This window comes from Gimesia chilikensis, from assembly GCF_007744075.1.
Classification (GTDB): domain Bacteria; phylum Planctomycetota; class Planctomycetia; order Planctomycetales; family Planctomycetaceae; genus Gimesia; species Gimesia chilikensis_A.
Genome location: NZ_CP036266.1, coordinates 6,156,715 through 6,214,385 on the forward strand (window position 1 = coordinate 6,156,715; position 57,671 = coordinate 6,214,385).

Here is a 57,671-nt window from a genome sequence, read left to right on the forward strand (position 1 = left end):
ATTCGTTTCCGCTGCCGAAGCAATCGAATATTACTGGGGCGATTATCAGCTGTCTCGCGAAGTCAAACGCAAAGGCGAACTGATCCAGGAACGCCTGCAGGATATCGCTGACAGTATCATCGACGTTGATCTTGAAGTCCGCGGACGTGGTATGATCTGGGGACTGGCCTGCCAGGAATGTCCGGATCTGTCGGGTAAGATCACCGAAGCTGCCTTCAAGCGGGGTCTGATCATTGAGACCAGTGGTACTGACAGCCATGTACTGAAATTCCTGCCGCCATTGACCATCGAAGAAGATCTGCTGACGCAGGGACTCGATATCGTCGCCGAAAGTTACAAAGCGGTTCTGGAAGACGAAGTCATTATGAAAGAACTGGGTCTGATCACCAGCGAGTGATCAGTCGCCCGGCTTCCAGCGAAACCGATATTCAACCTGATAGACATCCTATTTCATCTGAAGAAACTGAAGAGAGACGCTCACAATGCTTGTACGTCAATTAAGTGAGATTATTGATACCGACCGTGACATTAAAGCCGAAACCTGGAACAGCCGCCGTCTTCTGCTGGCAGGAGACAAGATGGGATTCTCCCTGCACGATACGCTGATTCATCCGGGAACGGAAACGGAAATCTGGTACCAGAATCACCTTGAAGCCGTGTATTGTATTGAGGGAGAAGGCGAAATCGAACTGATTCCGGATGGGCCGACTTACCCCATCTCACCGGGCATGATGTATGCCCTGGATAAGAACGACCGTCATCTCCTGAGAGCGAAATCTCAGTTACGGATGGTCTGCGTGTTTAATCCTCCCGTCACGGGTCAGGAAGTCCACGACGAAAATGGTGTATATCCGGCTGCGACCACCGACTCCTGAGTCGACTCGCAGCTCAGCGTTTACGTCACTGTTGTTTTACATAAAGGACTTTTTTATCAGGCTGGAGATGCCTCGATCCGGCAATCGCCAGTGACCGTGAAGGCAATGAACACTGAAGTAGCGAATTCGAAAGATCTGTATCCGTCTCGTGTCAAACCTCAGCCCGAATTCCTGGAGCGGACTGATCCGGTTGTGTATGGATCTTCCGAAGATGGTCCATTAACGGCAGGTCAGCTGAACCAGTTTGAACGGGACGGTTTTCTGATCCTGCCGGCTTTTTTTTCCCAGGCAGAGATCGACGCCTGTAACGCCGAGCTGGCCCGCCTCAAGGAAAGCGCTGCGACCCGCAGACGCTCTGAAGCGATTGTGGAGCCGGACTGCGATGAACTGCGCTCGCTGTTTGCAATTCATCATGCGGAGATCAGCCCGTTTTTCTCTGAAGTCGCCCAGGATGAGCGGATCGCGGGTATGGTGATGCAGATTCTGGACAGCGAAGTTTATCTGCATCAGTCGCGCGTGAATCTGAAACCGGGCTTTGCTGGCAAAGAGTTTTACTGGCATTCTGACTTCGAAACCTGGCATGTAGAAGACGGGATGCCTCGCATGCGGGCGATCAGCTGTTCGCTGCTGCTCACCGACAACTACGAATTCAACGCGCCTTTAATGCTGATGCCGGGCTCTCACCGAAAGTATGTTTCGTGTGTGGGAGAGACTCCCGAGGATCATTACCTGACGTCCCTGCAGAAGCAGGAACTGGGTATTCCCGACAAGGATTCCCTGCGGGAACTGGTCGACGAACATGGCATCATTCAGGGAGAGGGTCCCGCGGGCACACTGGTGCTGTTTGACTGCAACACCATGCATGGCTCGAACGGAAACATCACCCCCTTCCCGCGTTCGAACCTGTTCTTTGTGTATAACAGCGTCTGGAACCAGCTCGACGAACCCTTTGGACAGAAGAAATACAGACCGGAATTCATCGCCTCACGCAAGTATTGTGAGCCCGTATCACAACAGGCGGTCAATTACAGTCTCCAGTAACAGACGACGGATGTCCCTGATGGTGGGGCAGCCAGAACCAGAAAAGAGGATCTGATGTCAGATTGTTGTGTTGAGTTAATCACAGCGTGGCGATCGTGTGCAGATCCTGCTCCGACCTGCTTGCTTCTCCTGCGCTCTCAATTTCATCCTTTAACAGAGGATCAGCGCAGATGAACAAATTATTTGCGATCATCCAGCGGATCGAAGCGTTTCTGCTGGCCTGGTCGATTATTAGCATTGCCGCTCTTTCGATCGGCAACGTGGTGTGCCGCGCCTTGTTCGGCTTCAGCCTGGCCTTTGTCGGCGAAGTCTCCCAATTCCTGATTATCGTGGTGACCTTCATCGGCCTGAGCTACGCTGCCAGCCAGGGTCGCCATATCCGCATGACGGCGTTGTACGATCAGCTCAATCCGCGCTGGCGTAAAATCATGATGGTCATCATCAACAGTCTGACAGCTCTGCTGATGCTGTTGCTGGCCGGGTATGCTTTCGAATACATCAACACCGTCCGCTTTCTGGACACGATTTCTCCCGTATTACAGGTGCCCTTGTACCTGATCTATCTATTCGTCCCGCTGGGGTTCATTCTGTCGGCTATTCAATATGGCCTGACGGTCTTCCGTAACCTGACTGCTCCCGACGTCTACATTTCGTATTCACAGAAAGACGAATACGAAACCACGGTCGTCGGCGAAGTCTAACCCAGGCCCTCAGGGAGAATCACGAATGGAAGCCTTACTCATCATCGGCATCATGATCATTTTACTGCTGCTGGGTTTTCCGATGAAGGTCCCGCTGATCGTCGCTGCCCTGGCGGTCCTGCTGGTCTTTCATCCGGATGTGACGCCGGCCGTACTGGTCCAGCAGATGATCGGCGGGATCAAGCCCGCAGCTCTGATCGCGGTCCCGATGTTTATTTTCGCGGCCGATATCATGACGCGGGGGAATTCCGCGAACCGGTTGCTCGACCTGGTGACGGCGTTTGTCGGTCACCTGCGCGGTGGTCTGCCGATTGCCAGTGCCATCAGCTGTACCCTGTTCGGTGCAATGTCCGGTTCGACTCAGGCGACGGTCGTCGCCATTGGTGGTCCACTCAGGCCCCAGTTACTCAAAGCAGGTTACCCCGACTCGTTCACCACGGCGCTGATCATCAATGCCAGCGACATCGCCCTTTTGATTCCGCCCAGTATCGGCATGATCGTTTACGGCGTTGTCTCGGGTACCTCGATCGGGGAATTGTTCATCGCGGGCATCGGGCCGGGACTGTTGGTACTGTTGTTGTTTTGTATTTACTGCTGGATTGCCTCGATTCGTATGCAGATTCCCCGCCAGGAAAAGACGGATGCTGCAACCCGTCGCACAGCAGCACGCCGGGCACTGCTCCCGCTGGGTTTCCCCCTGATTATTATCGGCGGAATTTACTCGGGGATTTTCAGTCCCACCGAAGCCGCGGCGATCTCGGTGCTTTATGCTGCGATTCTGGAGATTGTCTTCTTCCGGGATCTCACGGTGAAAGATATTCCGGACATCGCACTCTCGACCGGGTTGATTACCGCGGTCGTCTTCATCCTCGTTGGTGCGGGTGCTGCCTTCAGCTGGGTGATCTCGTTCGTACAACTGCCGGACGCGTTGATCAATAACTGGCTGGGGCTGACTCCTGATTCGGGCTATTGGACGATCATGCTGACGATTGCCATCGCGTACTTCATCGGCTGTATGTTCGTGGATCCGATCGTGGTGATTCTGATTCTGACCCCGATCTTCCATCCGGTGGCGATTGCCGCAGGCATCGATCCGGTACTGGTCGGGATTGTAGTGACCTTACAGGTGGCCATTGGATCGGCGACGCCACCATTCGGCTGTGACATATTTACCGCGATTGCGGTCTTCCGCCGGCCCTACCTGGAGGTGATTCGGGGCACGCCCCCCTTCATCGCCATTCTGCTGTTTGCGGGGATCCTGCTGATTGCGTTCCCCAGTATCTCTCTGTTTCTCCGCAACCTCGCATTTGGATAAGCATTATGAACCTGATTCAGAAATTATTCAGTTCTGCGTCTGCCTGGAGCCTGCTTCTGATTGTGGGCGGTTCCCTGCTTTGCACTTCGTGTGGTGCTGAGGCCACCGCGTCGACCTCGGACCAACCGATTCAGTGGCGGTTTGCGATTGAAGAGACCATCGGTAGCGTTCAGCACCAGTACGCGATGAAGTTCAAGGAACTCGTCGAGGAACGCTCCAACGGGGAAATCGAAGTCACGATCTACCCCTACGGAACCCTGGGAACCTCGGACCAGATTACCGAGCTGGTCGATATGGAGGTGGTACAGTTTGCGATGGCCTCCCCCGGACACCTGGGAAAACTGATTCCAGAAGTCCAGGTCTTCCTGTTGCACTTTCTGTTCTCCGACGATGATGAAATCAACAATCAGGTGCTGAATAAAGATCCGCGGTTACAGAAAACCTTTGCTGAACTCTACGCCCGTAAGCGGTTGAAGCTGCTGTCGATTTTCTCGGAGGGCTGGCAGGTCTGGACAACGAAAGATCCCATTCATCGGCCTGAAGATTTCGAGGGTGTCAAAATGCGGGTCATGACATCCCCACTGCTGATCGCTGCCTACAATGCGTATGGAGCCAGCCCGACACCGCTGCCCTACTCCGAAGTCTATTCGGCGTTGCAACTGAATATGATCGACGGACAGGAAAACCCGGTGTTCGCGATTCAGGAGATGAATTTCTACGAAGTGACCGACTGGATGATTTTCGCGCGACATGCACCGTTCATCACGACCGCTGTCACCAACCGTGAATTTTTCGATTCTCTGCCTGCCGAACGTCAGGAACTGGTGACGGGGGTCGTAGCCGATCTCAACGATTACATCCTGAAGGTACAGAGAGAATTCAATCAGGAACGGCTGAGCCTGATTCGCAAGAATAAGCCTGACCTGGAAATCATCACCGAACTGACCCCCGAAGAACGCGAAGCGTTTCGTCAGGCCAGCCAGCCAGTCCGAGATCGGTTTATCAGGATGACCGGCGAAGATGGACGCAAGCTGCTGGAAGAGCTGAAACAGACCATCAAAGAATACGAAGACCAGCAACAGAACTGAAATTACCGGTCACACGTTGTGTAACGGTTCTGCTGACAGGTGGCATTTGTCCCGGAGCACGCGATGGCGGCTGCGGGATTTTTAATAATCGGGCTGGTCTATCCTGTGTACATGAAGTAGAAACAATGTACGCTCATATCCATTTGCACAGAAACCAAGAGAGAGACGACCAGCGGAGACCGGGATGCCCATTCACGTTCAATGTGACGAGTGTTTTCAGAGTTATAAAGTCAAAGAGGAACGAGCCGGCCAGACGCTGAAATGCAAATCTTGTGGCAGCCGGATGCAGGTCCCTGAAGCTGACGAAGAAACCGAAGATCTCTTCGAGCATTATGGAGAGCCGATCGCACCTCAGCGAAAAACGAAGACCGCTGTCAAATCGAAAAAGAAAAAGTCCCGCAAGAAAGGCCCGAGCCTTTCGATGGGAAAGCTGGTCAAGAAAGCGTTCGGCGTAATGTCGATGGCGCTGGGCATCATAATGCTGGGGGCTTCCATCTATATGTTTTTCGAGGGAGATTCCCCGGAGGGCAAACGTAGCAGACCGGTAGGAGGGCTGATCATGGCTTCGATCTTCATGGGCGTCGGCAAGAAATGGCTGTTCGACGAATAGCTGCCTGGAATGGGTGAAGTGGGTTTGAAGTTTCAGTGTCAGCTTTAGTCACAATTATTAGCGTCATCTAGAGTATGATCTTCTTAAAATATTCAGCTGCATCCTGCTCTCGAATTTTACATCCAATTTCGGGAACCAGGGAGGAACGAAACCGGTCTGCGATGCTCACGGAGAGTGTCAGATCAAAAACACCAATCAGTTCGCTGTCAAGATCATCCCAACACGCATAAAACCGCAAGTACCAGGATGAATCAGGAGGAGCGATCCCTACATAAACCAGCTCATCCCCTGGCATCGATAGCAGAAGTGAACGAGGTGTCTGGACCAGGGCAAACAGTCCATGGATATCACAGGCGGCTTTCCGGAAATGAAGACCATCATGTTGCCACCAGTCGTCAAACCTTACCAGTTGAGTAACGTGAATATCGTTCTGCAAAAAAGCTGCGATCTTACAAAGTGCGTTGGACAGTTTATTCAGAGGTACAAACTCTTCCGTTGAAAAATTCACTCCCCCGGGTGGTTGGAATCCCTGGTCTTCCGGCTTAATGATGGCCATCACGTCCACCTTTACGATCTATCTAGCGTGTATTGAATTATTTGGAAACGAACTCTTGTATCTGTAAACCCCTTTGACCCGACTCTCAATCACTCGACAAATCCGAATCTTCCGGCAATCTGCTTTTGATAAATGCCGTAAGGTTTTCGGCATCGTCAGTTCCCACGCGGAGCGTTCCCTTTTTGAGTTTCAGGACTATGCAGTCACGGCCCCAGAGATTCATCACCCAGCCCCCGCGGAGGCTCATATGGATACCCCAGCCATCCAGAAAGCTGGTGCGACCGACTTCGACACCGACGATGTCTTCGTAGAGTACGGCCCGCTGAAAGAGGGGAATGGGGCCGAAGCGAATTCGCAGGCGGTCGATTTCGTCCGCTACGGTCAGGTGGTGAAAGGAGGCTGCAAACAGAAACACGAGCATCGCCGAGCCGCTCAGAATCCAGGTCAGGAATGGCTGAGGTGGTTCATGGCGACAGTACCAGGCAGCCCCGGCGAGCAGGGCTGCGGTGGCGTAGACCAGGAGACACAGAGGACCGTGCTGACGATGATAGTAGATGGCGAGGCTGCTCATTGTTGTGACTCCTGTTCACAGTGGATTACCTCTATTTTAACAGATTTCCGTTCCCCTGCACGAAACAGTTCCAGGATATTCTGCTGTTCCCGGACGGATGATCTGCCCGCCCACCACAGGCCCACGGAAATAAAAGCAAACAGGAGCGGAAATAAAAACAGTATCTGGGTCAGCGAGAGCGGATTTTTCCCCGGAAGCTGATCTGTAAAATAGAGCCATAAATACACGGGCAGGACGATCATCAGACCTCCCAGTGAAGCATAGAAGGTGAAGCGGGTAAATCGCCGGGTCTCTGACTTTGTTTTCTCGTAGTTTTCAACAGCCGCGGCTGCTGAGTTGATTTCTCCTTCAAACATCTGCTGTTGACAGATAGGGCAAAAACCTGTCGCAGCGGCTACCTTTCTTTCAGATTCTCTCCATGAGATCTGGCAGAAGGGACAACGCGGTGCAGTTGTCTGTCTAAGTTGTTTTACCTGGCGGTAGAGAAAGGGGACCGGAAAACATGCAGAAATAATGATCATAGGAAGAATTAAGATCGGATTGATGGCATTTGGACAATCCGCCGTTCCCGCTTTGATTCCGATTGCGTTATGGATCTCAGGCCGAAAATACTTTACCACAAAAGCCAGCAGAGCCAGCGTCAGAAAGAAACTCACAAAGGCAATTGCGCCGCGCAGGAGTACCTGAAAGTCATAGCGCGTGGCTGCAGCCTTGAACTGTTCTCGCAGCTCTGAGGGAGACAAGTCTGAATCAGTCATAGCATTTCTCATGTTGACTATTTGCGAATCCATATGTAGCCTCATTCTTAGAACACTCGTACTTTCAATCAACGAAAACATGCCAACTCTGGATCATCAGGTTTCCTGAGATTTGTCCCAAAACAGCGAACTCCACTTATCCTTTTAATGTCCTTAACCGGCTCGTTTCATTTGATCTGCTTTTCTCAGGTATATACCAACAAACTAAGTAGCGGGGTTAGCATATTGTCCAATCAAACCATCAACTTCTACAGCGTCAGCGAGGCTTACGGTGAGTTCTCCAACTTTGCCGGGTTTCCGATTGAGCTGGACGGGAAACGCTGGCCGACGTCGGAGCATTATTTTCAGGCGCAGAAATTCAAAGAGACTTCACACCAGGCAGAGATCCGCAAAGAATCGTCGCCGATGCGGGCTGCCCGGATGGGACGGGAGCGGAAGCGGCCGCTGCGGAAAGACTGGGAATCGGTCAAAGATGCGATCATGCGGCAAGCCGTGCTGGCGAAGTTTACGCAACATGCAGAACTGCGGGAACTGCTGCTCTCCACGGGAGAGAGTCGTCTCGTCGAGCATACGACGAACGATGCTTACTGGGGAGATGGCGGGGATGGCAGCGGTAAGAATCGGCTGGGACAGATTCTGATGGAGATTCGCCGGACGCTGCGGGAGGCGGGAGATACGGAAGGGGAAGTGTAGCGGGGCTCAGGGGAAGTCGATGTACTCGGGTGGAACTCGATCGGTTAACCAGACCTGATTCGGAGTCACAAAGAATTCAAACCCGGCCTGAGACATCTCTCCTGAGCGGATCTTCAACAACACCGGTTTTCCCCGCCGCTGCCCGACCGCCAGTGCGGTATTTTCATCTCCATGCAGATGCACGTGATGGCGTTTCATCTTCTTGAGTCCCTCGCGGGCGATCACTGCAACAAACTGTTGCGGCGTGCCGTGAATCAGGAACTCAGGGGGAGCCGCGGCCTCGTAGCCCAGTTCAATTTTGACTGAGTGCCCCTGGTTAGCCCGGATGCGGGTGCCGTCATCGCTGAAGGAGAACCGCTGTTTGTCATTCGAATCTACGACATGCTCCAGTGTTTCCCGCGACATCTTCTTACCATGTTCGTCGATCGCAGAGAGTAACGTCTCTACATCGACCCACCCCGATTCATCCAGCTGGATCCCGACGGTCTCCGGCTGATGCCTGAGAATCAGACTCAGAAATTTACTTTTCCTTTTGATATCCTTTTCGTTCATTTCATTTTCCTTTTCTTACTTTTTCTTTTCATAGTTGATTGATATTTGTTTGTTCTATTTCAGATCAGGGCGACACCAGCCGCCTGCATTTCCTGCAGGGCCCGCTGAATATCACCCTCGTTCAGATCGACGCCCCGACAGCCAGCCTGCACCAGATTGGTTTTCAATCCGTGTCTGACTGCATCCAGGGCCGTGAATTTCACGCAGTAATCGGTGGCAAGCCCCATGATGGTGACTTCACTCACATTGCGTTCGTTTAAATAGTCGCCCAGGCCGGTTGCCTGTCGATGCCCGTTATCAAAGAACCCGCTGTAACTGTCGATGCTGGTATCGGTGCCTTTCGGGATTACCGCATCAATCTGCTCCTGATCCAGATCAGCGTGCAGTTCGGCTCCCGGGGAACCCTGAATACAGTGTTCGGGCCAGAGAATCTGCTCCAGTCCATTGAGATCGATCTGCTCACCAATTTCCCGATGGGGATGCTGGCTGGCGAAACTCAGATGACCTGGCGGATGCCAGTCCTGTGTCGCGACGACCAGTTCGAATTTCGGTATCCACTGGTTAGCCACTTCCACGACGTCATCGCCGCCGGGAACTGCCAGGGCACCGCCCGGCATAAAATCGTATTGCAGATCGACTAAGATTAAGGCATGCATCATGCGACTCCTCGGTTCAATAGGGCGGAAGCAGGCGTCGGCCCCCCAGGCTGATCACCACGGCAGCAAACAGCAGATTCCGAGGAATCGTAGCCAGCCAGTGCATGGGAGGGGGTGCCTGCGGATCCGCAGTTTCATCCATTTGCGACAGACACTCCGCCAGCGATTCCATCCACGCGATGGTTCGCGGCCATTCTGCCAGTTGTTGTTTCCATTCGCCGGGAATCACTTCGACTCCCAGGTTCGCTCCACTGATGGCTCCTGCAATCGCAGCCACACTGTCGGCATCGCCCCCCAGCATGACGGCATTTTCAACTGACTGCCGAAAATCATCCGCAGTATAAGCCCAGCAGTAGAGCGCCGCGGGAACAGTCTGGTTAATGTAGCCGGAGATTCCATTGCTCCAGCCCTGGTCGTGTGCGTACTCTTCGGGAGTACTCTGACGTGCGAGATGTTCGACTGCATTCTCGATTGCCGACTTGAGTTCTGCATCCTGAATCTGTGAGACGCTGTTAGCAAGAAATTCCCGCGGGCTTTGTCCCGGTTCTGTCAGTGACAGTCGCGCCGCCCGGGCTACCAGAAGTGCACCCTGTTCGGCGCGGGGATCTTTGTGAGTGATTCTTGAGCTCCTCAGCACCAGTTCCTGCAGGTGTGACTCGGAAGATGCACAGAGCCCCAACAGTGCAGAACGCATGGCCGGCCCATTCCCTGCACTGAAGACACCGCTGTTTTGAGGAGCAACGCCAACTAACAGTTTCAGGCAGGAGCGAAGCGTGGCCCGTCCGATCCCGGCCGGTAGGGTTAACAGCCAGTGCTTAAGGTCCCGCCCCAGTCGTCGTTCGAAATCTTCGGGCACACCCCGGGAAAGTACCAGAGCTCGTCCGACCATCAGGGTGTGTTCGGTATCGTCGCTGCAATACCCCCTGTTCAAAAACAGATCGGGAGAAAGTGGAGGCCCCCCATACAGACGTCGGGAACGTTTGCGGGATAAGCCTTCCCGTTTCAGTCCGACGGCATCTCCGACCGCGGTTCCCAGTAAACACCCTAGAATACGAGAGTAATTGTCCATGGTTCAGATCTCGAAGTGAAACCCCTGTTTGGTCAGGCGTTTGTATTTGCGACGGTCGAACTGATACAGGCGCGCGGCCCGATGCGCGACATCCGTCTCGACTTCGTCCAGTTCAATGAGGATTCCCATACTGAGAATCTTTTTACGAAAATTACGTTTATCCAGCGGACGATCCAGAATGACTTCATACAGATGCTGAATCTGCCTTAAGGTAAATTTGGGAGGCAGCAGTTCAAAGCCGATGGGCTGATAACGGACTTTGCCCCGCAGGCGTTCGTGAGCCATTTCCAGAATCTGGTCGTGGTCAAAGGCCAGCGAGGGTATGTCGTCCACCGCGAACCAGGCGGCATTCCGGGCATCGGTGGCCGCCTGCACCCGGTGGTCCGACAGATTCACCAGGGCATAGTAAGCTACTGTCACGACACGCTCCCGAGGATCCCGGTTCACGGTTCCGAAGGAATACAGCTGTTCGAGATAGACATTTTTCAAACCGGTCTCTTCACTCAACTCCCGCAAGGCAGCCTCGTCCAGTGTTTCTTCCAGCCGAACAAACCCACCCGGGAGTGCCCAGTCCCCTTCAAACGGGGGCAGGTCCCGCTGAATGAGCAGAATCTGCAGATCATCTTCATCCAGGCCAAACACGACGCAGTCCACTGTTAAAGCGGCCCGCGGATATTCATAGCTGTATTTCATCTCAAACCCTTTATTGTCTCACAGATCTTTTTTATGTCTCTATCTAGTTCAGCCAGTCAGCATCCAAGGCTGGTTTATTAGTTCATGCCAACGATCATTGGGCTTCTGCCACACGACGGAGTTCCGCCAGTTCTTCTTCAAAGCCTCCCGAGAGAATGGGAAAACGGCACCAGGTTTTCGGATCCAGATTCTCATCGTCCAGGTGAAACGAGGGGGCGTACCGTTCGCGTTTCCACTGGTTCCGTGACCAGAGCCGAAAGAAGCGTTCGATCCATGCCACCAGTTGTGCGGGCTGTTCAGCGGGAAACTCCACGAGTGCCAGTCGGTAGAGCTCCACAGGACTACGCTTATCGCGAATTGCAGCTCGCTCGACCCAGTCCAATAATTCGTAAGGCATCAGATCCTGTTCATCCTTCTGCTCTGCTTCCTGCGGACGCAGTTCTGCAGTCGGCTCCTGCTGATTGATCAGGTTCAGTTCGGGAACCGTTCCTACCTGCAGTGGGCCGACCGTTTCCATCCATCGCAGCCAGCTTCTGAGAAACGCTTTATCAATCCCGGAGATTGGCGACAATCCGCCGCACGTATCGCCGTCCATCGTGGTATAACCCACAGCTGCTTCCGAACGGTTACTGGTTGACAGCAACAAGGCATTTCGTAGATTGGTAATCATCCAGACTCCCGGTGCCCTGCTCCGGGCCTGAATATTCTGGAGTGGAATATCATCGGTTTCCCAGTTCAGCTCCCGCCCGATTGCCTTTGATACGAGGTCCACATACGCCTGTGTGATGGCGTCGACATCCAGATTCAGAAAATCAGCGCCAATCCCCTCCGCCAGCCCGGCCGCGGCGCTCGCCGTCGTTTCGGAACTGTTGCGGGTAGACTGATAGACGCAGGTTAACAACCCATTGATCAGTTCGGCGAAACCGGATTTCGGTTTGGTTCCGGTCAGATAGGCAAGCTTTTGGGATAATCCATCGGCTCCCAGTTCGGAGAGTCCCAGTTTGAGCATGGCCCAGACCAGGACCGCAGCCGCTGCAGAATCTGCACCGCCACTCAGTGAAATCACGAAGCCTTGAGACCGGCTCTTACGCAGATAGTCGAATAACGCCAGTGCCACGGCCCGCGTGAATTCTTCCTCTTTGATCGAGTCTGAACGTTCCCAGTCAGCAGCCTGGCAGTGCAAGGTTCGAAACGGAATCTCGGGAAACTGGTAATCGGCTGTGATCGTAGTTTCGCGGAAGGCTCCCGGCCGGGGTTGAAAACTGGCCAGACGGGCCCGATTCATTCTGGTTAGATCGATGTCGACGATCGCGGATGTTACGGAGACGTCCTGAAATGAGAGCCGCTGTCCCTCTGCCAGCAGCGAGCCGTTACTGGCAATCAGTGTGGCACCGTCATAGATGATGCGGCCCGCTTCGTTCCCCAGTAGATTGGAATAAACGTAAGTCACGCCGTACGCCCGCGAGCTTTCCTGAACCAGTCGCCTGCGGATTTCCTGTTTGCCAAAGGCGAAGTGGCTGGCACTCGGATTGAGAATCAGATCAACGGCTGCCTGCGAGAGTTCACGTCCGGGGCGACGTGCGGCCCAGGCATCTTCACAGATTTCGAAGCCGAGCCGGACACCGTCTACTTCAAAGATCAAATTGCCGATCGGGTATGCCTGACCCTGAATCGTGATTTCACCCACGCACGTGGAATCCCAGGCTTTGAACCAGCGTGGTTCGTAATGAATGCCATCGCCGGCCAGATGATTTTTGGCGACGAATCCCAGAATCTGACCGTCGGCAATCAGGCAGGCACAGTTATAGAGGGCACCGCCATACATCAGCGGAAGTCCTACTGAGACGACGGTCCATTTCGTCAAGGGGAGCAGTTCCAGCAGAGCTGACAGCGCCCGCTGTTGAACGTCGATCGAAAAGAAAGTGTCTTCACAGTTATAGCCAGTGAGGCAGAGCTCGGGTAAACATATTAGCGAGGCCCCTTCATTGCGGGCCGCTTCGATCGCCTGTCTGACCCGGGCCGCATTCCCGGACCAGTCCAATGGAGTCTGATTCAGAGCAACAGCGGCTATCTGGATGAGTTTCATGGCTGGTTCATTTCATTTTTCAGCATGAGCTTGATTCATGGTTCCGTGTGTCACTGATGATTTAATTTTCGTGCCAGCAGAATCTGTTCGGTTTTGTAATCATACAGACCCTGTTCCAGACCAACGGGATATTCGTGTGGCTCCAGATGCCGCTGAATGCCCACGTGGAACAGATCCAACTGCTGCTGTGCCCGTTCGCGAATGACTGACAATGATTCGTGTTGATGAACGATCTCCCCCTGCTGGACCACGGGGATCAATAGATCCTGAGAGTCAAGTTTGTCGTCCAGCACGCGTCGCCGCGTTGAATCCAGAGGATCGATCAACACGCTTCGTTCCGAGGTTGGCGGAGCAAGTTCATTAAAGATCATGTCGGCCACGGCCCCGTTTTCATTCAGATAGCGTCTGGTCTGTAGAATTCCGGGGGTAGAGGTCTTGATGGCCTGTTCGGACAATTTCAAACGGGGTTCCCATTCCTGGTCTTCATTCCTGATCGCTCCCAGTTTGTAAACCCCTCCCAGGGCGGGTTGTTCGAAGGCGGTCACCAGGCGAGTACCCACACCCCAGACGGCGATTTTGGCTCCCTGCATTTTGAGACTGCTGATGGTGGTTTCATCCAGGTCATTGCTGGCCACAATCGCGGCTTCCGTCAGCCCCGCTTCATCCAGCAGGCGTCTGGCTTCGATACTGAGATACGCGAGATCTCCCGAATCGAGCCGGATCCCCACCATTTGATGACCGGACTCTTTTAACTGAATCCCGACGCGAACCGCATTGCGGACTCCATCGAGTGTATCGTAGGTATCGACGAGGAAGACGCAGTTATTAGGCATGGCCCGGGCGTAATCTTCGAAGGCGGAAAGCTCGTCATCGTAGGACATGACCCAGCTGTGAGCGTGTGTTCCTTTGACGGGAATTCCGAACAGCTTACCGGCCAGCACATTGGATGTGGCTGCACACCCACCAATATAGGCGGCTCGACTGGCTGCCAGGCCGCCATCGATTCCCTGGGCCCGCCTTAATCCGAACTCCAGAACCGGATCTCCCCCCGTGGCGGTACAGATGCGTGCCGACTTGGTGGCGATCAGCGTCTGAAAGTTGATCAGATTCAGTAGAGCGGTTTCCAGCAACTGACACTGCAGAATCGGTCCCGTGACCCGCACCAGGGGTTCGTGGGGAAAGACCACGGTCCCTTCCGGAACCGCTGCCAGATCACAGGTGATCCGCAGATCCGCCAGGTATTCCAGAAAGCCACTGGAGAATAAGGGGCGGCCATCGTTGCCTTCCAGCGTCTTCAGATAACTGAGATCATCTTCGCTGAACTGGAAGTGCCTGATATATTCCAGAGCGTATTCCAGACCGGCGGCGATGGTATAACCACCCTGAAACGGATTTTTGCGAAAGAAGAGGTGAAAGACGGCTTCCTGTTCAGCTCTCCCTGTTTTCCAGTATCCATGTGCCATCGTCAGCTGGTACAGGTCTGTTAAGAGCGTCAGTGAAGTATCGTAGATCTTATTCAGGGCCATTGTGGGTTCCTCCGATTCGTTAGTGTATTATAGACACTAACCAGCCCGGTTCAATACATCATTCTGATCATCTTGATAAATTCACGGAATTTCACTCCCCTGCTCCCTGTAAGGAGCCGGAAAGGGGTGATCACTGACAAGTTTGGTACTGAAAAACTCTTCACTTATCCAATTAACAGGCAATCATTTACGTCATTTCAGTTCCGAAAACCAGACCTTGGAATTAATGTTGCTCGATTTGAACCGATTCTACTATACTCCCCCACCAGCTATTTTATCTTCACTGCCTGATTAACCTGAGCCTAAGGCTTTGCGACTCACGTTTTTTGAATATTGTTCAACCTGTCTTTACCACTTCCTGCAATCCTGAGTCTGCTCCGAGACTGATGAAGCTTACGAAATCGGGCTCGGCTGATTACTGGTACTAACCTCAAGCCCGCCAACCTGATGGAGTCGACTCTCGTGGTCGCAGGATTGTCAGCACTTACCATTCAATAATATAGATGTTTAATGAATAATCGAGTCAAACTCGCTCTGGAAGATGTGGTCGACGTGATCAAATCCAGCCGGTTATGTATGTTTCTGGCATGGTTTGATATTCGCATCCGTTATCGCAGATCTAAAATTGGTCCATTCTGGATCACGATCAGTATGGCAATTTTTATCATTGCCCTGGGAGTTGTTTACTCCAAACTGTTCAACATGGCTCCCGATGAATATCTGCCCAACCTGGCGGCAGGTTATCTGTTCTGGACGCTCATAGCGGCGACCATCAGTGAAGCTCCCACGATCTTCATTGACAATGCCGCTTATCTCAAAGATATGAAAATCAATCTGCTGGTCTTTGTATTCCGGGCGCTGGCACGTAACACGATCATCTTCCTGCACAATGCCCTGTTTATCATGTTTGTCTGCTTTTATTTTAAAATCTGGCCTCAATTACAGACACTTCTCGTGATTCCAGGTCTGTTTCTGGTGTTGTTGAATCTGTTCTGGATCACCCTGTTTTTCGGGATCGTGGGTGCCCGCTATCGTGACCTGGCCCCCATTATTCAAAGTATGGTACAGGTGCTGTTTTTCGTCTCTCCGATAACCTGGTTACCCAAGCTCGTAGGAGAAGACAGCTGGGTTGTGATGTTCAATCCGATTGCTTACTTCCTTGACCTGACTCGCGCCCCCATATTGAACCAGACTCCTGCATTGAGCTCCTGGTTGATTACCGCAGGAATCAGTATTATCGGTTTTGCTGTCAGCCTCTTACTTTACGCCTACAAACGAGACCGGATTGTTTATTGGATTTGATATGGCCAGGATTAAAGTAGAAAATGTAACGCTGCATTACCCGATCATCGGGGCCGGCGACCGATCCGTGAAAAACAGGCTGCTGAACTTTGCGACCGGAGGAAAAATCACCCGGGACAGTGGCACAATGGTCGTTACAGGCCTCGATCGAATCGACCTGGAACTGCGGGACGGCGACCGTCTGGGTTTGATTGGACACAATGGTGCCGGTAAATCCACATTACTGAAAGTTCTGGCTGGAATCTATATTCCGACACAAGGCTCTGTGGATATTGAGGGACGCGTTGTTTCGACCCTGAATATTACACTGGGTTTTGAACAAGAAGCCACGGGATTTGAGAATATCTTTCTGCGTGGTCGTCTGCTGGGACTGACCACCGCCGAAATCGAAGACAAGCTCGAAGAAATCGCAGAGTTTACCGAGTTGGGCAAATATCTTGATCTGCCGGTACGAGTTTATTCTTCCGGGATGCTGATGCGGCTGGCATTTGCCATTATGACATCGCTGGAATCGGAGATTCTGCTGATGGACGAAGTCATTGGTACCGGGGACGCCCGCTTTATCCATAAGGCGGAAGCCCGATTGAATGAATTCATGAACAAAGCCAAAATCATGGTGATTGCTTCACATTCAGATGATGTCATCAGAGAGTTTTGTAACACGGCACTTCTTCTCAAAAACGGAACTCCCTTTGCCCAGGGTGAGATCGAAGAAGTGCTGGAAATTTATCAGTCAGCGGATTACCAGACATAAACCATACGGATTTTCGGAGCAATTCTCCATGAGCCAGGCAACCAGAATCATTTGCAGAAACCTGGAACGTTCCATCGCAGCCAAAAACGAGTTGTTGCAGAACGCACAGACTCAGGCCGAATTTGCCCGGTCAGTCGACATCGTATTGAACTGCTATCAGCAGGGGGGCCGCCTGTACGTTGCCGGGAACGGTGGCTCCGCGGCTGACGCCCAGCATCTGGCTGCGGAATTTGTCAGTCGCCTGGCCAGGGACCGTGCCCCGCTGCCTGCGGAAGCGCTCACTACAGACTCCTCGATCATTACCGCCATTGGCAATGATTATGGCTACGATCAGATCTTCTCCCGCCAGATTGCGGGCAAACTGAGCTCGAAAGATGTCTTTCTGGGAATTACGACATCCGGGAATTCGCCGAATATCGTGAAGGCCCTGCAGGTCTGCCGCGAGCGCAACATCCAAAGCATTGTCTTCACCGGCCACGATGGCGGAGCAGTGCGTGAATGGAGCGACGTCTGCGTGATTGCCCCTGGTGAGTTAACCAGCCAGATCCAGGAAGTGCACCTGGTACTGGAGCACACGCTTTGTGAGTGTGTCGAAGCGGCCCTGTTTGACTTCGAACTTTAAAACGCTGCTCCCAGACTGAATTCTGGCCCTGCGGGGAGATCATCTCAGCATAACATCGTGAGCCTGTCGACTCCGCGGTTCAAATGTGTCGCGCTAATATATCCAGGATGCTGGCAGCACGATTGGCATAACTGTGCTGCGCCAGCGTTTTCTGTTGAGCCGCCTGACCAATCTTAACCAGAGACTGCGGATCATCAAACAGCTGCTCCAGCTGCTTCCCAAAATCGCTGACAGAGTCGAACAGTACGATCTCGGTGCCGTCCTCGTAATAGTCGAGGATTTCCAGACTTTCCGTGAAGAAGAACTGCACAGCACCGGCCATCGCAGCTTCGAAAGTTCTCGGTCCGGGTGTGGAAGGGACCAGTTTGAACCTGTTATTGGCATAATCAAAATGGCGGCCGACATTGAGCGTAATTCGGGAATTACCGTAATACTCGATCAACTTCTCATTCGAAATGGTTTGATTCACAACGTAGTCAGCCAGGTTCACAGGCCATTCCGCTCCCCGGATGATGGTTTTGTATTTTGACAGGACGGGTGCCAGATCTTTGATCAGTTGGACCCGATTTGCGAAGGCAACCCCACAAAAGAAGATATCATTTTCATACTGATCTGTGACCTGTCGAAAATGCGTCTTTTTAGATGCTGCCAGGGGCATATGAAAAACATGTGGATGCGCATAATGCTGGCTGGCCCATTTGTCATTCGAAAAGATTACATCAGCCACATCCTCAACTTTGAATCGGTAATCAATTTCATAGGGATCGTCATGCAACCAGAATGAGAGCAGGATATCATGTGTCTGACAGTGCTTTTTGACTGCCTGATACGAGATGTCATCAGGCATGCAGGAGCCAAACATCAACAGGATATCAGGTTTGTATTTTTCCAGTCCCTCAATCACATAATCCAACGCGACCTGATGTACCTGGCCAGCCCCGAGGATTTCCTGAAATCCTTCTGTAACGTAAGATCTCAGGACAGAGTTATTATTCAGGGCATCATAGGATGCACCCGAGATCAAAATACTTTTCTGATGTGACATCAAATCTATTTGCCTGTTATTGAATCCAGGTATAACACATTAGGGACCGGAGAATAAACAGGCTCTCCGGCGAATCGATATCGTTGCCGATTCCGTATTGAGTCAGTACGTCTTTCGCAACGATCAGCGTTTCAATTCTGCGACGATACGACTACAGGTTTTCTTGATACCATTCGACCTGTAAAAGCGATAGGCTTTTCGCAACTTCTGCTGCAGTCGGGCTTCAGGATATGATTTATCGATCACCAGCACACTTGAATCAACCGATTCAGGATCTGAAGCGGTATGCTGGACCAGGGTATCACTGATCAGTCCCTGCGACAGGCTTTTCAATGACATATCTGAGTGACCTTCCGGATACTCTTCAATATGTTCGCACTCCAGCCCTTCGTAGATCTCCTCTAAAATCTCCACATGCTGATCAACGCCCGTCACATCGAGTTCTGCGATATTATCGACGACAGATTGAAACAACTCCCGGTCAGATTTCAGGCGTCTGAGCGTATGGATGGCGCCGCCACAATCATTCAGGGGAACCACAAAGCCATCCACACCATCGGTGACCCGTTCACCCTGAGCGCCAATATCACTGACGATGGGGACCAGATTATTGTACCAAGCCTCAGACAGAGTTAACAAAAATGTCTCTGGCCAGGTCGACAGGTGCAGAGAGACATTCATATCTTTCAACAGATGTTTCAGTTCAGAAACGTCGTATCCTTGATGAATGAATACATTTTTCAAATCCCACACTTTCAGAATATGAGAGTAGTGATCATTGATGCTGCCATAAATATGAAACTCGATATCATCATCTGCCATGGCTCGGAACATATCCAGGTAGACTTCCGCACCTTTGTTGGTGGTAAAGTTACCGAGAATCGCGACTTTGATTTTATCAAGCTGTTTTCCGACAGGGCGATCTCCATCCACAATCGGCGTGGGGAGGGGCATGACCTGCATGTTGTCCAGGCCTTTATAAATCCGTTCGTAGTATGATTTGGTCGTTTGAGAATAACCGATCACAACGTCTGTGCTTTTCAGCACCCGTTCGAAAAATGCTCTTCTCTTTTTCACCATCCCGGCTGCAAAACCCGCCCGTTTAAAGGCACAAACATCACAGGTTTCAATACAGCGGTTGCGTACATCACAGTAGGTATGTTTTTCGTTATACAGATTGAATGAATCGCAGAGATAATAGAAATCCTGAATACTGAATACACTCTTAATCCCGAGCGTTTTAGAAATCAGAGGCAATGAAGGAATGTGATCAATCAGGTGATGATAGTGAACGATGTCGATCTGATATTTCACCAGCAGGTCAAAGAAACGACTTTCGCGTTCCGGTTCAGATAACCAGTTTCCATTGATCGGCGAACTGAAATTCAACTCTTCCAGCACATTATAATCCGCATCCAGTACGAGGTAAGATTTCTGTCGATCTTTCTGCTTGTTCGGAATCAGAAAGAATATTTCATAGTTATCCTTCAGTTTTTTGACGATGCCATCAACGTAAACTTCAACACCACCAAAGGGTTGAACGTTGATTACATTATGGACAACTTTGAGAAGTCTTTTTTTCTTTGGATTGGATTGAGTGATCAACTGAGAAACCTCCGATGTTTTATGTGAATTTAATGTTTCTAAAAGGGTATCGATTCTTTGATCGTAGGTATGATTTTGAATCGCACGTTTTTGCGAGGCTTCCAGTATTTTTTTCCTCTCCTCGGGCTTCTGGGAGAAGTACTCAATTTGCTGAACACACTCTTTGATATCCTTGAAGGGAAGATACTCTTCCCCCGGAATGAATAACTCCGAGTTCATATCCAGAGAATCATCAACAAGCAGTAATCCACCAGCCATGGCAATTTCGAAGAGTCGAGGACCAGGCGATTCCGCCTTGGCATCATTGCCGGATGCGCTGAATTCACGGTGTAAAATTAATGAAAACTTACTGACATTCGCAATTTTGGCCAACTCCGAATTGGGAGTTCGCCAATTGATTTCACAGCGAGGTACCGGCAGATTCACCGGGGGCAGAAATTCATTTGCAGGCAGTGCCAGTTTATATTTCAGTTCCGGTTTGGCCTTCAATAGCGACCGGATAAATTCGGTTCGATTGGGCCAGGCAGTACCGATGAAGCTCACATCATAACGATAGTTCTCATCGGATTCGGGAATCTCGTGGTAATGAAATTCCTCACTTGATGCCAGAGGCAGAAAGCAGGCCGGGCAAGGATATTTGGAAACAGAACCGGGATCATTGGTAAAGACACAATCAAACAGATCACTTTGCCTGATGTTGTTGCTTAACTCATACGGATCTTCCGTAAACCAGACAGCGGAGGTGCCGCAGAGTTTTTTCAACGTATAGATGATGGGGCGATTGATACTTTCGCCACCGTAGACAATCAATAGATTGAAACTGCCGTTCCGGGCAACGGTAATCGCATCTGTATAATCAACCAGTTCGACCCGCTCCACATCTGCATGCCGTTGCAGGGCATTTCTGACTTGCAGACAGATATAGAAATTCGGATCACTCTTCTTCGAGTTGATTAGCAGAATGCGCCATTTTTCATCCATCACAATTCCCCCAGGTTTTCACACTACCTCCTGTGGCAGTATAAAATTGAACTCCGTTTATGACCTCAAATACAAATAAGAACAATCAGCCCGCAATTTTCTGTTGCACATACTCATCAGGAGATCGCCCCTCCTGAAACTGGACTTCACTTTCAACGGAAGCGGTTTTCTCCCGACTCAGCAATTTCCGACACGAATAATAACAACACAACAAACTGAAACGCAGCCAGACACTTGCCATCACAAGCCACATCAGGACGGCAGGATATTGACCTGTGAAATGTTTCCGATAGAACCTGACCATCCCGTGGTGCTTGTGCCACTCCACAAAGATCGGACGCGATTTACTGCAAGTCCCCTGGAAATGGGCCAGCCGGGCGTCCGGAACAAACATGATCTTCCAGCCTCGATTGCGAAAGCTCATGCACCAGTCAAGATCTTCGCAGTGCAGAAAATACTCTTCATCCATGCCCCCCACGTCTGCAAAAGATTCACGGGAGACCAGCATACAGGCCCCGGAAATAGCCTCGACCTCAACAGGACCATCGGGGACTTCCTGCTGATTCAGATTGAAATTTTCGAAATAACGGGGAAAAACCCGTGCCAGAAAAGAAAGATGACAAACCCTCAACAAAGCACGCCAGGGTGTCGGTATGAGTCGTCGGCAGCCAACCTGCTCGGATCCATCGCTGTTGAGTATGCGTCCTCCGGCCATCCCGGTTTGCGGCGTCTCTTCAAAGCAGCGAATCAGTTTTGTGATTGCCGATTGATCGATCTCGCAGTCAGGATTCAGGAACAGAAGATACTCTCCGCCGGCCGCTCGGGCACCAATATTACAGGCAGTTGCAAAGCCGAGGTTTTCCTGGTTTTGAATCAGCTGGATGTGACGGAAATGTCGGAACTCGTTTGATACATCGGATATGCTGGTATCACTGGAATTGTTATCAACGACAATAATTTCCAGCTGTAGATTACAATCCACAAGAGACTGCACGCATTTCAGCAGTTTCTCTCCCGCATTATAATTAACAATGATGACCGAGATCTGACAGCTATTCACTATATTTTCCCATTCTACCGATGATCGCATGCCAGATGCCCAGGCTGATCATTTTCCAGTTCTCAAACCTTCTCCCTACAAAAACCGAATAGACCACCGACACCAGAAACAGCCGTCTGGCATCCATTATTTTCCAGGAACGTGAGACCCATTTTTGTTTCAACAGCCACAATCCATTTCGCATGAGATAGTAGTATCTCAACGAAGAATGAGTCGGGATCGTACGCCCGAAGAGTCTGATAAACTGGTTGCCCAGATCATGCTCCATCTGAGCACAACCGACTCCAATAATTTCATAACCTCGGGAATTGGCCCGCAGGCACCATTCGGTATCCACGTAATCGATGAATAATTGTGCTTCCATCAGCCCAATCTCATCCAGAGCCTTGATCGAAATCAGTGATCCCGAGGTGATCAGCAGGTCGACTGAAACGAGTTCGTCGTCAGCACAGGGAATACGCTGTAAACGGAATCCGTTTAATTTGACGAAGGGAGACGAATGCTGACCTTTAACATCCTGATATCGGGGACCAACTGCAGCAATTCTCCTGCCTGCCTGCGTTTCTGTTTCCATCGCATGCAGCAGACAATCAATCAGATTGGGACTGGGTAAGCTGTCCTGATCAAACAGGACCACATGGCTGACTCCCAGTTCTTTTGCCGCCAGAACGCCCCGGTTTATCGCTTCTGCAATGCCCAGATTCCCCCCCAGCGTGATACAGTGACCGTTCTCAGGAATGAGATTCAGGATCTCTTCCTGCGTCGCTCTGGCGGGGCTGTTGTCGACTACAATCACGTGGGCCACCTGAGGACTGATGGCAGCCAGCAGACGACTCACCCCTGCGTAGTCGGGGTTATATGTTACAATAATACATGCAACAGTATTCATATGTTATTTCACCATCCTAGCTTAATAACACAACATTTCTGATGGGCCAGAAGTATTTTCTATTTGCTGTTTAAGGACATAGAAATGATCACTTCTGATCCGGGCAAATCTATTTTGAGTCTCGCTTCAGACAGGGAGGTCATCTCGAACGGCCGGGATGCTTCAACAGCAGTGCTGTCACGAATACATGCGGATCTGAAACTGAAACTCACTTAAATCCAAGTAAACAAGTTATTTCCGAGCTCTGCTGGAACTTCGAGACCGGGCTAAATACAGGGCTTTTTGCCTGAAATTAATAGCTGAAAAATGTTAAGCGCGTCAAACTGAGCAATTCGAGCGGGCATTTTATACATAAATCGCTATCTCAGTGGAAGACCAGCTACCCCAGCAACCTGGTCAAATACTTCCCGTAATTGGTTTTTCCAAGTGCTTCGATCTGGTTTGCCAGTTGATCCCGGTCAATCCAGCCCTTCTGAAAGGCGATTTCTTCCAGACAGGCAATTTTCAGGCCCTGACGATGTTCAATGGTCTGAAAGAAATGGCTGGCATCCTGCAGGCTCTCATGTGTCCCGGTGTCAAACCAGGCATGACCGCGTCCCAGCAGTTCGACGTGTAAGTCACCACGTTCCAGATAAGCATTGTTGACGGTGGTGATTTCGAGTTCGCCCCGTGCTGAAGGCTTCACGTTTTTCGCGATTTCAATCACATCGTTATCGTAAAAATACAGGCCCGTAACCGCAAAATTTGATTTGGGCTTTTCCGGCTTTTCTTCGATCGAAATTGCCTTGAAATCGCTATCAAATTCAACAACTCCGAACCGTTCCGGGTCATGCACCTGGTATCCAAATACTGTCGCCCCGGTTTCGCGGGCTGCAGCCGCTTTCAGGCTTTCGGTGAAGCCGTGTCCGTAGAAAATATTGTCTCCCAGGATCAGACAGGCTGGATCGGATCCGACAAAGTCCTCACCAATCAGAAAAGCCTGCGCCAGACCGTCCGGAGACGGCTGTTCGGCATATTCAAACCGCACGCCCCACTGCTCTCCCGTTCCGAGTAGATCCTGGAACATAGGGAGGTCATGTGGTGTCGAAATAATCAAAATTTCTCTGATCCCGGCCAACATCAAAGAGGAAAGAGGATAGTAGATCATCGGCTTATCATAGATTGGCAACAGTTGCTTGGAAACAACTTTGGTCACCGGATGAAGGCGGGTCCCGGATCCTCCTGCCAGTACGATTCCTTTTCTCGACATCTGCTTTTCCTGTCCTGTTTCAGACGGTTGAGGTTGAACGAATTAGAACCAACCTGTACCAGTGCGGGAACATCCCCCAGTCCCTCGATCCATCTCAAGCAGCTTCTGATTCACGGGAACTCACCGCAGGCGCCTAATTCAAGCTTTACTACTGGTGAGCGTTTGGTATTGAAATTCAGAAAATAAAGCAACACGATTTCCGGATCTTAATCAGGAATACATGGGAAATCTCGGAACTTTGCAGGCATTGCAGAGCTTCACTCACATTTTGCGAACTCAATCAAGAAACAGGAAGACGTGTTGAGGTCTTTCCGTCCCTCAAACGAAAAAGAAGTGCACACTGGAACACATTCACTAAAAGGTAATTCTGCTACTTCCAAGGTTGATAAAGCAGCAAAAGTCCGAGGATGGTCGTCAGCGACAGAAATAATGACCCTTTGACCAACCATGCTCCCGGCCGACGCGCATCATCATCCTGGACTTCCAGCTCCTCGGGCACCTCAAATGTATTTTCGTAACGCCCCCGAACCTTGTCGTAGACTGAAGTTCCCAGTATCAGCAGAATGCAGACGATCAGGGTAATCAAGGGGACGACAGGCCCCGCGACGGTGCCGATGGCGATCAGCAGTTTTGAAAAGCCTCCGGAAACATACCCTTTGCTCATCAGCATAATTCCGATACCAAATCCCACCAGGAATCCAGTGAGATGCATGGCCCATTGATGATCAAAGACGATCAGTGCTAATCCGGTAAAGACACCCGCCAGATTCAGCCAGTTGGGAATGCGCTGCGTGAGAAATTCAATCGAGATGGCCACAGACAACAACAGAGCCAATACACAAATCACTGGCCAGACCAGGATTGGAACAGCAAACATGGATCAACAAACTCCACTTACAAAATGATTCTCTTCGAGTGATCGATGTGTTTTCTTTTGAGATTCCCGAATCAATCCGATTTGGCTTGCGCTGGAAGATAGCGATAGATGGTATCGATGATGCGATTGTGATGCTTCGTACGCTGGACCGTGTTGCTCTGCATCAGCAGAACGCCTGCCAGATTGCGTTCAAAATCGATCCAGGCAACCGGCCCCGAGTAGCCAGGGTGGGACAGTATTCGCGAATGTCCGTTGACCTGACTGTCTTTAATCTGAAAGGCCAGTCCATATCGTCCGTTCGTTCCCGGCTGTGGCTGATACAACAGTTCGAGTGTTTCAGCGCGGATCAACTGTTTCCCGGCATGCTTTCCTCTATTGAGGTGCAGTTGCATCAGCGTCCCCAGATCGTCGAGTGTTGAATAGACGCCGCCTCCCGCCGTCGAAAGCCCTTTATTCTGACGGGCTGCTACTTCCAGTCCAAATTGATCCGGTTCGAAGACTCCCGGTTTCGTAGAAGAATACAGAGGGGCCAGCTGTTTCAGTTCCTCTGGTGTCGGCTGAATTGTGGTATGCTGTAAGCCCAGCGGCTGAAATACCCGCTCCTGCATCAATGTAATGAATGTGTTCCCCGTCACTTTTTCAGCTACACAGGCTGCCAGATCAATCGGGCGCCCGTACATCATCTTTGTTCCCGGTTCAACAACCAGTCCCAGTTTCAGACAGGCATTGACAAAGTCCCCTGCCGTCTGGGGAGCCACGTAGCCTGCGAGTTGGGGACTGTTCTTCTCCAGTTGGCGTTCCACCTTGAGCCAGTTATCATTCGGAATTCCGGAGGTATGACTCAGAGCATGTCGCAAACGGACCTGGTCCTTGGGCTTTGATCCATCGGAGAGCCGGATATCTGCAAAGGCAGGCCAGGTCTTCGCGATCGGGTCGTCGAAGGTCAGCAAGCCTTCGTCCGCCAGTGATGCCATCAGTGTCGCGGTAAAGAGTTTTCCGGTCGATGCGAGCCAGCAGAGCTGATCAACGGTGAACGGTTTTTTCGTCTCTATATCAACAACCCCGTGTGCCTCACGCATCACGACCTGGCCACGGTGAATCAGCAGAATCGAGATGCCCGGATAATAACCTTCGTCGATCACTGCCTGAATTTCTGATCGGATTGCAGCCCGCCCTGCCTCGGACAGAGATGTCTGCACAGGCGGAGCAGAACTGATTTTCAGGTTCCGAAACTCGAGTGCTCCAGCTTTCTCCCCCGCGGGTCCGCCGGAATCTCCGCCCAGGCCGAATGTCAGTTTGGGTTCAGCGATGTAGTCGGCCTTGACTGTAACTTTCTGCCCATCAACGGTTGCGGTCATGCTGGGCCCATCAAAGCGAACCTGCGCCGGATACCATTGGCCCGTCTCAATTTTGTGGGGCTGTTGCAGCAGGTTCTCGGACTCCCCTTTCTTCGCATGTCCCAACACGCGAATCTGGTCCTGGCTGATCACAAGGTGCACAATATGCCCCCGCTGCTGCGAACCGTTAAAGATGATCCCCGCGAACCGTGCTTTGCCTTCCAGACGAAATTCGAAATCGACGACGCCATCCCCCAGTTCGAATCGCCGCATCTTGACGGGGCCGTGCCGACGAGGACCGGATTCGTAGCCGCGGAGAATCCCCTGCTCAGCTTTCCAGGTTCCCAATCCCCAGAACCAGTCTTTCGAAAGCGGCTCCTGAAACGTTTCCTGCAGCAGGGGTTTGTCGGGGGTGACCTCAGCGGCAGAAAGTTGCCACTGAAAACTGATGAACAGAATCAGACAGAGCAGCATCTTCAAAAAATAAGCGTTCATATCTCAGCTACCTGGAAAGAATGGTGCAGAAGGAAATCAAGTCACAAACTGAAAGTCATGAATGCGCTCAGAGATCTTTTTCGGTAGGAGGGAAGCGTTTGCGGCTGTCACTGTCCACCGGCTTACCACTGCGTGTATTCCACCATTCATGAGCCTTGTCGGGATCATAACTGGGGTTTGGCAACGGCATCCGGGCACTGACACTGTGCCTCCAGGAATTGAGTTTCTGCTTAAGGTCAGCCACGCGACCTTTCTTTTCGCCTGCCAGATTGTTCGTTTCACCGATGTCATTACTGATCTGATAGAGTTCGATGTCCCCGGTGCCGTCCAGGTATTCAATCAGTTTCCAGTCCCGTTCACGAATACTGCTGGCAGGGCGGTCATGGTGGTAATGCGGGTAGTGCCAGTAGAGGGCACTTCGTTTAAGCTGAGCATCCGGATTTTTCAATAATGGAACCAGGCTCATTCCGTCGATCGTCTGATTTTTCGGCAGTGACGCGCCTGCAAGTTCGACAAACGTCGGATAGAAGTCATAACTGATGGTCGGCTCCTTACAGACGGTACCGGGTTTCACCAGAGGCGGATACTTGATAATTAAAGGCACCCGGACGCCCCCTTCATGCAGAGAACCTTTCTCCCCTTTGAGCGGTGCCTGGGTTGAGACATTGTCGTCTGCTTGCTCCCGGTAGTCATACCGACGATAGAGGCCCCCGTTATCAGAAGTGAAGACGACCATGGTTTCGTTCGTCAAACCTTCAGCCTCGATGGCATCAACAATGCGTCCCACCATTTCGTCACAATGCTCAATCATCGCGGCGTAAACCGGATGAGGCAGATCCTGTTTGAGGTCGGCTGCTTTCTTACGGTACTTCTCCACCTTGTCCGACATCGCTCCCAGCGGGATATGCACGGCGAACGGGGAGAGCATCAGAAAGAACGGTTTCTGTTTGTTATTCCGAATGAAGTCGATACTCAAATCGGCTTCGAAGTCTGTGCGATATTGTCCTGTCTTCGGTTTCAGATCGCTTCGGCCCTGCACCCGGTATTTTCCCGGCAGATGGGGACCGCCGATGACTGCAGAAAAATCATATCCCTGGCGTTCGGGTTGAAATTCGGGTCCATTACCCAGGTGCCACTTCCCGATGTAGCCTGTGGTGTAGCCGGCCGGCTTGAGGGCTTCTGCCACAGTAACGGTATCCAGGGGAAGCGCCATCGTCGGGCGGGGGGTGATTACACGCTCGAAAGGCCGCCAGTGCCCCGAAATGAAATCGGTAATTCCGATTCGCGCCTGATTCTGTCCCGACTGCAGAGCACATCGCGTGGGCGAACAGACAGCTCCTGCAGCGTAGAAATCGGTAAACTTCATCCCTTCTTTTGCCAGCTGATCGATGCGGGGGGTGTCGACGAAGTCATTGTCGTAACAGCCGACGTCTTTCCAGCCCATGTCATCGATAAAAATCAGCACGATATTCGGCTGATCGGCAGCGGAGAGGGTTCCGGTTGCCCAGAGGAGAGTAAACAGAGACAGAACAATCACGCGCGCCATGATTTCAGCTCCCGTTGTCTATTCAGGGTGGGTCCCGCCAAAGCAGGACAGAGATAAAGTCAATCAAAACGATCTGTTCATCTCTTATAACCCATGACTGCAGCACGGTTAAGTGATTTCCAGTGACTCATTTTAGAAATCCGCAAAGCGGCAGGCACTACTAACGCAAGGCGGTCTGGTTACCGGGCATCACAGTCAGCAGATAATTCAGTTCTCTGTTGGATAATGATAAGGCTGAGACGCTTCGTATAATTTCTGGCGGCTTTCAAACTCGGTTTTCAAGTCATCCGCGGCCAGGGCGATTGCTTCCTGATTGGCCTTCATAGCTTCTTCGAAATTTCCGTTTGCAGCGTAAGCGACTGCGAGGTTTGCCCAATGAATGGCCTGGTATTCCACTCGATAATTTATACTGATCCGCTTCCCGAAGAGAGCGAGCTTAAGTGCTTCCTCAGGATTTCTGAGTGCAGGATCATTGATGGCTGACTGAATCTCCGCAGCCGCCATGATGACATCGACGTTCTCGCGATACTCTTTCATCGCCAGTTCCAATGCAGCGAGCGCCTCTGGATATCTGCGCAGCCCGTATAACGCCAGTCCCTGGTATTGCTGGATCTTTTCCATTCCGGGCCACTTGGCCAGAGTTTCCGTGGACAGCTCCAGCAACCGATCGGCTTGCCCCTGTTCCCAATAAACTTCACACAGTTTCAGTCTGGGTACAACATCATCTGGCTCCTGCTGAACCCGTTTCTCCCAGTAGGCCACTCGTTCTGCCAATGGTGCTTCTGCTGCGGGCAAATCTGAAGCGGGAAGTCGTTTCAGTCTCACGTTCTTCAATTTCCAGACGATCCCAGGTGGGTTCGGCAGACGGACGGCTTTACTTTTCGACTCGATCTTGAAGAGCAGATGATTCCTGAGGGGCGCTGTGTCGTCAAAGCGGACCTGATCCGGGTAGTTCCCCAGGGTAACTTCGCTGGAATCCGCATTCAGCTTCCAGTCGATCAGATGCATGCCGGGATCCATCACGCGAATGGACTGCTCCTGATGACGGTACGGCACGCGATCGACGGTATAAATTCGGAAACCGGCGTGCAGGTCTTCCAGCTTATGGAATGGGTTTGCCCCCTTTAATTCTGCTTTGGGATAGGACCAGTAGCCTCGAATTCCCACATTGAGTGATGGTATTTTTTCACCTTCTTCATCAGTCTTCCCATACAATTCTTCCCAGCGAATACCAATATGCGTATCACCGGGATGAGTCGCGATTTGCTCGATGTGGGCCTGGATCCGGAGTGGCGCCTCCACGGTGATCAGAGGGCGGGCCCAGGAGTGCTGTGCTTCATTTGTTTTTCGGCAGACGAGCAGACTTTGATCTGCGCTGTCCCAGTCAATCTGATCGGCGCTGATCTCCCAGCCGAGGCCCTGATCTTCGAAATCAAATTCGACCCAGTCTCCCTTGAGGTATGCCCTCAGTTGTTGCAGCATTTTCCCTGTATGTGCATAGTAACGTTCTGCAAGTTCCCCCTCGGCCGTTGGTTTCAATGCCTGCCACTCTTTTTCCAGGGCATCGATTTCCGAGAGCTTTGCATCCGCAGTCCAGCCTTTGCGTATTTTTTGATCGAACTCCAGAACACGATCCTGGACTTCTCCCTGAGCAGCAAACAGTCTGCACATCAAAAACTTTCCGGGACGATGTGATTTCTGAAGCTGAGAATAGTCGAGGTCTCCTTCAGTGGCTTTAAACTCGGCGAGAGCCAATTCTGGATACCCTGCCCGCTGGAGAAAGAGACCAATTCTTGTCCTGTAGTAAGGAGTATCTCCATATAATTTTTCATCCGGATGTGCTGCCCGGTATTTCTCCCGCTGAGTCAGGAAATGATCGATGATTGTCTTAGCACCAAATTTTTTCTGTTGTGACCAGTCATCGATGAATTCGTTGTCCTGCAGATATAACATGACCTCAAACGCATAGTAAGGCAGTTGGGTATCAAATCGATCACTGTTGATACAGTGACCGGCAAAGCTGCGAAACTGACCCAGATCGCCTCCCCAACGCGGCAACATCGAATTCCACAACGCATAATAAGGAAGTGACCGATCGTAATGGTTTTCGACAGAACGGCGAAACCAGTCAACCGGCTCATAGACTCTGTCATGTCCCGTCATGGCAACCGAGATTAATCTGATGGGAGGGTGAGGAGAATCCGGCCGCAGCAGACAGGCATACTCCAGATGAGCCTTGCCCATCTGGATACCTTTCTGGAAAGTCAGTTGATCTCCATGGCTCATTTTGCTGGCATATCTGCCTCGGCGTTCTCCCCAGGCCTGGTCGAGCAGACGCTGCCCCGTCAACCAGTGTTTGATAAATGGCTCGATCTTTTCTGACTTCAAACAGCCGACGACTAAACCGTCGCGAAAGGTGATGTCGTTCACCTCCCAGATCCCGGCTAACTTGAAATGGACACAGTCCAGCCACTGCTGCTCTGTGGAGGCTTCTTCCAGCCAGCGTACGATGCTTACCAGTAAGGCATCTTTATGCCCTTTGCTGACCGATGAGCTGAAATCGACTACAAACAGGCGGAGATAAACCTGAATGATCTGCGGGTACTGGCTCGTTCTCAGCTGCTCGAGACACTGGGTCCACATGGACAACGCGGCGTCGGAATCACCGGTCTCTTCATACAAGACATAGGTCACGTAGGTCAGCAGTAAGGGATCATTGGATTGGAGCTCGATCACTTTCTTCGCCAGCGAGATGATTTCAGCATCCGACAGAGAATCGGGTTGTCCCGTCACTTTGAACAGGTAAGCCTTCAGAAATTCCTCGCCCGCGGCTTTGACTTCGGGTTTGTCTTTGGTCAGTTGCTGATATGCTTCCAGCTCCCGCAGGCGGAACTTGTGATACTTCTGCAAGAAGTCACGGGGAGCGACGACCTGTTTGACGAGCGCCAGATCAACGGGTTGATTCAGCGTTTTCCCCGCGCGTTTGATTTTGAACGCTTTGACCTTACCGCTCGCCTGGCTGGCTTCCTCGTAGAGGTCTTGGCTGAGCTCCCGATAATTTCCGGTCAACAGAAAAACGGGACCGTCGCCGTAATCGGGATACTCCAGTGGTCTGGCAGCACGACGGGCGGGATCATCATATCCGAGCTGACGGATCTCCGCTGCCACCTTGACATCGCGGTTCGCCTGTTGCTGGGCAGCACGTTCATCCTGCCTGAAAAAAAGCAGGGCCAGCAGAGCCACCAATACCAGAATCAACAGAGTCGAACGGATGACATTCTTTTGCACTGGAGAGAGCACGGATCCTGTTTCCTTCTGTAAGTGTAGGGCTAGCGAAACAGATCAACCTCGAGTCGGTACATAAATACAGTTCCAATCTAATACTACGCAGTTCGTCAGGCAAGCAGGAAATGTGATAACCGGCTTGATTCAATTAAAAGCAGCAGTGAGCTCTGAAGAATTACTCTTTGCGTATTATGGTTCAGCCCTTATAGTACGCTCGTCGACTCTCTGGATGCTGTGTTATTTTCTTACCACCATGACGATCATCTTTTGCTCGAATGGCAGTGATTCCAGACCTGCGGATAATTCAACGTTGATTTATTCGTCTACTTATACGCAGACCTCTGATTGGTCAGTCTGGGATCAAAACACCAGTTGATGACGTTTTATCGCGGTTGACGATCTCCGTTTTTGACAGGCTGGTCAAAATCAGACAGATTATGTATCTGTCATTTGACTGGAGAAAAGGCATGTTCAACGAAAAACTGGAGTCGCTGCGTGGAGTTGCGGCTCTTATGGTCGCCTTCTATCACAGCTTTCTTATCTTTACAGTCGATCAGAACCGGACGATCTGGGATACCGCCATCTATGATGTGACTGGCGTAAATTCCTTCCTCACAAGGATGGCATTGGCTCTGTTCAACGGCAGTGCTGCGGTGTCCATTTTTTTCGTGCTCAGTGGATATGTCCTGGGGCTGTCTCTCGATCGTAAGCCCAGAAACCTCATCACCTATCACGCTTTTTATATTAAACGCGTATTCCGGATTTATCCTGCGTATTTCGTGTCGATGACATTGATCATTCTCTCGATCATCCTGTTTCACAAATATATCGAGTTCCCGAATACATCCCTCTGGTTCAACTGGTGGTATACCGAAGGCATCAGCTTTAAGTATGCGTTGGAAAATTATTTCCTGCTGAATACTGATATCAATAACGTCGCCTGGACGCTTAAGGTGGAGTTGCTCATCTCCTTCATTTTCCCGGTGATCTACCTGCTTAACCGCTGGTTTGGCTTTAAGATGAACCTGCTCTTTTTACTGGGGCTGATTATTCTGGGGTACGCTGGCCCCGTCATGCCGACAATCCAGTATGCATTTACATTTTACATCGGGCTCATGCTGCCTTCCTTTCTGAAAAGTCAGCATTTCACAACAGCCAGTCCGTTTCGGGTGAATCTCTACTTTGCAATCAGTCTGGTGTGCCTGCTGTCAGGCAGGGTTTTTCTGGCAAAGATCCATGGTTTTTTACCAATTCTGGTGGAAGGAGTAGCCTCGGGTTTCCTCATCTGGATTCTGTTAAGCACAGAGGCAAACACGTTCTTTAATCGTTTCCTGAAGCTCGATCTGGTACGAAAACTGGGTAAGTACTCTTACTCTTTTTACCTGTATCATTTCATCGTGATGTACTGGGTAGCCTATGGTCTGCTGTTAATGATTCAGCCTGAGATCTCGGCTAAGTATCCGGTAATTTTAAGTGGGCTCATCGCTTTGATCTCAATTGTGATCTCCTATTTCCTCGCGATTCAGTCGTATGAACGTGTTGAACTTCCCATGATCAGTCAGGGAAGTCTGGTAGCTGAAAAATATACCGCCGCTTCACGGCGCGTTACGGGAAGGGGACTCATCGTGTTACGCCGCTTGCGTAAAAAAGTGGAGGGCCTGCCTCTGGCGATGGCTCTCCGTCGTTCCCGCTAATTCAGAGATCAGAGGAAAGCACATCGCCAGCCGATGAAGGTCCGACTTCAGGGACGTGCTTTTTATAGAGATTCAAACGCAAAAAACGCTGAGTGATAAGTCACTCAGCGTTTTAATGCGATTCAAATTTGTCCTTTGACGTCTCAGTCTCAGGAAAGCTCCTCGACAAGGACTCGAACCTTGAACCTAGCGGTTAACAGCCGCTCGCTCTACCGATTGAGCTATCGAGGATCAGTTTTTGTGGTAAGAGATTTCTCTCAACCACGTTGTGCCTATAAGATATTGTGAGAAAAGCGTGAAGTCAACCGAAGATAAAGTGGAACCGGCGACGTTCTGACAAAATTTCAGGAAAAGTTGGCAGGAACGGTTCACCCTAACTGAGTCAGATCACTCGGTTTCGGATTCGGGCTGCTCGGGAGCCACGCCTTTGATCTTCTCCAGCGTGACTTTGTTCCCCTGATCGTTATATTCGATCAGATTCATAAAAGCGCCCATCAGCATGATTCCCCGTCCGCAAGGGCGTTCGAGGTTCTCCAATAGAGTCGGATCGGGGACTTCAGTGCGATCGAAGCCTTCCCCTTCATCCTGGATCTCAATGCGAACCCGCTCATCGCTGATCCAGCATTTGATATCCACACTTTTGTCGGGAGACATCCGGTTGCCGTGTTTGATGGCGTTAACCAGAGCTTCTTCCAGCGCCAGCCGCACTGCAAATACATCCCGATCGGGGTATTCACGTACCTCAAGACCCTCAACAATGCGGGCCTGTACAGCCTGCCCTTCTGAGGTATCGCTGGGAATCGTTACTTCAATGTATTCGTCCGATGACATGAGTTTGGCCAGCACACGATTTCTGGTGTTTATCCAGTGACTATTCAGAGACCGCTTAAAAGCTCCGGTTGATCCATTCCCCGGTTTTGAATCAGAGGTGATTCACTCTTAAACGTCCCACAATGTATTGCTCAAAACCTGTTCTAACGCGAATGGTAACAGCCGACGCTTCCCGTTCAGCAATTACCAGACCAGTGTTAGAAACCTTCGAGCGCCGCCTCCTGTGTTTCGGCGATATCAAACAACTGATTTAATCTGGTGATGGCAAAAACTTCATAAATGTCAGGACGAATTGAGCAGAGTTTCAACTTGCCCTTTGCCTTTTTCACTTTTTTATCCAATGTGATCAACTTTCCAAGTGCAGCACTTGAGAGGTATTCCACGTTGGAGAAATCAAGAATGATCTTCTTGCGACCATCTTCATCAACAAGCCCAAACAACTGGGTTCCGATGATCTGGATATTGCCTTCATCCAGAATTTTCTTGTCTATAAACTTTGCAATGGTGACATCCGAAACTTCTTCGATGTCAACACGACGGTGACCAGCTGCCATAATTCCAGCCCACCCTCTTCTAAAGAGACAAAATTCCGACGTTGGCACATGTATTCCCTCTGAATACATTATCGTAGATAGGAGTTAACCGACGACTGCCTGGCCCGATCGGAATCGATCAAAATAACGAGTTGAATAAAGTAACAAATTATATCTGTTGAATCCAAAAAAGGAATTATCTAAACAGATATTCCCATTAGACTAACATCAATTTTGCTGAGGACACATATCCCCGGTTATGCATGATCATCACGCTTTCTTTCCTTGGTGTCAAGCATATTCACAAGATTGTTTAGCGGAATATCCGGGTCTAAGTGCCATATTCAGCAGAGTTTGTGTAATCTCACGCTGTCACTTTGGATAAAATCCCATCGATTCTCTTCCCTGCCCCGGAAAACCACCCGTGACGATCAATAGTTTTGCTGCTGAAGCTTGCGATTTGTATAGAAATTGAAACAGTCAGACGTTGCCTGTTTCGTTTGTGAAACGTATTTCCACAACCTGACCTTCGGTTGAGTCTGAACCCGGCATTGATTTCGTTCGTGGTTCTCTGTCTCCCGCACTGTGCAGACAGTATTAACTGTCATAACCCTGTCGATCTGGCTTCGTGACGGTGAAACCCGCGCAATCAGATTCATCCTCGCGCAACCGTTGTCAGTCCAGGCGCGCTGTTTGCCCTCTTAACAGGTTTTCTCCGCAGCTTTATCTCTGCAGAACTCCGACTCTCTCATCTGGAGAAAACCATGATTCCTGGATTCAAGTCACTACTTTGTCTGTGCTTAGTCAGCGTCTGCTGCGCCACCCCACTCACTGCCGGGGTTGAAGTCGAACTGATAAACGGAGAAGTACGGACCGGCAGCTGGATCCAATGGGGCCCTCATGAGACCATGCTGCTCGACTCCGGAACGGAGCACCGTTCAAAGATCGAACGCATCTCGCTGGATTCGATCAGACGACTCTCCATCGATGAAAGCGTCTACGACCAGGAAACCATCCAGCTGGCAGCAGCCCGGCGGTCCCCTGCGGAGCCGACCGAGTTCGTCAAAAAACGACGACTGATGCCTGCTCCGATCTACGTTCCCTCCCTCCCTCAGCCAGTTCTGACAGCACCGCCGGTGAGCGTCGACTGTAATCACTGCAGCCGGGGTGTGATTCTGGGAGTCCACGAAGATCCGTTGAAAGCCTACCAGCACCTGGTAGAACAATACTTCCCCAATGGCGTCCCCACTCTCGAACGGGGACACGTACTGGGGCTGATGCGGGCCGCTACCGCACAGCAGGCTCTGGGATATGCTCCCCTGCCCGCAGGACCTCCCCCGGTCCAGGGACTTCCCGCTCCTCCCCCTGCTCCCTTTCCCGGACCAGGGCCTGTGTCAGGTCAACTGACGCGGATCTCGGTGGAAGCGACGCCCGTCAATTCACGTGGTCAGGCCGACTGGAACGCTCTGGCTGTGCGTGTACAAGGCTTCGATCAGGCAGGCAGACCCGCGCCGCTGACAGGTCAGGTTCAGATTCATTTGTACGGAGAACGTCAACTGTTACTCCACGCCTGGGATCAGCAGTTCGCAGCGAAACCGATTCAAACCATCTCACTGGCCGAATGGACCCGCAACTGTTCGACTTCACCAAAGACACAAACTCCCAGTGCCGGCAATCAGTTTGGAGCCGGACTTCCTGCTGACCAGACCTGGATCGTCAGAATGCCACCCCGGATTCCCGAACATAATCCGAACGTCTATGCTCTCGGTGCCGTGCAGGCCACACTCGTTTCACCCGGGAAAGGGACTTTCACTGCTTCGCTGCCATCGGTCCCCTTAAAGCATGTCTCAACGGTCCGGGATGTTTCGCTGTCGAATACAGGCACGCGTTTCTTCCCTTCCGAGACCACGTCTGAGGGAATCTATCGCCCGACCCGCATCAATTACAATGCTCCCTCAAGGCCAAACAGTCGCACACTCTCCGTCCAGCCTTAATGTCAGACATTTGGCTGAGCCCCCCGCTTTGATGAATTCATCCAGGGGGGTGCTATGTGGTTCATAACCACGTTCCCGGAGGGTCTGCTCGAGCTGCGGGCAGCCCGTATTCAAGGCGACCGATTTTCCGATCACGACTGCGTTACAGGCGAACCGCTGCGCTTCTTCATCGACTACGGGAATCAGATGAGGAATATGCTCCTGTAAGGCCTGCTGTCCATAACTGTCGAATGCAGGCGGATAATAAATCGCCTCTGTTTCGCTCAAGGGACAGAAACAGGTATCGAGATGGTAGTAAAACTCATCGACCAGTTGCAGGGGAATCACCCGGCACTTCATCTCGGCAGCCACCCACTGCAGGGCTTTCACATCGCTGCGAATCAGGTAACCCGCAAACAGGGTATCGCCACAGAACAGTGCGTCCCCTGCTCCTTCGAAGAAAAACTCTTCAGGCATCTCGATCGTTTCAAAGCCTGCCTGCTCGAACCACTGTTGATCAACGGGAGTTTCACCCTGACGGGCCTGATGCCGAAACAGTGAGAGGAATACGCGATTGTGCCAGATCAGTCCTGCATTCGCGGTAAACACGAGATCGGGCAGCCCCTTCACGGGCGTCATTAATTCAATGCTGGCGTTCAGTTTCTGAAGCAGTGCGTACAGAGACTCCCACTGCTGGCGGGCCACTTCCAGATTGCTCTGTTGACTGCGGCTCATCCAGGGATTGATCTCGTATTCGATCCCGTAATAATCGGGGGGACACATCAGGATCGTCGGGCTGTCGTATTTCACTTGAACGTCTTTCTGGCTTCCTGTCAGTTAATCGATATGAACGACTCCTCTCTGTAATTATACCACAGAGGGAAGTCTGCTGTGGGAAGATTTCTCTCGCACCGAAGGCCAGCAAATACCGGCTGCATAATTGACGGATTTACTGTCGATCTCATACATTCAATGAATTGATAACCGACACATCCTTTATTTCGGGATTCCTCATCATGACTGATACTGCCTCCTATCCGCTGACCTGGGAACTGGACTCGCTCTACCCCAATCCTGCGCAACCCGAGTTCACCGCGATTCTGCAAGATTGCAAAAGCGCACTGGAAGCCCTGGTGGAACGTGTGGCGCAACTGGCTGATGCCGGGAATCCAGAGCAGGACGCAGCACTCTGGGCCGATTTTCTGACAGACTACCAGGCAGCGACCGCAGAACTTTCGGGACTGTTTGCGTTTCTCGAATGCTGTTGTGCCGAGGATGCTCATAACAAACAGTACCAGGTGCTGATGGGGCGGCTGGCCAGTATTCGTCCTCTGCGCGAGAATATCGAAACGCAGCTGCAACTGACACTCCGCGAACTTTCCGCGGAAACCATTCAACAGTTCTGCGAGCAGGAACCCCGTCTGCAGGAAATTCGGTTCTTCCTCGAAGAGTCTAAGCGGGGTGCGACCCTGCGACTTCCCAAGGAGCAGGAAATTCTGGCTTCCGAACTGGCCGTCGATGGTTTACACGCCTGGGGACGGCTTTACGACCGGCTCTCCGGGGATCTGAAAATTCAGCTCATGGAAAAAGGGGAACTGGTAGAACGGTCCCCGGGACAGGTGCAGTTCGATTCTCCGCAACGGTCAATCCGTGAAAATAACTTCTATGCCGCGAACAAAGCCTGGGATACGATTGCTGATTCGTGTGCCGATGCGTTGAATCATCTTTCGGGCACACGACTGACGCTCTACAAACGGCTGCCAGTCACCGACCACCTGGATGCACCGTTGATTTACAATCGCATGCAGCGGAGCACACTGGATACCATGTGGTCTGTGATCTCCGAGCGGAAACAGAAGCTGGTGCGCTTCCTGGAAAAGAAAGCGGAGCTGCTGGGACTGCCTCGACTCTGCTGGTACGACCTGAATGCACCGTTGCCCCTGGCCGGGGCGGAATCAGCCGAGCTGACTTACGACCGCGCCTGCGAATTGACGGTCAACTCGTTCGCCGAGTTCAGTTCCGATCTGCGAGACTTCGCAGAACGGTCTCTGCGCGAGCGCTGGATCGAAGCGGAGAATCGGGCCGGCAAACGTCAGGGGGGCTTCTGCACAACTCTGCCTCTGAAAAAACAATCCCGCATTTTCATGACCTTCACCAACTCAGCTGACAGCATGTCGACGCTGGCGCACGAACTGGGACACGCCTATCATTCCTACGTACTGAAAGACGCACCGTTCGTGTTAAGTGATTACCCGATGAACCTGGCCGAGACGGCGTCTACCTTCGCGGAAGCGGTTTTGGGTGAGCAACGATTGAAAGCGGCCAAAACCCGCGACGAAGAGCTGCAGATTCTGGATGGCATGCTGGGAGACTCTGTCGCCTTCATGATGAATATTCATACCCGCTTCCTGTTTGAAGACCGTTTTCATCAGGAACGTGCCTCAGGGGAACTGACTCCGGAACGCTTTTCGGAACTGATGTTCGCTGCGCAGCAGGAAGCGTACATGAATGCCCTGGACGACTCCGGCTGGAATCCCAGCTTCTGGATCTCCAAACTGCATTTTTACATCAGCGAATTACCGTTTTATAACTTCCCGTACACGTTTGGTTATCTGCTCTCACTGGGGATCTATGCCCTGGCAGATACGTTCGAGGATCAGAGCGAGTTCGCTGATAAATATCGTGAACTTCTGATTGCCACCGGCTGTCAACTGACTGAAGACGCGGTGGCCGGGACATTTGGTTACGACCTGAGTCAGGCCGAATTCTGGAACAAAAGTATCGATATTATCGATCGACGCGTGGATCGTTTTCTGGAGCTGGCCGACCAGGCTGACTGAAGATCAGATCAGTGACTCCGAGAGTGGCGCGGAAATCCAAATTTTGCGGAATCCGCGGAAAAAACAGACTTTCAGCAAAACCAGCCTTAAAATGCAGAGAGATCCACCTGTATTACTGCCGCAACGTGTCGAAATTCCACACCTGCTGCGGTATACTGGTGCACTCTGCAGAGCAAATATCAAGAAATTATAGTCGGCTTTCGCTCCTGAACGAGCAGCCGGATCTGCCTCTAAACCACGGCCGTTTCTCTGGATAAGATTCGTGCCTGGTCTTTTTGCAGGACTACTGAGAAATATCACTTTCCATGGCTACGCAACAGGAACTTTCAGAAACCCGCCAGCATTCAGGAGTCGGTCTGGTTCAGACCCGACTTGCGACCCTGTTTATGCCCCCCGACTGGCTCAAGCTGGCAGGGGGTGGCGAACTGGGTCCGATTCAGGTTGCCTATGAAACTTATGGCACCCTGAGCCCTGAAAAAGACAACGCCATTTTCATCTGTCACGCTCTCACAGGCGATGCCCATGCCGCCGGTTATTACGAAGACGATGATGAAAAAGCCAAACCGGGCTGGTGGGACGAACTCATCGGCCCCGGTCGGACCCTGGACACGGATAAGTATTTTGTGATCTGTGCCAACGTCCTGGGCGGCTGCATGGGAACCACGGGGCCCGGAAGTATCAATCCGGAAACCAACCAGCCTTATCGTCTGAACTTCCCCTTCATCACCGTGGGGGATATTGTCGAAGTCCATGCGGCTCTGACCCGCCAGCTGGGAATCGACCAGTTGCTGGCTGTGATCGGGGGCAGCCTGGGAGGCATGCAGGTACTGGAATGGGCGGCCCGCTTTCCGGATCAGCTGCGGAGTGCGATCTGCCTGGCATCCGCGGCACAGCTCTCCGCCCAGGGAATTGCGTTCAATGCCGTCGGTCGACGAGCCATCAAGACAGACCCCGAATTCAAAGATGGCGAATACGAACGGGGGGCCGGCCCGCGTTACGGTCTGGCCCTGGCCCGCATGATCGCTCATATTACCTACTTGTCGGATCAGTCGATTGAGATGAAATTCGGCAGACGTCTGCAGGACCACGATACATTCACCTACGAAATGCTGCCCGAAGTGGAATTCCAGGTGGAAAGCTACCTGCACTACCAGGGAAAACGGTTCGTCGAACGCTTCGATGCGAACAGCTATCTCTACCTCACACGGGCCATGGATTATTTTGATCTGGTCTCGCAACACGGATCGCTGACCAAAGCGCTGGGACAGACCAATGCCCGGTTCCTGATCGCCTCGTATGATTCCGACTGGCTGTTTACCACAACACAGAGCAAGGAGATTGTCAGGGCGTTAATCGAATGCGGCAAGCACGTCTCCTTTATTGAACTCAAAAGCCCCTTCGGCCATGATTCCTTTTTGATTGAAATCGAACAACTGCAGAAACTGATCACTCCCTTCCTGGCGCAAGCCTACGAATCGAGACTGGCGGAGAAGCAGAGCTGACCGCTCCCGTGAACTATCTCTGCAAGCGTAGAGATCAGAATACATAAGAGTAAAACAATACCATGTGCGCACAACATCGATACTGTATGGAGGACCCGTCGCTGGACGTGACTGATAAACTGCTGATGGAGCAGATTCAGCCGGGCAGTCGTGTACTGGACCTCGGATGTGGTGATGGGCGGTTGCTGGCTCGACTCCGCGATGAACGCGATGCTTCGGTCCTGGGTATGGAAATCGATATCACGCAACATCATGGTGCCATCGCCCGGGGTGTACCGGTAATCCAGGCTGACCTCGATGAAGGTCTGCACGACATTCCGGATCAGGCGTTTGACTACGTCGTCTTGAGTCAGACACTGCAACAGGTTCTGCACCCCAAACAGCTGCTGGAAGAAATGGTCCGCGTGGCCCACCAGGCGCTGGTCGTGGTTCCCAATTTTGGAAACTGGCGTATCCGTCTGCAGGTCTTGAAACAGGGGCGGGCTCCGGTGACGGAAGTGCTGCCTTATGAATGGTACAACACCCCCAACCTGCACCTGATGTCGATGCACGACTTTCAGGATCTGATGCGAATCCTGGGGATCGAAATCCTCAAGGAAATTCCGATCATCAAGCATCGTGCGGTGGAAAAAGCCTGGCTGGCCAACTTGCGGGCCCAGCAGATTCTGTATGTGCTCCAGCGTCAGGAACAGACCACAGAACACGCCCCGTCCAAGCCTGCGACGCCCCTGACCTTCTGAGGGCATTCCCCGGTCAGCGGATCTCCAGACGGGGAACAGACTTCCCGTTTCAGGCTCTGATTCGGGGCAGGAATTCCTGTTTCCCTGAATCCTAAAACGCGATATACTGCCCCACCTTCTGGCCTGAGCAGAGAACAGGCCACAGGGAGCCGGTATAAACCATGTCTCCCTAACGTGATAGAATATCACCACTTGAGACAAATTCAGCGACTCGTTTTTTAAAGAGAAAGAGGGAAGGGACTCCCGATGCGTATCATAGCCATCATGAATCAAAAAGGGGGCGTCGGCAAAACCACATCCAGTGTGAACATGGCTGCCGGCCTGGCAATGCAGGGAAAAAAGGTCTGCCTGGTTGACCTCGATCCGCAGGGTCACGCCTCGTTACACCTGGGTATTGAGCCATTCGGAAATGTGCCGACCGCCTATGATGTATTTTCCGGGTTCAAAACGCTGGCTGAAACACGACAGCTGGTCGCGAAAAACTTGTGGGTCGTGCCTGCGACACTCGATCTGGCCGCCACGGAGCTGGAACTGGTCGATGCCGAAGACCGGGAAATCGTCTTGCGTCGGGCCATTCAGAAAATGGCAGACACCGAACCGTTCGATTACCTCATCATGGACTGTCCGCCTTCACTGGGCGTTTTGACGATCAACGCTTTGACGGCTGCTAGTGAAGTGATCATTCCGCTGCAGCCGCACTTCTTTGCGTTGCAGGGTCTTTCCAAGCTGTTCGAAACAACAGCTTTGGTACGACGTCGCCTGAACCGGGACCTGAAGGTCTCGGGTGTGGTCCTGTGTCTGTATGAAACCGGAACCAGACTGGCGGCTGACGTGACCGACGACCTGTGTGCCTTCCTCAATGAAAGCGATCCCGAAGCCCCCTGGGCCAACGCCAAAATTTTCCAGAGCCGGATTCGCCGCAACATCAAGCTGGCCGAAGCGCCCAGTTATGGACAGTCGGTATTTGACTACTCCAGTTCCTGTCCGGGAGCCAAGGATTACGCCGGTCTGGTTGAAGAGATCATCGCCGACGAACAGGCCGAACAGGCTCCGATTCAGCAGGCCGCCTGATTACTCTTCAGCGGCTTTCTGCTTCGCTTCCAGTTTCGCTTTGGCTTCTTTCCAGAGCGGATCGTAAACCTCTTTGTCGAACGGAGGACATCCTGTGGGATACTGTCCCAGTGGATGATCCTTCGTACGCATGAGGTTGGTGCAATAAGAGAAGGTCCGGCAGACGGTTTTGCGTTTGAGCCTGCCTTCTTCCTGCAACAGCTTCGCAAACTCCGGTTGTGACAGTGTGGCTCGTCCCATGCCGACAATCGAAATCTTGCCCTGCTCCACATTCGCCGCAGCAGCATGCATGGCGAAGTCCTGCAACCAGCTGTAACCACTGCCCACCACCGGAATATCGGGAACGGCTGCCTGAATCTGTGAGGCAATCCGGAAATGCCGGGCCACACCGATCAGGGGATGTTCGGGAGCGTGATAGCCATCGGTTGGAGGAAATTCCGCGGGCCGCACAATATGTGGATTGGCGTAGGGATTCCCGTTGGAAATATTGATCATGCTGATGCCCCACTCTTTGAGCAGGCGAGCCACTTCGAGCGGTTCGGTCAGATCTTCCTGAAGGTGATCGTCGGGATTGGTGCCGAAAGCGGTCTGCAGCGGCAGTTCGTGCGGGCAGGGTTCACCGATGAAGTCGTCTCCCGCGCCCTGATAGGGAATGCCGTCGTAGCCGTTCATGCGGGTGGCGATTACGAGCCCGGGACATTCTTCGCGAATCCGTTGTATGACGTTACGAACCAGGCGGGTCCGGTTTTCGAGCGATCCCCCGTACTCGCCGGGACGGTTCTTCGCAGCCAGCAGTTCTGAGAGCAGGTAGCGATGGCACTGTTTGATATCGACGAAATCGACGCCGATGGATTGTGCCAGCTTCGCGGCGGTCACGTACTGGTCTTCGATGCGTTTCAGATCGTCGTCCGACAACAGCGGGTAACTGTCGTCTACGATCTTACCGGTCCCTTTATCGACGGTGCGTGGATCCAGCACCTGATCGTGGGTGGCGAGCAGAGGTTTTTCGAAGCTGAAACGACCGGAGTGTGTCAGCTGCAGACCGATGACCTGGCCTGCATCCGAGCCAAAGACTTCTGCATGTGCTTCACGACATCCGGCCAGCATTTTCTCCAGGGCGGGCGCGGTCTGATCGTTGATCATCAACTGACGGGGATTCATGCGGGCTTCCGGACCGATGGCGGTCGCTTCACCCCAGATGAGCGATGCCCCGCCGGCACCGAAGCGTTGATAACGACGGTAAGTCAGTTCATCGGGAAAGCCATCGGTGGTGCCGTCACAGCCTTCCATCGGTTGAATTCCAAGCCGGCTTTTCGCCTGCAGATGGCCGATCGGAATCGGTTCATAGAGAACCTTAAAATTGTCTGAGACTTCGATCGGGCAGCCCAGGCGTTCCGAATCGGCAACAACATCTTCCGGTGTCTTATATTTAAAATATTTGGCCATAGCAGGTGACTTGGTACGTATCAGGAGGGTGATCAACGGCTGTTCAAAATAGACGCTCCCCGAGTGTACTCAAAGCGAGTGCGAATTACCATTCAGCCGGGTTTCTGCAGACAGTAGTTAAACGGGTACCGTCAGCGATTGTCCATTATCGCGGGCTGAGAGCCCCAGCAGATAGGGAACGGCCACTTCCGCCCATTCTTCCGCGGTGGGATAATGGTCGGCATGCGAGCCGAAACAGCTTTGCAGCAGACGCGTGTTGATGATTCCCGGATTCAGCGGGACGGCAGCCATCCCCGGCGGCAGTTCCTGAGCCAGCGACTGGGTCAATCCCTCCACAGCCCACTTAGTGGCACAGTAAGAGGCCACTTCACCGGAAGCCGAACGTCCCCAGCCCGAACTGAAATTCACGATCACACCGGATTCTGACTGCAGCATCGCGGGGACAAAGTGACGAATGGTATTAATGGTCCCTTTGATGTTCACATCGATGATGCTGTCGATGTCGGCCGCGGGGATCTCCCACAGCGCTGCATTCTCATTAATGACCGCCGCGTTATTGAGCAGCAGATCGGGTGGCCCCAGTTCCGCGATAACCGAATCGGCCCAGGCCTGCACGGCCTGATCGTCGGCGATATCCAGCGCGGTAAAATGATGGGGCTTGCCGAACTGATCAGACAACTCGGCGAGTGGTTCCGGGGAGCGGCCACAGCCGGCCACTGTGTGACCAGCTGCGATGAACTCCGACACCATTGCCCGTCCCAGTCCCTGGGTGACGCCGGTGATGACGATTACTTTTGACATGACGGTTTCCTGTCCCTGGCCGATGGCACTTATTTCTTTTCAGCAGCCTTCACAGCGGCAGCGGCTTTGGCATCTTCCTGTTTTGACAGCTCCGGATTGACGGGAACCGCAGCCGGTGCATCGCCGCGAATCCATTTAATCGCGCCGATGACGGAATCCAGAAACGCGGGGTTGGTCCAGGTCGAGGGGTTGTGCCCCATGTTGTTGACAAAGACTTTGCCCTGCCCCCAGTCTTTGGCCCAAGCAACCGGGACCTGGTAGGGACGCTTGGGGTTACACTTCTCCATATTCAGGCTCATCAGCACATGCACTTTTTCCGGCTGCCAGTTTTTATACTGATAGATTTCATCTTTGACCTGGAATTCTTTTCCGAAGGGCTTCATGGCCGGGAAATCGGTGTTGTGCACGGTGATCGTCACTGTATTTCCGGCGGTCCAGGGATGGCCGTTAAAAGAACCGCCGATCATATCCCAATAAGGTTCGTAGGACTTATAGGTATCGGTGGCTGAGTGAAAGCCGATAAATCCGTGGCCTTTCTGCTTCAGCCAGTCATTCAGAAAATACTGCAGATCTGCTTCTTTGATGGGCAGCATGCCCGTAGTGTAGAACATGACGATGTCGTAGTTCTGCAGATTTTCTTTTGTAAAGTCGGCTGCGGCATCCTGGGTACAATCGACGGTGAACAGGCCCGACTGCTTCCCGAGTTGAATCATCGCGATTTCAGAAGGAGACAGCTGTTCTTTCTCCCGTTTGACGGAGCCGTGGGTATAACCTTTGCTCTGGGTGAGCATCAGGATACGGGTCTTGGCGTCGGCTGCATCGGCAACATCAGTCACGGTCAGCAGGGGGAATATCAGCAGACAGCAGACTGTCAGAAATCGAAAACTCATGGTGGTCGCTCCCAGTTGAGAATGAAGGATACGCGGAAGTCAGATCTCACTATTTTAAAAGAGATCAATTCCCGATTGCAAAGCAGTGAGACTAATCGGTCAGTTCCTGAATCCGGATATTGCGGAACTCAACCGGGTTCCCCTCGGACTGCAGCCCGAAAAATCCGTCTTTCAGCTCACTTGGTTTGGAAGTGGCGATCTCCGTTCCGTTCAGAACCGAGGTTAACGCACCGTCTTTACAGACGACTTCGATTGCATTCCACTCGCCTATCGGCCGGCGTACTTTTTCCCGGGCTTCCGGATTATCGGTAACTTCCAGGGTAATGTCTTTGCTGTTGGATTTGATGTGTGCCATCTCAGAATACTTACCCTGTACTTCGAGGCACTTGGGCCAGACACGATTTTCGCCTGTGATGTAGAACAGGAATCCCGTGTTCGGATCGGCATTTTTTTCAGCTGATTCGGGGAAGCGATATTCCAGGCGAACGGTGCAGTTTCCGAGTGCAACGCGTGTATAGATATAACCGCGTGGCTGTCCCTGGCAGGAAATGATTCCGTCCTTCTCAGTCCAGTTTTTACCGGAGACCGGTTCTTTCGATTTACCGGCGAACTCTTCAAAGTCCTTCAGATGCAGCAAGGTAAATCCGTCTTCGACTTCGAATAACGATTCGATAGTTTTTTCAGGTTCATCGATGGCGGGTACTTCATTCAGCGCTTCTTTTTTCTGTTCTTCCGTGGGTTTTCCACAGGCAGACAGCAGACAGGTCAACAACATCAATAGAACAAAGGAAAGCTGAGTTTTCATAGATCAGATTCTTTCATGAAGGTCAGACATACTTTCTCTGCTCCCGGCCCAGAGCGTAACACTGTGAAGATTTATCGTACCCAATCTGCTTAATGCACTGAAGTCTGGCGTCCCCTGTTCCAGTCAGGATAGATATAATCGATACATTTTTCTCGGGCCTGGCAGATTTACTGAATTCGGTAATCAAGAGATGCGGGAGATCCCGCAGATTTTGCCGATAGAGATTATGTACTCTCCCTTAACTGATTCGCCTCACAGGATGACTTAGGCACCATTGGCTGAAGTTGGAACGCTGTGCAGGATCAGGCAGCATTAATTTCAGTATCCTACTGAGATAGAAATGGGCTATCATGCAACAAGTAATGATCTCTCCCCCCGAGGATCGAGCGAGGACGACCAGTCACACCTGTGCCTCGCTGATCAAATCGCAACCGGCCGGCCAGGCTGATAAACAACAGGACCTGAGTATTTCAGTACTGGAATGGCTTAACGCAGAGTTGAGAAAAGAGGTAGAAAAGCAGGAAATCGTATCGTTTCAGCCAAACGAGAAGATGATCGATCGTTTGCAGAACATGCTGACTTCCAAAGCGACCGGTATCACCATTATGGTGGTCGGTTTATTCATCATGTAAGACGCAGCAATCTGAAGGGTAATCCGGATTCGTGTAACAGCTACTGATTCTGCTATGTATGCAGCGCTCAGCCGCATAGCAGGACCAGCAACAGGTGGAATCAGACGATTCCTGAACCGAAAGAGTCACCCTGGGCACCCGGTTCACGATTCTGCGAAGTAACCCTGTCGGCGGCTGGCTGATCGGCCGGATTATGATGGGGTGGTTTCCCATCCGAGCGGTCCTCAGCAGCATCAATTCGAAATACCTGACCGTTCTTGCGGTGAACGGTCGATTCCGTGCGGGAGGACTGGACCAGAGGTGTCTCGTCGTAGTCCTCTTCGTAGGGTCCGAGCCGCGCGTAATCTTCTTCGCCGAAATCATCATAGCGGCAGATGTAACCTTCCTGCTGCGCGGAGACGCGCTCTTCCTCATACGCCTTGAGGACCTCTTCCTGGATCAATTCCCGGCATTCGGAATTGATGGGATGCGCGATGTCGGCATAGAGACGGGCGCGACCGGCGTCATCTTTGTCCGCCCGGTTTTCATCCAGACGCACGCCACACTGGTTACAGAACGAGGCGCGCAGATGGTTCTTGGTATGACACTTGGGACAACGATCCATCAGCTTGCGGCTGGGCATCGCCACGAAGGCACCTTTGGCCCCCTGAATGATTTTCAGATCCCGGATGACGAATGAGACGTCGAAAGTAATTGAGCAGAATGCCAGCAATCTTTCGTGTGGGTCATTCATCAATTTGATGCGTACTTCACTGATCTCCATGGCCTCACTCCATTTGTGCCAAATTTTAAATTGCTCATCTATAGTCGGTTCTGGACAACAAATACATGCCCTTTCACTGTGGATCGTAATCGCGCAGCGACCTGGGAAGCCTGTGCCCGATTCTGGCAGACACCAAAATAGGCCGTTCCGCTTCCACTCATCATATGCCCCAAAACAGATTGTTTTGAGAAGTAATCTTTTAAAATTAATATATCCGAATTCAGCTGTTCCGCAGGCGCCTGCAGATCATTCAACATGAGGTGGGAAATTGAATGAAACTGCCCAGAAGCCAGATCACGCGTCAGACGCTCAACCTGATTATTTGAGTGCGTTCCTACTCGACACTGCCGATAAACGTCCGCCGTGGATAAACCCGACTGGGGTCGAGCAATCACAAAGTGGAGACATTGGGGAATGGAAACGGGTTCGATCAGTTCACCTCTTCCCCGACAGATGGCTGCATTGCTCTCTGTGAGAAAGAACGGAATGTCACTCCCCAGCTCGGCCGCCAGACCTCGTAATTCTTCAGGCGACAACCCCAAATGCCATAGTTGATTGGCAGCGAATAAGGCTGCCGCTGCATCGCTTGATCCCCCTCCGAGTCCAGCCTCTGCAGGAATGCGTTTGATCAACTGGATCCGCAATCCCCGCTGTGTTCCCGTTTTTGCCTGAAGTAACCGGACAGCACGCACTACCAGGTTATCTTCACCAGTCGGGATCTGCTGGTCTGTGTCTCGTTGGGGCTGAAGTGAATTTGCTTCGGCAACACTCAACGCAACTTCTGTTGAAGGATCCTCCGTGAAAACTAAAGTGTCGTATATTCCCACCGACAGCATCAACGAAGTAATGTCGTGAAAACCGTCGGGGCGCTTTTTATCGATGCTTAAGAACAAATTTAATTTGGCAGGAGCATGAACTGTAACGGAACGTGAATGGGGATAAGAAAAGAGCATCCGTCACATTTCCAAAATTCCTGCGGAACGAATTTCTCGTATATTAAACAGGTCCTCACATAATGAATCGTGAGAGATAAGAGCAGCTTGACCTGATTTTATTTCGATTGCGATACGACGTTATAGTTTAAAGATGACTACAACGCAGATTATCGTATCTGTTTATTGAAAATTCGTCAACATCTTTTCCCGGGCGAGGGGATTTACTGCTGGTATAACAGGGTCCGTTGATGGTTTCTTTCAGCCGCTGACTGACTTCAACAGTTGCTGAAATGCCTTCGATTCGACCTGCGCTGACTTCGTAAAGCGAATGCGGGCCTGCTCGTTACCGCGAGAATCGGTTTTGATTTCGCGTTCACTTCCCAGATCAGCAATTTTACCCAGAGTAATTTTTCCATCGGCGGCCCGAAAAGTGACATCCACCCCTTCCCGCCGCTTGGTATGGATTGTCAGAAACGGTTTGCGTTTGCCAGCCTGAACAAAATTGACCAGTGATTTGCTGTCCCATTGAATCGACGAATCAGCATACGTCTTTTCCAGCACCTCGAAGAGGCTTTCCAGCAGTTCCGGATCCCAGGCAACCCGCTTGTTATTGGGGAAGCCTTTACGGGAGAGATGCCATTTCTTTTTGAGCACCTTCCAAGGCATAATTTCGTCTGGCTTGATCTCCTCGCGATGAATCAGCCCCAGGAAGGATTCTGCTGCCGTTTCCAGGAATTCCTGGAAGGCCGGAGTTTCGATTTCTTCCAGCCAGTGGATGGTGAGTGTGACTTCCTGCCAGGGTCCCTTGAGATTTTTGACCCGCACCCGATTAGACCGCCCGTAAATGGGAAGTTCATCCAGATCGTCGAGTGACTTCAACGCGAGTTGCTCCCGCAGCGGTTCCTGCTGGAACGTATTGCGTTTGACGCGGAAGCTGAGCCTTAACAGCCATTCATCGCCGGTGTTCGCGTGCAGGAACCAGCCCTGCTTTTTCACCGGGCCGTTGACTTCGACAATACTGCGATGGTTCCAGTTGATCTCGCCGAAGCCGTCCTTGTTCTCGATAAAATCAATGATTGATTCGAGTGCAGCGCCTTCCCACTGACAGGCGGCTCCGGAAAGCGAAACATGATCCTGGGTATGCCAGCGACGACCATCCTGCTGCCAGGGCATCTGGGCGTCGCGCCCGATCTGTTTGAGATCGAGGTCCCCTTCCTGTTTTTCGCCGAGGCTCTGTGCATCGAAGACTTCGCGCTCTGTTCGTTGACCGGAAGCAAGAATCGGCTGCAGAATCTCGCCGGTATACGATCGGAGCAGGACCGGTAGTTTTGATTTGCGGGTGCTTCGGGACTTCGTCTGCTTCTGATAAGCCTTCGCATGTTCGACCAGCTTTTCGGGTGTGCCGGCGGCGATGATCTGACCACCGCCGCTGCCGGCTTCCGGACCGACGTCTACCAGCCAGTCTGCGGTCTTAATCACATCGAGATTGTGTTCGATGACAATCACCGTGTTGCCGAGTTCCACCAGGCTGTTTAAGACTTTGAGCAGTTTGGCGATATCGTCAAAGTGGAGACCGGTCGTTGGTTCATCCAGCAGGTAGAGTGTCTTACCCGTATTGGGACGTGCGAGTTCTGCTGCCAGCTTCACCCGCTGCGATTCACCGCCGGAAAGAGTGGGCGCCGATTGTCCAAGGGTGAGGTAATCCAGACCGATGGCGCACAGGGTTTCCATCGTGCGACGGATGGCGGGAATGTTGCTGAACAGTTCCGCGACTTCGCCGATCGACATCTCCAGCACATCCGCGATGGACTTGCCTTTGTATTTGACCGAGAGCGTTTCCTGGTTGTAACGTTTGCCGTTACAGGTTTCACAGGTCACCCAGACATCGGGCAGGAAGTGCATCTCAATACACCGCTGACCGTTGCCCTCACAGTCTTCACAACGGCCCCCGGATCGGTTAAAGCTGAAGCGGCCGGGTTGATAGCCGCGCACCTTCGCTTCCGGCAGTCGCGAGAAGAGTTCGCGAATCTGATCGAACACACCGGTATAAGTCGCGGGGTTTGATGCGGGTGTGTTCCCCAGGGGACGCTGATCGACGATGATCGCTTTATTGATCTGATCCAGTCCCAGCAGATCCTGGTAGGGACCGGGGGCTTCCTTGGCGCGATGCAGTTTTTTCGTCACCGCCCGGGCCAGTGTTTCTTCGATGAGTGAACTCTTACCCGATCCGGAAACGCCTGTAATACAGGTGAATGAGCCGAGCGGAATCTGAAGATCGACGGACTGCAGATTGTGGTGGCGGGCGCCGGTCAGTTCCAGCCAGTGTCCGGTGGGCGAAAGCGGAACGTCTGCTTTCCCCTGTTTTTCATAGATCACACGCCGCTCACTGGGGATGGCAATCGTCCTCTGATCGGCCAGATACTGACCGGTCATCGACTTTTTGCTACGCTTCAACTGCTTTGGGGAACCTTTTCCGACAATCGTCCCGCCAAAGCGGCCGGCACCGGGCCCGAAATCATAGAGACAGTCAGACGCTTCAAGCACTTCGCGGTCATGCTCGACCATCACAATTGTATTGCCGATGTCCCGCAGTTTTTTCAGCGTGTTAATCAGGCGCGTGTTATCGCGCGGATGCAGACCGATGGTCGGTTCGTCCAGCACATACAGGACCCCGGTCAGTGAACGTCCCACCTGCCCGGCCAGGCGAATGCGCTGACTCTCTCCGCCGGAGAGGGTCGGCAGCGGACGGCTCAAGGTGAGGTAATCGAGCCCCACATCGACAAGGAACTGCAGACGACTGGTGGCTTCCTTGATCAGGTCACCGGCGATCTGTTTTTCACGCTTGTTGAGTTTCGCCTGTTTGATAAAGTCCAGAGCGGCCTGCAGCGGTAGATCACAAAACTGGCCGATCGTCTTACCCTGGAAGCGGACGGCGGCAGCATCCGTGCGGAGGCGGCTGCCATTACAGACCGAACAGGGAACTTCGCCAGTCATCTCATGCAGACGACTGCGGAACGCGAATGATAATCGCGACGCTTCCTCAATCGCCGGGTAGAGCCCCTTAAACTGGAACTGAATTTTGCCACTTTCATCCAGGGGGATCCAGCGTTCTTCGTCGCCGTAGAGAATCACGCGTTGCTGTTTGACCGTCAATTGATTGAAGGGGACGTCCAGGGGAATCCGGAACTGCCGTGCGATGGCTTCCAGAGTCTGCGCGAACGCAGCGTTGGTACGCGGATCGGGCCAGGCGGCGACCGCGGCTTCGCCCAGGCTCCGGTTCGGATCGGGAATCAGTTCCGAGAGGTTCGTACCCAGTTCGGTTCCGAGGCCTTCGCAGTATTCACACCAGCCGAGTGGACTGTTGAACGAGTAATTGTGGGGCGTCAGCTCTTCGAAGCTCTGGCCACACTGTTCGCAGAAGTAATACAGGCTGAACGTTTCGAAATCCCATTCCGGTTCCGGCACATCGTCTTCACAGTAGCAGGCATACATCAGCCCTTCCCCAAGAGCCAGCGCCGATTCGACAGAGTCTGCTATGCGGGAGCGGTTTTTCGCAGCCACGGTGATGCGGTCGATCACAACTTCGACTTCATGACGACGGCGACGGTCGATATCCGGAACGTCTTCCAGGCGATACGTGGTGCCGTCAATGCGAACGCGACGGAAGCCCTGCGTGTTGAGTTTCTCCCAGAGCGTGTCGTATGCCTGCCCGACATTGATATCGACGGGAGCGAGAATCAGCAGCTTCGTCCCCTCTTCCATATCCAGAATTCGCTGGATGACTTCGTCGGTGGTTTGTGTTTCGACGGGAACGTCACAATCGGGACAGTACATCTTCCCGAGTCGGGCGTAGAGTACGCGGAGATAATCATAGATCTCAGTGACCGTGCCGACCGTGGAGCGGGGAGAATGGCCGGTGGTTTTCTGCTCGATGGCGATTGCCGGAGAGAGGCCGTGAATGTGTTCGAATTTGGGCTTGGGCATCTGTCCCAGGAACTGCCGGGCATAGGCTGACAGCGATTCGACATACCGCCGCTGGCCTTCTGCGTAGAGCGTATCCATCGCCAGTGAACTTTTACCACTTCCGCTGGGACCACAGAAGACGTTCATCTGGTCGCGGGTGATCTGCACATCCAGATTCTGCAGGTTGTGCTGGCCGGCACCGCGGATCGTGATCTCCCGGCTGTCTTTGGGAGAGGCGCCGTTGGATTTCGGGACGGCGGACTGCCAGCGATGGTGCGGATTATTGAGCGTAAGGGTCTGTCTGCCTTTGGCTTTCGCAGGTAACTTCGCGGGAACCAGGTCGGTCTGTTCTTTCAGCGCGAGCCCCGTATAAGACCAGGGACAGGCGGCGACTTCTTCTGGTGTGCCCTCGATCAGAATCCGGCCTCCCCCTTCGCCCCCCTCGGGTCCCAGGTCGATGACCCAGTCTGCGGTTTTAATCACGTCCAGGTGATGTTCGACGACGAGCACCGTATTCCCGGCATCGGCCAGGTGGTGCAGGACCTTGAGCAACAGTTTGACGTCGGCAAAATGCAGACCGGTGGTCGGTTCGTCCAGCAGATAAAAGGTATTTCCTGTAGAACGTTTCCCCAGTTCGCGGGCCAGCTTGACCCGTTGGGCTTCACCGCCGGAGAGTGTAGGCGAGGGTTGTCCGAGCTTCAGATAATCCAGTCCGACATCGTGCAGCGATTCCAGCAGCTTCAGAATCTTGGGCACGTTCTGGAAATGTTCGATTGCCTGCTGGATGTCCATGTCGAGAACTTCCGCGATGCTCGCACCTTTATAACGAATCTCCAGGGTTTCGTGATGGAAACGACGGCCTTCACAGACCGGACAGGGGACCCAGACATCCGCCAGGAAGTCCATCTCCAGCTTGTTAGCACCGTGGCCTTCGCAGGCTTCACAACGTCCGCCGGGCACGTTGAAACTGAAGCGTCCCGCTTTGTACCCCCGCATGCGGGAATCGGGCAGTTTGGCATACAGGTCACGAATCAGGTCGAAGACTTTGACATAAGTCGCGGGATTCGAACGCGGGGTTCGACCGATGGGAGACTGATCGATGTCGATGGCTTTGTCGATCAGTTCCAGACCGGTGACTTTCTGATGTTCGCCGGGGTTCCCCTTCCCTTTATTGACCTTCTTATTTAGTACAGGCCAGAGAATATCGTTGATCAGAGAGCTCTTACCCGAACCACTGACGCCGGTCACGCAGATCACCCCTTTCGTGGGAATCCGCACATCGATGTCTTTCAGGTTATGATGTTTGGCGCCCTTGATGTGGAGCGATTCTTTTTTGACCAGCTTGCGACGGGTTTCCGGGATTTCGATTTTCTCTTTGCCCGACAGGAAGGCGGCCGTCACACTCTCTTTGGCTTTGAGGACATTCTGATACGTGCCTTCCGCGACGATGTAGCCTCCCCGCACACCGGGGCCGGGACCGAAGTCCACAATATGGTCTGCAGCCCGCATCGTCTCTTCATCATGCTCGACCACGATGACGGTATTGCCCTGATCGCGAAGATCACAGAGACTTTCCAGCAGCATGGTGTTGTCGCGGGGATGCAGGCCGATGGAAGGTTCATCGAGAATGTAGACCACGCCGACCAGTCCACAGCCGATCTGACCGGCGAGCCGGATCCGCTGGCTTTCTCCCCCGGAAAGAGTCGGCGCTGTGCGATCGAGGGTCAGGTAATTCAGTCCGCAGCGTAATAGAAAGCCGAGTCGTCCGCGGATTTCTTTGAGAACTTCTTCTGCGATCAGCAGGCCGGTCTGATCGAGGTCCAGCGTTTCGAAGAAATGGGCAGCTTCCTCGATGCTGAAAGCACAGACTTCCGGCAGCGTTCTGGTGACCGGGTCCTTATCTTCCTTTTCGGCATAACTGAGCGAGGCAATCCGGACTTGTCGTGCCTGCGAGTTGAGCCGGGTTCCCTGACAACTGGAGCACTGCACGAAATCCATGTATTTTTCGAGCTGTTTCCGTCGCATCGGGTTACTGGTTTTGCGATAGCTTTCCAGGAGCTCTTCGACATAACCGTCCCAGGTGCCGCCGTGCTTCCAGACCCCGCCGGAATGACGCCAGCTGAATGTGATGTTCCGCTCCCCCGTTCCAAACAGGAACTGCTGCTGAGCCGCCTCGGGAAGTTCATTCCAGGGGGTTTTGAGGAAGCTGTCTTCCTCCATTTTCAGGTCGCGTTCGATGGAGCGAGCGACGCCCTGATAGATATGCCGTCTCCACTTACCGACTTTGCTCAAGGGCCCCAGCAGTTCGAAGGCGCCCTTTTGAATCGACTTTGTCTCGCTGGAAAGAATCGCGTCCAGCGGAAAGTCGTACCGCATTCCGAGCCCGTTACATTCGCCACACATCCCGAGCGGACTGTTGAAACTGAACAGCTGCGGTGTGGGTGGTTCGTAACTGATGCCACAATCGGCACAAGCGTAGCGCGAGCTATAGAGTTTTTCGGGTGCGGGCTGGTCTGTCTCCTGCTGTCCCGGCTGCGATTTTGACGAGACTTCCTCAACGACGATCAATGTACCGTTCGACATTTTGAGTGCCAGCTCGACTGATTCGGCCAGTCGGGAACGACTGACTTTGCCGGCGACCAGGCGATCGATGACCACTTCGATGGTGTGCCGCATCTGGCGATCGAGTTGCAGCTGATCGGAGAGCTGGACCATGCGTCCGTCAACGCGGGCCCTTAGAAAACCCTGCTTGAGCAGATCTTCGAAGAGGTCTTTGTATTCCCCTTTCTGCTGCTGGATGAGTGGCGCCAGAATCGAATAGCGGGTCTTATCCGGCATCAGCCCGATGGAATCGATAATCCGCTCGCTGCTCTGCGATGTGATCGGCTTACCGCACTTTTCACAGTAACCCTGACCGACCCGGGCGAAGAGCACGCGGAGATAGTCATAGATCTCAGTGATGGTACCGACGGTACTGCGCGGGTTACGACCGCTCATCTTCTGTTGAATCGAGATGGAGGGTGCCAGTCCCGAAATGGAGTCGACCTCGGGCTTAGGCATCTGTCCGAGGAACTGCCGGGCATAGCTGGAGAGCGATTCGACGTACCGCCGCTGCCCTTCCGCGTAGAGGGTATCGAAGGCGAGTGAGCTTTTACCCGAACCACTGACGCCCGTCATGACGATCAGGCGATTGCGGGGCAGCTGCACACTGACATTCCGCAGGTTGTGTTCACGGGCACCGGTAATGATGATATCTTTTTGTGACATGGACCGCGTTATACCAAACGGCTGACGCCGGGTTTGAAAACAGCTGACAATGAGGGGATCAAATCGAGCACGGGATTGCAGGGTGGAATCAGATCAGACCATCTCCGAATGATTCGTCTGACTCTTCCGCGGGCTGATCCGGTTCTGCGGAGGCGGACGACTCTGTCTGCTCAGAACTTTCCTGGGGAGGGGCTGCTTCCTGCGCCGTGATCGATTCGGGCTCAACGGAGGGTTCGGCTTCCAGGGCACGGGCCAAGGCTGCGGCACGTTCTGAGGAAGATTGATCGCTCTCAGCCGTTTCAGCAAAATCGAAGTGATAGGGATCTTCGTGCAGTTTTCGCTGTTCCTCGATCAGCTGCATGAAGACGGTTTCCCCGTTGACCTGCGTCGATTTGGCAACCACGTCGCCGCTCAAACGGATCGTCTGACCGGTTTTCGGGCATTTCCAGAGTCGCCTGACATCGAGGTCCAGCTTTATTCCGGGGCCTTTCATGCTGTCTGTCTCTTTGCTGATGGAGGTTCGAAAATCAACACTTTTCAGATGTGTCTGACTAGATTACACTCTGCAACACTATGAAACATACCTGATGCCGTATCTCCGGTTCAATTGCTGGCGGCAAAATAATTGAATTGGAAGTTCTTTTGTTCATTAGATCAAGGTTTATCGATGTCTGATTCCGAGCAGTCTGAACCAACTTCCCCTTCCCGTTTTCCCGCGCGTGCGGATCTGGTTCAGGTGGGACGGGGCCTGCTGATGGGGGGCGCCGATATTATCCCCGGCGTTTCCGGTGGAACGGTAGCGTTGATCCTGGGCATCTATCAGCGACTGATTACCGCGATCAGCCACTGTGACGCGCGGCTGTTTCAAATGCTGCTTCGGCGCGAATGGTCGGCTGCAGCCCGGCACCTGGATCTGCGGTTCATCATTCCCCTGGGGATTGGCATTCTGACCGGGGTCGTCAGCCTGGCGAGCCTGATGCATTACCTGCTCGACTATCATCTGCAGCTGACACTTTCCCTGTTTTTTGGTCTGATTCTGGCTTCGAGTTTCCTGGTCGCCCAGATGGTGCAGCGCTGGACCGTCTTGAACGTGCTGGCGTTCATTGTCTCCACGATTGGTGTATATATTCTTGTGGGAGAACATTCGA

The 57,671-nt window shown here is 52.4% G+C and carries 48 protein-coding genes and 1 tRNA gene (2 of these 49 only partly in view); 19 read left to right on the forward strand and 30 right to left on the reverse strand.

What is annotated here, in order from left to right; all coding sequences use genetic code 11:
• The 7 genes from ectB to HG66A1_RS23140 all read left to right on the forward strand — a co-directional run.
• A protein-coding gene (gene ectB / locus HG66A1_RS23110) for a diaminobutyrate--2-oxoglutarate transaminase (protein ID WP_145189666.1) crosses the window boundary here: on the forward strand, positions 1-397 show its 3' end. It extends 899 nt beyond the left edge of the window; 397 of the gene's 1,296 nt are visible here — the last part of the coding sequence; its start codon lies off the left edge, out of view; it ends in the stop codon at positions 395-397.
• 85 nt (positions 398-482) lie between these two features.
• Complete coding sequence (locus HG66A1_RS23115; protein WP_145189669.1) at positions 483-875, forward strand: ectoine synthase; 393 nt, start codon at positions 483-485, stop codon at positions 873-875.
• Positions 876-980: 105 nt separating this feature from the next.
• Positions 981-1,916, forward strand: a complete 936-nt coding sequence (gene thpD, locus HG66A1_RS23120; RefSeq protein ID WP_145189672.1) for an ectoine hydroxylase — start codon at positions 981-983, stop codon at positions 1,914-1,916.
• A gap of 170 nt (positions 1,917-2,086) precedes the next feature.
• Positions 2,087-2,617, forward strand: a complete 531-nt coding sequence (locus HG66A1_RS23125) for a TRAP transporter small permease (RefSeq protein WP_145189675.1) — start codon at positions 2,087-2,089, stop codon at positions 2,615-2,617.
• 25 nt (positions 2,618-2,642) lie between these two features.
• A complete protein-coding gene (locus HG66A1_RS23130) occupies positions 2,643-3,932 on the forward strand; it encodes a TRAP transporter large permease (RefSeq protein WP_145189677.1) in 1,290 nt (429 codons plus the stop codon).
• 5 nt (positions 3,933-3,937) lie between these two features.
• A complete protein-coding gene (gene dctP / locus HG66A1_RS23135; protein ID WP_145189679.1) occupies positions 3,938-5,020 on the forward strand; it encodes a TRAP transporter substrate-binding protein DctP in 1,083 nt (360 codons plus the stop codon).
• Between the two features lie 184 nt (positions 5,021-5,204).
• Positions 5,205-5,630 (forward strand): hypothetical protein, encoded by a 426-nt coding sequence (locus tag HG66A1_RS23140; RefSeq protein WP_145189681.1) that lies wholly within the window; start codon positions 5,205-5,207, stop codon positions 5,628-5,630.
• Positions 5,631-5,697: 67 nt separating this feature from the next.
• Here the strand turns inward: HG66A1_RS23140 and HG66A1_RS23145 are convergent, their stop codons facing one another.
• From HG66A1_RS23145 to HG66A1_RS23155, 3 genes are all read right to left on the reverse strand, one after another.
• Complete coding sequence (locus tag HG66A1_RS23145) at positions 5,698-6,186, reverse strand: hypothetical protein (RefSeq protein ID WP_145189683.1); 489 nt, start codon at positions 6,184-6,186, stop codon at positions 5,698-5,700.
• An 85-nt stretch (positions 6,187-6,271) separates the two neighbouring features.
• Positions 6,272-6,757 (reverse strand): hypothetical protein, encoded by a 486-nt coding sequence (locus tag HG66A1_RS23150; RefSeq protein ID WP_145189685.1) that lies wholly within the window; start codon positions 6,755-6,757, stop codon positions 6,272-6,274.
• Positions 6,754-7,596: a hypothetical protein gene (locus tag HG66A1_RS23155; protein ID WP_145189687.1), complete on the reverse strand. Its 843-nt coding sequence runs from the start codon at positions 7,594-7,596 to the stop codon at positions 6,754-6,756. The genes HG66A1_RS23150 and HG66A1_RS23155 overlap by 4 nt, the downstream gene beginning before the upstream one ends.
• Positions 7,597-7,740: 144 nt before the next feature.
• Here HG66A1_RS23155 and HG66A1_RS23160 point away from each other — a divergent pair, with 144 nt between their 5' ends.
• The gene (locus HG66A1_RS23160) at positions 7,741-8,208 is read left to right on the forward strand and encodes an NADAR family protein (RefSeq protein WP_315851613.1); all 468 of its coding nucleotides are present in this window, start codon (positions 7,741-7,743) and stop codon (positions 8,206-8,208) included.
• Positions 8,209-8,214: 6 nt separating this feature from the next.
• Here HG66A1_RS23160 and HG66A1_RS23165 read toward each other — a convergent pair whose 3' ends face one another.
• From HG66A1_RS23165 to HG66A1_RS23190, 6 genes are all read right to left on the reverse strand, one after another.
• The gene (locus HG66A1_RS23165) at positions 8,215-8,760 is read right to left on the reverse strand and encodes an RNA 2'-phosphotransferase (RefSeq protein ID WP_145189691.1); all 546 of its coding nucleotides are present in this window, start codon (positions 8,758-8,760) and stop codon (positions 8,215-8,217) included.
• A 59-nt stretch (positions 8,761-8,819) separates the two neighbouring features.
• Complete coding sequence (pncA, locus tag HG66A1_RS23170; protein WP_232106653.1) at positions 8,820-9,419, reverse strand: bifunctional nicotinamidase/pyrazinamidase; 600 nt, start codon at positions 9,417-9,419, stop codon at positions 8,820-8,822.
• Positions 9,420-9,432: 13 nt separating this feature from the next.
• The gene (locus HG66A1_RS23175; RefSeq protein WP_145189693.1) at positions 9,433-10,485 is read right to left on the reverse strand and encodes an ADP-ribosylglycohydrolase family protein; all 1,053 of its coding nucleotides are present in this window, start codon (positions 10,483-10,485) and stop codon (positions 9,433-9,435) included.
• 3 nt (positions 10,486-10,488) lie between these two features.
• Positions 10,489-11,178: an NUDIX hydrolase gene (locus HG66A1_RS23180; RefSeq protein ID WP_145189696.1), complete on the reverse strand. Its 690-nt coding sequence runs from the start codon at positions 11,176-11,178 to the stop codon at positions 10,489-10,491.
• A gap of 94 nt (positions 11,179-11,272) precedes the next feature.
• Positions 11,273-13,264, reverse strand: a complete 1,992-nt coding sequence (gene nadE / locus HG66A1_RS23185) for an NAD(+) synthase (protein ID WP_145189699.1) — start codon at positions 13,262-13,264, stop codon at positions 11,273-11,275.
• Positions 13,265-13,314: 50 nt separating this feature from the next.
• Positions 13,315-14,790, reverse strand: coding sequence for a nicotinate phosphoribosyltransferase (locus HG66A1_RS23190; protein ID WP_145189702.1), 1,476 nt, complete (start codon positions 14,788-14,790; stop codon positions 13,315-13,317).
• A gap of 510 nt (positions 14,791-15,300) precedes the next feature.
• On the opposite strand from HG66A1_RS23190, the gene HG66A1_RS23195 reads away from it, so the two are divergent.
• Genes HG66A1_RS23195 through HG66A1_RS23205 form a run of 3 tightly spaced genes read left to right on the forward strand, consistent with a single transcriptional unit; the run spans position 15,301 to position 17,468 of the window.
• Entirely contained in the window at positions 15,301-16,092 is a 792-nt protein-coding gene (locus HG66A1_RS23195; protein ID WP_145189705.1) for an ABC transporter permease, read from the forward strand.
• 1 nt (position 16,093) lies between these two features.
• On the forward strand, positions 16,094-16,846 hold the full coding sequence (locus HG66A1_RS23200; RefSeq protein ID WP_145189706.1) for an ABC transporter ATP-binding protein: 753 nt from the start codon (positions 16,094-16,096) through the stop codon (positions 16,844-16,846).
• A 28-nt stretch (positions 16,847-16,874) separates the two neighbouring features.
• Positions 16,875-17,468: an SIS domain-containing protein gene (locus HG66A1_RS23205; protein ID WP_145042829.1), complete on the forward strand. Its 594-nt coding sequence runs from the start codon at positions 16,875-16,877 to the stop codon at positions 17,466-17,468.
• 79 nt (positions 17,469-17,547) lie between these two features.
• Here HG66A1_RS23205 and HG66A1_RS23210 read toward each other — a convergent pair whose 3' ends face one another.
• The 9 genes from HG66A1_RS23210 to HG66A1_RS23250 form a co-directional block, all read right to left on the reverse strand.
• Positions 17,548-18,513: a glycosyltransferase gene (locus tag HG66A1_RS23210; protein ID WP_145189710.1), complete on the reverse strand. Its 966-nt coding sequence runs from the start codon at positions 18,511-18,513 to the stop codon at positions 17,548-17,550.
• 123 nt (positions 18,514-18,636) lie between these two features.
• Complete coding sequence (locus HG66A1_RS23215; protein ID WP_145189713.1) at positions 18,637-21,099, reverse strand: glycosyltransferase; 2,463 nt, start codon at positions 21,097-21,099, stop codon at positions 18,637-18,639.
• Between the two features lie 85 nt (positions 21,100-21,184).
• Positions 21,185-22,159 carry a glycosyltransferase family 2 protein gene (locus HG66A1_RS23220; protein ID WP_232102019.1) on the reverse strand — a complete coding sequence of 325 codons (975 nt, stop codon included), beginning with the start codon at positions 22,157-22,159 and terminating at the stop codon, positions 21,185-21,187.
• On the reverse strand, positions 22,152-23,048 hold the full coding sequence (locus HG66A1_RS23225; protein ID WP_145189719.1) for a glycosyltransferase family 2 protein: 897 nt from the start codon (positions 23,046-23,048) through the stop codon (positions 22,152-22,154). Before HG66A1_RS23225 ends, HG66A1_RS23220 begins: the two co-directional genes overlap by 8 nt.
• 379 nt (positions 23,049-23,427) lie before the next feature.
• A complete protein-coding gene (rfbA, locus tag HG66A1_RS23230) occupies positions 23,428-24,297 on the reverse strand; it encodes a glucose-1-phosphate thymidylyltransferase RfbA (RefSeq protein ID WP_145042840.1) in 870 nt (289 codons plus the stop codon).
• A gap of 370 nt (positions 24,298-24,667) precedes the next feature.
• Entirely contained in the window at positions 24,668-25,174 is a 507-nt protein-coding gene (locus tag HG66A1_RS23235; RefSeq protein WP_145189722.1) for a prepilin peptidase, read from the reverse strand.
• Positions 25,175-25,245: 71 nt separating this feature from the next.
• Positions 25,246-27,006: a serine hydrolase gene (locus HG66A1_RS23240; protein ID WP_145189725.1), complete on the reverse strand. Its 1,761-nt coding sequence runs from the start codon at positions 27,004-27,006 to the stop codon at positions 25,246-25,248.
• A gap of 67 nt (positions 27,007-27,073) precedes the next feature.
• On the reverse strand, positions 27,074-28,552 hold the full coding sequence (locus tag HG66A1_RS23245; RefSeq protein ID WP_145189728.1) for a sulfatase: 1,479 nt from the start codon (positions 28,550-28,552) through the stop codon (positions 27,074-27,076).
• A 207-nt stretch (positions 28,553-28,759) separates the two neighbouring features.
• Positions 28,760-31,852 carry a tetratricopeptide repeat protein gene (locus tag HG66A1_RS23250; protein WP_145189731.1) on the reverse strand — a complete coding sequence of 1,031 codons (3,093 nt, stop codon included), beginning with the start codon at positions 31,850-31,852 and terminating at the stop codon, positions 28,760-28,762.
• Positions 31,853-32,304: 452 nt separating this feature from the next.
• Here HG66A1_RS23250 and HG66A1_RS23255 point away from each other — a divergent pair, with 452 nt between their 5' ends.
• Entirely contained in the window at positions 32,305-33,531 is a 1,227-nt protein-coding gene (locus HG66A1_RS23255; RefSeq protein ID WP_197996764.1) for an acyltransferase family protein, read from the forward strand.
• A gap of 158 nt (positions 33,532-33,689) precedes the next feature.
• Here the strand turns inward: HG66A1_RS23255 and HG66A1_RS23260 are convergent.
• From HG66A1_RS23260 to HG66A1_RS23270, 3 genes are all read right to left on the reverse strand, one after another.
• Positions 33,690-33,762, reverse strand: a tRNA-Asn gene (locus HG66A1_RS23260).
• A gap of 156 nt (positions 33,763-33,918) precedes the next feature.
• A complete protein-coding gene (locus HG66A1_RS23265; RefSeq protein ID WP_228030287.1) occupies positions 33,919-34,362 on the reverse strand; it encodes an ATP-binding protein in 444 nt (147 codons plus the stop codon).
• A gap of 197 nt (positions 34,363-34,559) precedes the next feature.
• Positions 34,560-34,916, reverse strand: a complete 357-nt coding sequence (locus HG66A1_RS23270; protein ID WP_002647021.1) for an STAS domain-containing protein — start codon at positions 34,914-34,916, stop codon at positions 34,560-34,562.
• A 743-nt stretch (positions 34,917-35,659) separates the two neighbouring features.
• On the opposite strand from HG66A1_RS23270, the gene HG66A1_RS23275 reads away from it, so the two are divergent.
• Complete coding sequence (locus HG66A1_RS23275; RefSeq protein ID WP_145189741.1) at positions 35,660-36,889, forward strand: hypothetical protein; 1,230 nt, start codon at positions 35,660-35,662, stop codon at positions 36,887-36,889.
• Here the strand turns inward: HG66A1_RS23275 and HG66A1_RS23280 are convergent.
• Entirely contained in the window at positions 36,851-37,678 is an 828-nt protein-coding gene (locus HG66A1_RS23280; protein WP_145189744.1) for a dimethylarginine dimethylaminohydrolase family protein, read from the reverse strand. The genes HG66A1_RS23275 and HG66A1_RS23280 overlap by 39 nt on opposite strands.
• Positions 37,679-37,884: 206 nt before the next feature.
• Between HG66A1_RS23280 and HG66A1_RS23285 the strand changes: the two genes are divergently transcribed.
• From HG66A1_RS23285 to HG66A1_RS23300, 4 genes are all read left to right on the forward strand, one after another.
• On the forward strand, positions 37,885-39,708 hold the full coding sequence (locus HG66A1_RS23285; RefSeq protein WP_145189747.1) for a M3 family oligoendopeptidase: 1,824 nt from the start codon (positions 37,885-37,887) through the stop codon (positions 39,706-39,708).
• Positions 39,709-40,013: 305 nt separating this feature from the next.
• Positions 40,014-41,210 carry a homoserine O-acetyltransferase gene (locus HG66A1_RS23290; protein ID WP_145189750.1) on the forward strand — a complete coding sequence of 399 codons (1,197 nt, stop codon included), beginning with the start codon at positions 40,014-40,016 and terminating at the stop codon, positions 41,208-41,210.
• A gap of 107 nt (positions 41,211-41,317) precedes the next feature.
• Entirely contained in the window at positions 41,318-41,950 is a 633-nt protein-coding gene (gene metW, locus HG66A1_RS23295) for a methionine biosynthesis protein MetW (protein ID WP_232106654.1), read from the forward strand.
• A 246-nt stretch (positions 41,951-42,196) separates the two neighbouring features.
• On the forward strand, positions 42,197-43,021 hold the full coding sequence (locus HG66A1_RS23300; protein WP_145189755.1) for a ParA family protein: 825 nt from the start codon (positions 42,197-42,199) through the stop codon (positions 43,019-43,021).
• Here HG66A1_RS23300 and HG66A1_RS23305 read toward each other — a convergent pair whose 3' ends face one another.
• The 4 genes from HG66A1_RS23305 to HG66A1_RS23320 form a co-directional block, all read right to left on the reverse strand.
• Positions 43,022-44,467, reverse strand: a complete 1,446-nt coding sequence (locus HG66A1_RS23305) for an NADH:flavin oxidoreductase (RefSeq protein ID WP_145189758.1) — start codon at positions 44,465-44,467, stop codon at positions 43,022-43,024.
• A gap of 117 nt (positions 44,468-44,584) precedes the next feature.
• On the reverse strand, positions 44,585-45,268 hold the full coding sequence (locus HG66A1_RS23310) for an SDR family oxidoreductase (protein WP_145042881.1): 684 nt from the start codon (positions 45,266-45,268) through the stop codon (positions 44,585-44,587).
• A gap of 29 nt (positions 45,269-45,297) precedes the next feature.
• Entirely contained in the window at positions 45,298-46,158 is an 861-nt protein-coding gene (locus tag HG66A1_RS23315; protein WP_145189761.1) for a ThuA domain-containing protein, read from the reverse strand.
• Positions 46,159-46,249: 91 nt separating this feature from the next.
• Positions 46,250-46,963, reverse strand: coding sequence for a DUF1080 domain-containing protein (locus tag HG66A1_RS23320; RefSeq protein WP_145189764.1), 714 nt, complete (start codon positions 46,961-46,963; stop codon positions 46,250-46,252).
• Positions 46,964-47,313: 350 nt separating this feature from the next.
• On the opposite strand from HG66A1_RS23320, the gene HG66A1_RS23325 reads away from it, so the two are divergent.
• Positions 47,314-47,595 (forward strand): hypothetical protein, encoded by a 282-nt coding sequence (locus tag HG66A1_RS23325; RefSeq protein ID WP_145189767.1) that lies wholly within the window; start codon positions 47,314-47,316, stop codon positions 47,593-47,595.
• A 100-nt stretch (positions 47,596-47,695) separates the two neighbouring features.
• Here the strand turns inward: HG66A1_RS23325 and HG66A1_RS23330 are convergent, their stop codons facing one another.
• The 4 genes from HG66A1_RS23330 to HG66A1_RS23345 form a co-directional block, all read right to left on the reverse strand.
• Positions 47,696-48,358 carry a SpoVG family protein gene (locus HG66A1_RS23330; RefSeq protein ID WP_145189770.1) on the reverse strand — a complete coding sequence of 221 codons (663 nt, stop codon included), beginning with the start codon at positions 48,356-48,358 and terminating at the stop codon, positions 47,696-47,698.
• 38 nt (positions 48,359-48,396) lie between these two features.
• Positions 48,397-49,311 (reverse strand): 4-(cytidine 5'-diphospho)-2-C-methyl-D-erythritol kinase, encoded by a 915-nt coding sequence (gene ispE, locus HG66A1_RS23335; RefSeq protein WP_145189773.1) that lies wholly within the window; start codon positions 49,309-49,311, stop codon positions 48,397-48,399.
• Between the two features lie 240 nt (positions 49,312-49,551).
• On the reverse strand, positions 49,552-56,523 hold the full coding sequence (uvrA, locus tag HG66A1_RS23340) for an excinuclease ABC subunit UvrA (protein WP_145189776.1): 6,972 nt from the start codon (positions 56,521-56,523) through the stop codon (positions 49,552-49,554).
• Between the two features lie 88 nt (positions 56,524-56,611).
• Complete coding sequence (locus tag HG66A1_RS23345) at positions 56,612-57,016, reverse strand: hypothetical protein (RefSeq protein ID WP_145189779.1); 405 nt, start codon at positions 57,014-57,016, stop codon at positions 56,612-56,614.
• Positions 57,017-57,190: 174 nt separating this feature from the next.
• On the opposite strand from HG66A1_RS23345, the gene HG66A1_RS23350 reads away from it, so the two are divergent.
• Positions 57,191-57,671 carry the start of a DUF368 domain-containing protein gene (locus HG66A1_RS23350; RefSeq protein ID WP_145189782.1) on the forward strand. It continues 539 nt past the right edge of the window, so 481 of the gene's 1,020 nt are visible here — the first part of the coding sequence; it begins with the start codon at positions 57,191-57,193; the stop codon falls past the right edge of the window.

What these genes read in the sequence shown, in the direction of transcription:
- pncA (WP_232106653.1), bottom strand. Translation starts at nt 9,419, where the DNA reads ATGATGCATGCCTTAATCTTAGTCGATCTGCAATACGATTTTATGCCG.
- HG66A1_RS23145 (WP_145189683.1), bottom strand. Translation starts at nt 6,186, where the DNA reads ATGGCCATCATTAAGCCGGAAGACCAGGGATTCCAACCACCCGGGGGA.
- HG66A1_RS23300 (WP_145189755.1), top strand. Translation starts at nt 42,197, where the DNA reads ATGCGTATCATAGCCATCATGAATCAAAAAGGGGGCGTCGGCAAAACC.
- HG66A1_RS23215 (WP_145189713.1), bottom strand. Translation starts at nt 21,099, where the DNA reads ATGGATGAAAAATGGCGCATTCTGCTAATCAACTCGAAGAAGAGTGAT.
- HG66A1_RS23315 (WP_145189761.1), bottom strand. Translation starts at nt 46,158, where the DNA reads ATGAGTTTTCGATTTCTGACAGTCTGCTGTCTGCTGATATTCCCCCTG.
- nadE (WP_145189699.1), bottom strand. Translation starts at nt 13,264, where the DNA reads ATGAAACTCATCCAGATAGCCGCTGTTGCTCTGAATCAGACTCCATTG.
- HG66A1_RS23265 (WP_228030287.1), bottom strand. Translation starts at nt 34,362, where the DNA reads ATGTCATCGGACGAATACATTGAAGTAACGATTCCCAGCGATACCTCA.
- HG66A1_RS23310 (WP_145042881.1), bottom strand. Translation starts at nt 45,268, where the DNA reads ATGTCAAAAGTAATCGTCATCACCGGCGTCACCCAGGGACTGGGACGG.
- HG66A1_RS23205 (WP_145042829.1), top strand. Translation starts at nt 16,875, where the DNA reads ATGAGCCAGGCAACCAGAATCATTTGCAGAAACCTGGAACGTTCCATC.
- HG66A1_RS23165 (WP_145189691.1), bottom strand. Translation starts at nt 8,760, where the DNA reads ATGAACGAAAAGGATATCAAAAGGAAAAGTAAATTTCTGAGTCTGATT.
- HG66A1_RS23320 (WP_145189764.1), bottom strand. Translation starts at nt 46,963, where the DNA reads ATGAAAACTCAGCTTTCCTTTGTTCTATTGATGTTGTTGACCTGTCTG.
- HG66A1_RS23225 (WP_145189719.1), bottom strand. Translation starts at nt 23,048, where the DNA reads ATGAATACTGTTGCATGTATTATTGTAACATATAACCCCGACTACGCA.
- HG66A1_RS23345 (WP_145189779.1), bottom strand. Translation starts at nt 57,016, where the DNA reads ATGAAAGGCCCCGGAATAAAGCTGGACCTCGATGTCAGGCGACTCTGG.
- HG66A1_RS23200 (WP_145189706.1), top strand. Translation starts at nt 16,094, where the DNA reads ATGGCCAGGATTAAAGTAGAAAATGTAACGCTGCATTACCCGATCATC.
- HG66A1_RS23195 (WP_145189705.1), top strand. Translation starts at nt 15,301, where the DNA reads ATGAATAATCGAGTCAAACTCGCTCTGGAAGATGTGGTCGACGTGATC.
- HG66A1_RS23210 (WP_145189710.1), bottom strand. Translation starts at nt 18,513, where the DNA reads ATGTCACATCAGAAAAGTATTTTGATCTCGGGTGCATCCTATGATGCC.
- HG66A1_RS23150 (WP_145189685.1), bottom strand. Translation starts at nt 6,757, where the DNA reads ATGAGCAGCCTCGCCATCTACTATCATCGTCAGCACGGTCCTCTGTGT.
- ispE (WP_145189773.1), bottom strand. Translation starts at nt 49,311, where the DNA reads ATGCTCTTTTCTTATCCCCATTCACGTTCCGTTACAGTTCATGCTCCT.
- HG66A1_RS23125 (WP_145189675.1), top strand. Translation starts at nt 2,087, where the DNA reads ATGAACAAATTATTTGCGATCATCCAGCGGATCGAAGCGTTTCTGCTG.
- HG66A1_RS23325 (WP_145189767.1), top strand. Translation starts at nt 47,314, where the DNA reads ATGCAACAAGTAATGATCTCTCCCCCCGAGGATCGAGCGAGGACGACC.
- rfbA (WP_145042840.1), bottom strand. Translation starts at nt 24,297, where the DNA reads ATGTCGAGAAAAGGAATCGTACTGGCAGGAGGATCCGGGACCCGCCTT.
- uvrA (WP_145189776.1), bottom strand. Translation starts at nt 56,523, where the DNA reads ATGTCACAAAAAGATATCATCATTACCGGTGCCCGTGAACACAACCTG.
- HG66A1_RS23140 (WP_145189681.1), top strand. Translation starts at nt 5,205, where the DNA reads ATGCCCATTCACGTTCAATGTGACGAGTGTTTTCAGAGTTATAAAGTC.
- HG66A1_RS23285 (WP_145189747.1), top strand. Translation starts at nt 37,885, where the DNA reads ATGACTGATACTGCCTCCTATCCGCTGACCTGGGAACTGGACTCGCTC.
- thpD (WP_145189672.1), top strand. Translation starts at nt 981, where the DNA reads ATGAACACTGAAGTAGCGAATTCGAAAGATCTGTATCCGTCTCGTGTC.
- HG66A1_RS23235 (WP_145189722.1), bottom strand. Translation starts at nt 25,174, where the DNA reads ATGTTTGCTGTTCCAATCCTGGTCTGGCCAGTGATTTGTGTATTGGCT.
- HG66A1_RS23290 (WP_145189750.1), top strand. Translation starts at nt 40,014, where the DNA reads ATGGCTACGCAACAGGAACTTTCAGAAACCCGCCAGCATTCAGGAGTC.
- HG66A1_RS23275 (WP_145189741.1), top strand. Translation starts at nt 35,660, where the DNA reads ATGATTCCTGGATTCAAGTCACTACTTTGTCTGTGCTTAGTCAGCGTC.
- HG66A1_RS23245 (WP_145189728.1), bottom strand. Translation starts at nt 28,552, where the DNA reads ATGGCGCGCGTGATTGTTCTGTCTCTGTTTACTCTCCTCTGGGCAACC.
- HG66A1_RS23240 (WP_145189725.1), bottom strand. Translation starts at nt 27,006, where the DNA reads ATGAACGCTTATTTTTTGAAGATGCTGCTCTGTCTGATTCTGTTCATC.
- HG66A1_RS23155 (WP_145189687.1), bottom strand. Translation starts at nt 7,596, where the DNA reads ATGTTTTCGTTGATTGAAAGTACGAGTGTTCTAAGAATGAGGCTACAT.
- HG66A1_RS23180 (WP_145189696.1), bottom strand. Translation starts at nt 11,178, where the DNA reads ATGAAATACAGCTATGAATATCCGCGGGCCGCTTTAACAGTGGACTGC.
- HG66A1_RS23115 (WP_145189669.1), top strand. Translation starts at nt 483, where the DNA reads ATGCTTGTACGTCAATTAAGTGAGATTATTGATACCGACCGTGACATT.
- HG66A1_RS23190 (WP_145189702.1), bottom strand. Translation starts at nt 14,790, where the DNA reads ATGGCCCTGAATAAGATCTACGATACTTCACTGACGCTCTTAACAGAC.
- HG66A1_RS23330 (WP_145189770.1), bottom strand. Translation starts at nt 48,358, where the DNA reads ATGGAGATCAGTGAAGTACGCATCAAATTGATGAATGACCCACACGAA.
- HG66A1_RS23175 (WP_145189693.1), bottom strand. Translation starts at nt 10,485, where the DNA reads ATGGACAATTACTCTCGTATTCTAGGGTGTTTACTGGGAACCGCGGTC.
- HG66A1_RS23305 (WP_145189758.1), bottom strand. Translation starts at nt 44,467, where the DNA reads ATGGCCAAATATTTTAAATATAAGACACCGGAAGATGTTGTTGCCGAT.
- HG66A1_RS23130 (WP_145189677.1), top strand. Translation starts at nt 2,643, where the DNA reads ATGGAAGCCTTACTCATCATCGGCATCATGATCATTTTACTGCTGCTG.
- dctP (WP_145189679.1), top strand. Translation starts at nt 3,938, where the DNA reads ATGAACCTGATTCAGAAATTATTCAGTTCTGCGTCTGCCTGGAGCCTG.
- HG66A1_RS23270 (WP_002647021.1), bottom strand. Translation starts at nt 34,916, where the DNA reads ATGGCAGCTGGTCACCGTCGTGTTGACATCGAAGAAGTTTCGGATGTC.
- HG66A1_RS23255 (WP_197996764.1), top strand. Translation starts at nt 32,305, where the DNA reads ATGTTCAACGAAAAACTGGAGTCGCTGCGTGGAGTTGCGGCTCTTATG.